At 62.2% G+C, this 56,587-nt stretch carries 51 protein-coding genes and 1 pseudogene (2 of these 52 running past the window's edge); 23 read left to right on the top strand and 29 right to left on the bottom strand.

From position 1 onward, the window contains the following. From AC3WOY_RS25180 to AC3WOY_RS25170, 3 genes are all read left to right on the top strand, one after another. A protein-coding gene (locus AC3WOY_RS25180) for a hemerythrin domain-containing protein (RefSeq protein WP_492428832.1) crosses the window boundary here: on the top strand, window positions 1–166 show its 3' portion. The gene continues 446 nt to the left of window position 1, outside the view; only the last 166 of its 612 coding nucleotides appear in the window; the start codon falls outside the window, past its left edge; the stop codon is at window positions 164–166. A 64-nt stretch (window positions 167–230) separates the two neighbouring features. Beyond that, a complete protein-coding gene (locus AC3WOY_RS25175) occupies window positions 231–1,049 on the top strand; it encodes a YihY/virulence factor BrkB family protein (RefSeq protein WP_492428830.1) in 819 nt (272 codons plus the stop codon). Between the two features lie 86 nt (window positions 1,050–1,135). Next, entirely contained in the window at window positions 1,136–2,194 is a 1,059-nt protein-coding gene (locus AC3WOY_RS25170) for an acyltransferase family protein (RefSeq protein WP_492428828.1), read from the top strand. A gap of 26 nt (window positions 2,195–2,220) precedes the next feature. On the opposite strand, the gene AC3WOY_RS25165 is transcribed toward AC3WOY_RS25170, so the two are convergent. The 5 genes from AC3WOY_RS25165 to AC3WOY_RS25145 form a co-directional block, all read right to left on the bottom strand. Beyond that, on the bottom strand, window positions 2,221–2,625 hold the full coding sequence (locus tag AC3WOY_RS25165; protein WP_492428826.1) for a bacteriohemerythrin: 405 nt from the start codon (window positions 2,623–2,625) through the stop codon (window positions 2,221–2,223). Between the two features lie 379 nt (window positions 2,626–3,004). Beyond that, on the bottom strand, window positions 3,005–3,256 hold the full coding sequence (locus AC3WOY_RS25160; RefSeq protein ID WP_492428824.1) for a hypothetical protein: 252 nt from the start codon (window positions 3,254–3,256) through the stop codon (window positions 3,005–3,007). Window position 3,257: 1 nt separating this feature from the next. Continuing rightward, window positions 3,258–5,231: an acetoacetate--CoA ligase gene (locus AC3WOY_RS25155; protein WP_492428822.1), complete on the bottom strand. Its 1,974-nt coding sequence runs from the start codon at window positions 5,229–5,231 to the stop codon at window positions 3,258–3,260. A 22-nt stretch (window positions 5,232–5,253) separates the two neighbouring features. Then, a complete protein-coding gene (locus tag AC3WOY_RS25150) occupies window positions 5,254–6,474 on the bottom strand; it encodes an MFS transporter (protein ID WP_492428820.1) in 1,221 nt (406 codons plus the stop codon). 55 nt (window positions 6,475–6,529) lie between these two features. After that, window positions 6,530–7,780, bottom strand: coding sequence for an acyl-CoA dehydrogenase family protein (locus tag AC3WOY_RS25145; RefSeq protein WP_492428818.1), 1,251 nt, complete (start codon window positions 7,778–7,780; stop codon window positions 6,530–6,532). 287 nt (window positions 7,781–8,067) lie between these two features. Here AC3WOY_RS25145 and AC3WOY_RS25140 point away from each other — a divergent pair, with 287 nt between their 5' ends. Next, window positions 8,068–8,766, top strand: coding sequence for a YitT family protein (locus tag AC3WOY_RS25140; protein WP_492428816.1), 699 nt, complete (start codon window positions 8,068–8,070; stop codon window positions 8,764–8,766). Window positions 8,767–8,871: 105 nt separating this feature from the next. Then, the gene (locus tag AC3WOY_RS25135) at window positions 8,872–9,639 is read left to right on the top strand and encodes a 4'-phosphopantetheinyl transferase family protein (RefSeq protein ID WP_492428814.1); all 768 of its coding nucleotides are present in this window, start codon (window positions 8,872–8,874) and stop codon (window positions 9,637–9,639) included. 157 nt (window positions 9,640–9,796) lie between these two features. Here the strand turns inward: AC3WOY_RS25135 and AC3WOY_RS25130 are convergent, their stop codons facing one another. Beyond that, window positions 9,797–11,311, bottom strand: a complete 1,515-nt coding sequence (locus AC3WOY_RS25130) for an AMP nucleosidase (RefSeq protein WP_492428812.1) — start codon at window positions 11,309–11,311, stop codon at window positions 9,797–9,799. 240 nt (window positions 11,312–11,551) lie between these two features. Here AC3WOY_RS25130 and pflA point away from each other — a divergent pair, with 240 nt between their 5' ends. Next, window positions 11,552–12,334 (top strand): pyruvate formate-lyase-activating protein, encoded by a 783-nt coding sequence (pflA, locus tag AC3WOY_RS25125; RefSeq protein WP_492428810.1) that lies wholly within the window; start codon window positions 11,552–11,554, stop codon window positions 12,332–12,334. A 76-nt stretch (window positions 12,335–12,410) separates the two neighbouring features. Next, a pseudogene (locus AC3WOY_RS25120) lies at window positions 12,411–12,506 on the top strand (glutathione S-transferase); the annotation flags it as partial. Between the two features lie 22 nt (window positions 12,507–12,528). Here the strand turns inward: AC3WOY_RS25120 and AC3WOY_RS25115 are convergent. The 5 genes from AC3WOY_RS25115 to AC3WOY_RS25095 all read right to left on the bottom strand — a co-directional run bounded on the left by AC3WOY_RS25115 (window position 12,529) and on the right by AC3WOY_RS25095 (window position 17,104). After that, window positions 12,529–13,797 (bottom strand): branched-chain amino acid ABC transporter substrate-binding protein, encoded by a 1,269-nt coding sequence (locus tag AC3WOY_RS25115; protein ID WP_492428808.1) that lies wholly within the window; start codon window positions 13,795–13,797, stop codon window positions 12,529–12,531. Window positions 13,798–13,948: 151 nt separating this feature from the next. After that, window positions 13,949–14,596: a GTP cyclohydrolase II gene (gene ribA / locus AC3WOY_RS25110; protein WP_492428806.1), complete on the bottom strand. Its 648-nt coding sequence runs from the start codon at window positions 14,594–14,596 to the stop codon at window positions 13,949–13,951. 34 nt (window positions 14,597–14,630) lie between these two features. Then, a complete protein-coding gene (locus tag AC3WOY_RS25105; protein ID WP_492428804.1) occupies window positions 14,631–15,521 on the bottom strand; it encodes a pirin family protein in 891 nt (296 codons plus the stop codon). Between the two features lie 39 nt (window positions 15,522–15,560). Beyond that, window positions 15,561–16,445 carry a pirin family protein gene (locus AC3WOY_RS25100; RefSeq protein ID WP_492428802.1) on the bottom strand — a complete coding sequence of 295 codons (885 nt, stop codon included), beginning with the start codon at window positions 16,443–16,445 and terminating at the stop codon, window positions 15,561–15,563. A 38-nt stretch (window positions 16,446–16,483) separates the two neighbouring features. After that, a complete protein-coding gene (locus AC3WOY_RS25095; protein ID WP_492428800.1) occupies window positions 16,484–17,104 on the bottom strand; it encodes an FMN-dependent NADH-azoreductase in 621 nt (206 codons plus the stop codon). Between the two features lie 99 nt (window positions 17,105–17,203). Between AC3WOY_RS25095 and AC3WOY_RS25090 the strand changes: the two genes are divergently transcribed. Then, window positions 17,204–18,121, top strand: coding sequence for a LysR family transcriptional regulator (locus AC3WOY_RS25090; protein WP_492428798.1), 918 nt, complete (start codon window positions 17,204–17,206; stop codon window positions 18,119–18,121). Between the two features lie 3 nt (window positions 18,122–18,124). On the opposite strand, the gene AC3WOY_RS25085 is transcribed toward AC3WOY_RS25090, so the two are convergent. Beyond that, window positions 18,125–19,291, bottom strand: coding sequence for a mandelate racemase/muconate lactonizing enzyme family protein (locus AC3WOY_RS25085; protein ID WP_492428796.1), 1,167 nt, complete (start codon window positions 19,289–19,291; stop codon window positions 18,125–18,127). Between the two features lie 113 nt (window positions 19,292–19,404). Here AC3WOY_RS25085 and AC3WOY_RS25080 point away from each other — a divergent pair, with 113 nt between their 5' ends. Beyond that, window positions 19,405–20,331 carry a LysR family transcriptional regulator gene (locus AC3WOY_RS25080; protein WP_492428794.1) on the top strand — a complete coding sequence of 309 codons (927 nt, stop codon included), beginning with the start codon at window positions 19,405–19,407 and terminating at the stop codon, window positions 20,329–20,331. Between the two features lie 90 nt (window positions 20,332–20,421). On the opposite strand, the gene AC3WOY_RS25075 is transcribed toward AC3WOY_RS25080, so the two are convergent. Next, the gene (locus AC3WOY_RS25075) at window positions 20,422–20,793 is read right to left on the bottom strand and encodes a response regulator (RefSeq protein WP_492428792.1); all 372 of its coding nucleotides are present in this window, start codon (window positions 20,791–20,793) and stop codon (window positions 20,422–20,424) included. Window positions 20,794–21,015: 222 nt separating this feature from the next. Between AC3WOY_RS25075 and AC3WOY_RS25070 the strand changes: the two genes are divergently transcribed. From AC3WOY_RS25070 to AC3WOY_RS25055, 4 genes are all read left to right on the top strand, one after another. Beyond that, window positions 21,016–21,165: a hypothetical protein gene (locus tag AC3WOY_RS25070; RefSeq protein ID WP_492428790.1), complete on the top strand. Its 150-nt coding sequence runs from the start codon at window positions 21,016–21,018 to the stop codon at window positions 21,163–21,165. A 19-nt stretch (window positions 21,166–21,184) separates the two neighbouring features. Next, complete coding sequence (locus AC3WOY_RS25065; protein ID WP_492428788.1) at window positions 21,185–22,315, top strand: NAD(P)/FAD-dependent oxidoreductase; 1,131 nt, start codon at window positions 21,185–21,187, stop codon at window positions 22,313–22,315. A gap of 289 nt (window positions 22,316–22,604) precedes the next feature. After that, window positions 22,605–24,449: a putative bifunctional diguanylate cyclase/phosphodiesterase gene (locus tag AC3WOY_RS25060; RefSeq protein ID WP_492428786.1), complete on the top strand. Its 1,845-nt coding sequence runs from the start codon at window positions 22,605–22,607 to the stop codon at window positions 24,447–24,449. 49 nt (window positions 24,450–24,498) lie between these two features. Next, window positions 24,499–30,759, top strand: coding sequence for a HAMP domain-containing protein (locus AC3WOY_RS25055; protein ID WP_492428784.1), 6,261 nt, complete (start codon window positions 24,499–24,501; stop codon window positions 30,757–30,759). A gap of 47 nt (window positions 30,760–30,806) precedes the next feature. On the opposite strand, the gene xdp1 is transcribed toward AC3WOY_RS25055, so the two are convergent. Both xdp1 and AC3WOY_RS25045 read right to left on the bottom strand, forming a co-directional pair. Then, window positions 30,807–31,703, bottom strand: coding sequence for an exosortase-dependent surface protein XDP1 (gene xdp1 / locus AC3WOY_RS25050; RefSeq protein WP_492428782.1), 897 nt, complete (start codon window positions 31,701–31,703; stop codon window positions 30,807–30,809). Then, the gene (locus AC3WOY_RS25045) at window positions 31,696–31,971 is read right to left on the bottom strand and encodes a hypothetical protein (RefSeq protein WP_492428780.1); all 276 of its coding nucleotides are present in this window, start codon (window positions 31,969–31,971) and stop codon (window positions 31,696–31,698) included. Before AC3WOY_RS25045 ends, xdp1 begins: the two co-directional genes overlap by 8 nt. Before the next feature lie 239 nt (window positions 31,972–32,210). Here AC3WOY_RS25045 and AC3WOY_RS25040 point away from each other — a divergent pair, with 239 nt between their 5' ends. Further along, complete coding sequence (locus AC3WOY_RS25040; RefSeq protein WP_492428778.1) at window positions 32,211–32,999, top strand: dioxygenase family protein; 789 nt, start codon at window positions 32,211–32,213, stop codon at window positions 32,997–32,999. A gap of 19 nt (window positions 33,000–33,018) precedes the next feature. Here AC3WOY_RS25040 and AC3WOY_RS25035 read toward each other — a convergent pair whose 3' ends face one another. Beyond that, window positions 33,019–34,593, bottom strand: coding sequence for an FAD-dependent oxidoreductase (locus AC3WOY_RS25035; RefSeq protein WP_492428776.1), 1,575 nt, complete (start codon window positions 34,591–34,593; stop codon window positions 33,019–33,021). Between the two features lie 223 nt (window positions 34,594–34,816). On the opposite strand from AC3WOY_RS25035, the gene AC3WOY_RS25030 reads away from it, so the two are divergent. Continuing rightward, window positions 34,817–35,617: an alpha/beta fold hydrolase gene (locus tag AC3WOY_RS25030; protein ID WP_492428774.1), complete on the top strand. Its 801-nt coding sequence runs from the start codon at window positions 34,817–34,819 to the stop codon at window positions 35,615–35,617. On the opposite strand, the gene AC3WOY_RS25025 is transcribed toward AC3WOY_RS25030, so the two are convergent. The 7 genes from AC3WOY_RS25025 to fabI all read right to left on the bottom strand — a co-directional run bounded on the left by AC3WOY_RS25025 (window position 35,586) and on the right by fabI (window position 42,948). Next, a complete protein-coding gene (locus AC3WOY_RS25025; protein ID WP_492428772.1) occupies window positions 35,586–37,265 on the bottom strand; it encodes a methyl-accepting chemotaxis protein in 1,680 nt (559 codons plus the stop codon). The genes AC3WOY_RS25030 and AC3WOY_RS25025 overlap by 32 nt on opposite strands. A gap of 445 nt (window positions 37,266–37,710) precedes the next feature. Next, complete coding sequence (locus tag AC3WOY_RS25020) at window positions 37,711–38,241, bottom strand: hypothetical protein (RefSeq protein WP_492428770.1); 531 nt, start codon at window positions 38,239–38,241, stop codon at window positions 37,711–37,713. A gap of 26 nt (window positions 38,242–38,267) precedes the next feature. Beyond that, window positions 38,268–38,723, bottom strand: a complete 456-nt coding sequence (locus tag AC3WOY_RS25015) for a bacteriohemerythrin (RefSeq protein WP_492428768.1) — start codon at window positions 38,721–38,723, stop codon at window positions 38,268–38,270. A gap of 19 nt (window positions 38,724–38,742) precedes the next feature. Further along, complete coding sequence (locus tag AC3WOY_RS25010) at window positions 38,743–39,180, bottom strand: universal stress protein (protein ID WP_492428766.1); 438 nt, start codon at window positions 39,178–39,180, stop codon at window positions 38,743–38,745. Between the two features lie 150 nt (window positions 39,181–39,330). Further along, window positions 39,331–40,869 carry a bifunctional aminoglycoside phosphotransferase/ATP-binding protein gene (locus AC3WOY_RS25005; protein WP_492428764.1) on the bottom strand — a complete coding sequence of 513 codons (1,539 nt, stop codon included), beginning with the start codon at window positions 40,867–40,869 and terminating at the stop codon, window positions 39,331–39,333. Window positions 40,870–40,890: 21 nt separating this feature from the next. Beyond that, a complete protein-coding gene (locus tag AC3WOY_RS25000) occupies window positions 40,891–42,093 on the bottom strand; it encodes a serine hydrolase domain-containing protein (RefSeq protein ID WP_492428762.1) in 1,203 nt (400 codons plus the stop codon). A 93-nt stretch (window positions 42,094–42,186) separates the two neighbouring features. Continuing rightward, window positions 42,187–42,948 (bottom strand): enoyl-ACP reductase FabI, encoded by a 762-nt coding sequence (fabI, locus tag AC3WOY_RS24995; RefSeq protein WP_492428760.1) that lies wholly within the window; start codon window positions 42,946–42,948, stop codon window positions 42,187–42,189. A 315-nt stretch (window positions 42,949–43,263) separates the two neighbouring features. Between fabI and AC3WOY_RS24990 the strand changes: the two genes are divergently transcribed. The 4 genes from AC3WOY_RS24990 to AC3WOY_RS24975 all read left to right on the top strand — a co-directional run bounded on the left by AC3WOY_RS24990 (window position 43,264) and on the right by AC3WOY_RS24975 (window position 48,847). Continuing rightward, on the top strand, window positions 43,264–43,986 hold the full coding sequence (locus tag AC3WOY_RS24990) for an ABC transporter ATP-binding protein (RefSeq protein ID WP_492428758.1): 723 nt from the start codon (window positions 43,264–43,266) through the stop codon (window positions 43,984–43,986). Beyond that, on the top strand, window positions 43,980–46,355 hold the full coding sequence (locus AC3WOY_RS24985) for an ABC transporter permease (RefSeq protein WP_492428756.1): 2,376 nt from the start codon (window positions 43,980–43,982) through the stop codon (window positions 46,353–46,355). The genes AC3WOY_RS24990 and AC3WOY_RS24985 overlap by 7 nt, the downstream gene beginning before the upstream one ends. After that, window positions 46,352–47,581 (top strand): efflux RND transporter periplasmic adaptor subunit, encoded by a 1,230-nt coding sequence (locus tag AC3WOY_RS24980; protein ID WP_492428754.1) that lies wholly within the window; start codon window positions 46,352–46,354, stop codon window positions 47,579–47,581. The genes AC3WOY_RS24985 and AC3WOY_RS24980 overlap by 4 nt, the downstream gene beginning before the upstream one ends. Window positions 47,582–47,737: 156 nt before the next feature. Beyond that, the gene (locus AC3WOY_RS24975; protein WP_492428752.1) at window positions 47,738–48,847 is read left to right on the top strand and encodes a GNAT family N-acetyltransferase; all 1,110 of its coding nucleotides are present in this window, start codon (window positions 47,738–47,740) and stop codon (window positions 48,845–48,847) included. Between the two features lie 85 nt (window positions 48,848–48,932). On the opposite strand, the gene AC3WOY_RS24970 is transcribed toward AC3WOY_RS24975, so the two are convergent. Further along, window positions 48,933–49,853, bottom strand: a complete 921-nt coding sequence (locus AC3WOY_RS24970) for a serine hydrolase (protein WP_492428750.1) — start codon at window positions 49,851–49,853, stop codon at window positions 48,933–48,935. A gap of 212 nt (window positions 49,854–50,065) precedes the next feature. Between AC3WOY_RS24970 and AC3WOY_RS24965 the strand changes: the two genes are divergently transcribed. From AC3WOY_RS24965 to AC3WOY_RS24955, 3 genes are all read left to right on the top strand, one after another. After that, window positions 50,066–51,013: a ketopantoate reductase family protein gene (locus AC3WOY_RS24965; protein ID WP_492428748.1), complete on the top strand. Its 948-nt coding sequence runs from the start codon at window positions 50,066–50,068 to the stop codon at window positions 51,011–51,013. Window positions 51,014–51,083: 70 nt separating this feature from the next. Next, a complete protein-coding gene (locus tag AC3WOY_RS24960; RefSeq protein WP_492428746.1) occupies window positions 51,084–51,473 on the top strand; it encodes a hypothetical protein in 390 nt (129 codons plus the stop codon). Window positions 51,474–51,877: 404 nt separating this feature from the next. Beyond that, the gene (locus AC3WOY_RS24955) at window positions 51,878–52,249 is read left to right on the top strand and encodes a DUF5710 domain-containing protein (protein ID WP_492428744.1); all 372 of its coding nucleotides are present in this window, start codon (window positions 51,878–51,880) and stop codon (window positions 52,247–52,249) included. Between the two features lie 7 nt (window positions 52,250–52,256). Here AC3WOY_RS24955 and AC3WOY_RS24950 read toward each other — a convergent pair whose 3' ends face one another. Then, entirely contained in the window at window positions 52,257–52,451 is a 195-nt protein-coding gene (locus AC3WOY_RS24950; RefSeq protein ID WP_492428742.1) for a hypothetical protein, read from the bottom strand. Between the two features lie 246 nt (window positions 52,452–52,697). On the opposite strand from AC3WOY_RS24950, the gene AC3WOY_RS24945 reads away from it, so the two are divergent. Then, window positions 52,698–53,006: a hypothetical protein gene (locus tag AC3WOY_RS24945; protein WP_492428740.1), complete on the top strand. Its 309-nt coding sequence runs from the start codon at window positions 52,698–52,700 to the stop codon at window positions 53,004–53,006. Between the two features lie 3 nt (window positions 53,007–53,009). Here AC3WOY_RS24945 and AC3WOY_RS24940 read toward each other — a convergent pair whose 3' ends face one another. The 4 genes in view from AC3WOY_RS24940 to AC3WOY_RS24925 are tightly spaced (at most 21 nt apart) and all read right to left on the bottom strand, a layout consistent with a single transcriptional unit that may run on beyond the window. Continuing rightward, window positions 53,010–54,065: a VWA domain-containing protein gene (locus AC3WOY_RS24940; protein ID WP_492428738.1), complete on the bottom strand. Its 1,056-nt coding sequence runs from the start codon at window positions 54,063–54,065 to the stop codon at window positions 53,010–53,012. Next, window positions 54,065–54,991 carry a DUF58 domain-containing protein gene (locus AC3WOY_RS24935; RefSeq protein WP_492428736.1) on the bottom strand — a complete coding sequence of 309 codons (927 nt, stop codon included), beginning with the start codon at window positions 54,989–54,991 and terminating at the stop codon, window positions 54,065–54,067. The genes AC3WOY_RS24940 and AC3WOY_RS24935 overlap by 1 nt, the downstream gene beginning before the upstream one ends. Continuing rightward, window positions 54,966–55,982: an AAA family ATPase gene (locus tag AC3WOY_RS24930; RefSeq protein ID WP_492428734.1), complete on the bottom strand. Its 1,017-nt coding sequence runs from the start codon at window positions 55,980–55,982 to the stop codon at window positions 54,966–54,968. Before AC3WOY_RS24930 ends, AC3WOY_RS24935 begins: the two co-directional genes overlap by 26 nt. 21 nt (window positions 55,983–56,003) lie before the next feature. Beyond that, a protein-coding gene (locus AC3WOY_RS24925) for a S1C family serine protease (RefSeq protein ID WP_492428732.1) crosses the window boundary here: on the bottom strand, window positions 56,004–56,587 show its 3' portion. 349 nt of this gene lie beyond the right edge of the window; 584 of the gene's 933 nt are visible here — the last part of the coding sequence; the start codon falls outside the window, past its right edge — the gene reads right to left on this strand; it ends in the stop codon at window positions 56,004–56,006.

Here is a 56,587-nt window from a genome sequence, read left to right as displayed (position 1 = left end):
GAAGCGCCGGCTCCAGCTCACCGCGCCGCGCGCCGGCGAACTGGCATCCAATACCATGCGCAGCTTCCCGGCCAGTTCCATGCTGGTTGCGGCCGGCGCGGTACTTGCCGGCACGTATCTCGCCAAGCGGGCGTTTGAAGGCCAGGGATACTCCCGCGGCCACTGAAGCCTTCCGGGGAAACCAGAGGGGGAGAGGCCGCATGGGAATACCGGAAATGCGCGGAGTGAGCGTGACGAAACTGGTTAGGAAGGCGTTCAACGACTTTCTTGACGATGACATGAGCACCTATGCTTCGGCACTCGCTTACCAGGTATTTTTTTCACTTTTTCCCTTCATTATTTTCCTGATCGCCCTCCTGGGCTTCCTTCGGCTCGAGGATTTTTTCGACTGGTTGCGGCAGCATTCGCAAATGATGCTGCCGCCGGAAGCCTCCGGGCAGGTCAACAAGGTCATCGCCGACTTGCAAAAGGAACAAGGCGGACTGCTTTCCCTTGGCGTCATTGTTGCGCTATGGTCGGCCTCGGCGGCGGTCAGGGCCACCATGAATGCACTCAATGTCGCCTACGACGTCCGGGAAAGCCGCCCGGCATGGAAGCTGTATCCCTTGTCGCTGTTCTACACGATCGGACTGGCCGCCATGATGATCGCCGCCGCCGCCCTCCTCACGATCGGTCCCCAGGCCGTCCAGTGGGTAGCGCAGCGGATCGGGCTGGAACAGATTTTCGTGACGCTCTGGGCGTGGCTGCGCTGGCCGGTCGCCCTGTTCATCCTCACGCTGGCCGTCGCGATCATCTATTACGTTGCGCCGGACGTGAGACAGAAGTTCCGCTTCATCTCCCCCGGCGCACTGCTCGCCGTGGCAGTCTGGGTGGCGGCCTCGCTCGGGTTCAAGCTCTATGTGACCAATTTTGCCGACTACAACGCGACATACGGCAGCATTGGCGCCATCATCGTGCTGCTGCTGTATTTCTTTATCTCTTCGGCCGTGCTGCTGTTCGGTGCGGAAATCAACGCGGCCATCGAAAAACAAGCGCCGGCAAGCGCCTGACAATGATTGCCGCAGCGATATGCGGGCAAGGCATGCGAAAATAGCCGGTTTAACGCCCCCTATCCCTGTCGCATATGCATTTCCGTGTGTTCGACCTGCTCAAGGCGATTGCCTGCAATCTGATCGTCCTGCACCATCTTGCCTTTTACGGCCCGATGGCGGACATCGCGCGGCCGGTGATGCCGGAAGTCTTCGAATGGCTGGAATCGCAGGCGCGCATCGCCGTGCATGCATTCCTGGCAATGGGCGGATTCCTTGCCGCGCGGTCGCTGTCAGCGAAGAACACGGCAGTGCTTGCCCCGGTTGATGCCATCGTGCGGCGTTTCATCAAGCTTGCGCCCCCATTCATGGCGGCGATGCTGCTCGCGGTGGCAGCATCGGCGCTTGCTGCCCAGTGGATGACGCATGACTCCATCTCGGCAATGCCGAGCCTCGGCCAGCTCCTGGCGCATGCATTCCTGCTGCATGGTGTGCTGGGAGTCGAGTCGATTTCCGCCGGCGCGTGGTACGTCGCCATCGATTTCCAGCTGTTCGTGATGATGACGCTTGTCCTGCATGTCTCGGCGCATCCCCGGATATCCGCCTGGATTGCGCCTGCCCTGGTGGCTGCCTGCACCGCCGCATCGCTGCTGTATTTCAACCTTGATTCGTCCTGGGACGCATGGGCACCCTACTTTTTCGGCAGCTATGGGCTCGGAGCCCTTGCCTGGTGGGCATCCGAACGTGTCCACACCCCCTTCCGGGTGCTGCTCCTGTCCGGACTGATCCTGCTGCTGGGCGGTCTCGCCCTCGACCTTGAGTTCCGCAGCCGCATCGCGGTTGCGCTTGGCACAGCCCTGCTGCTCGTGCCTGCCTGCCGGGGAATCGTTCGCCTTCCATTACAGGACGCGCGACCGGTTGCGTACCTCGGACGCATCTCCTATGCGGTATTCCTTGTGCACTTCCCGGTATGCCTCGTCGTGAACGCCGCCTTTACACGTTTTGCGCCGGCCGTGCCCGAACTGCAGGCTGCCGGCGTCGTCATTGCGTGGCTGGCAAGCATCGCGGCTGGCGCTGCGTTCCATCGATGGGTCGAACAGCCGCTGGCTGCGTTGACCGAACCCTCCCGCCGGGCCGCGAGCGCCAACACTGCGTCATCCAACTGAAACCGGCCTGGGCGGCCGGTCTTTTCTCAATGCGCCGTATCGTGTGTCGCGAGCGCCAGTTCTTTGTCCGATTTGCCGATGTGGTTGATCAGCCAGTCGCGCAGGAAGTGCAGTACCTGGATTGACAGGGTTGCCGCGCCGCTTTCGAATTTCGCCTGGAGTTCGAGGACCTGCGCGAGCAGCTTTTCATGCTCGGCCTTGTGATCGGCCAGTCCCGGGAAGCGGATCTTGCGCATCAACTCTTCCTCGCGGCGGAAATGCTCTTGCGTATAGGTGATCAGGTTATGCAATACCTTGCCGAGCACATCCTTGCCCTTCCCCTCCGCCATCAGGGCGTGAAGACGGTTGACCATGTCGATCAGCTTCTGATGATCGCCGTCGATAAAGCTGTTGCCCACGGCGAGGTCGCCGGACCATGTCAGGTATGTCATTTTTTTATGCTCCCAGTGTGATTGTCGAGGTGGCGCGCGGTGATGCCGGACGGTGCTCCGGCAGAACTGCCGACGACATCGCCTTGCACCTTCGCGGCGGTGTCGTCTCTCGGCGGGGCTGGGGCCGTGAACGTCGATCCAGGGATACGATTTTTATCCTGGATCAAGACGAGAATCCATCATATGCAATCTATGTGCCACGCAGAAACGCAACCACAAACTTATCCTGGATCAATTTCAGGACAAATTCCGCCCGTCCATTCCTGTAAATAAGACGCTGCAATTCCTGCAATTCAGAAAATGCAACATGATGGGACAGACCAGGTCAGAATCATTGGCAGGGCTGCCTGGGCTGGAAACGATCTGAAATTGCGGAGCGCTACTGAAACATCGCGTCGACCATCGAGTAGCCGCGCATGAAACCGGCCTCGACCGCCGCCTCTTCCGAAGGAAAATCGTTATCGTCGCCGGATTCGGCGGCGAGTTCGCCTTCGGACGAGGAATCGTCCCCGGGTTGCGTGACGCGCACCGTGTAGTCCCAGGCCTTGCCTCGTCCGTCCTTCGGAAGCGCGGTCACATGCACCTCCATGCCCTTGTACGCTTCGGTGTGCCAGTCCTGGTCCTGTTGCATGTCACGCCTCCCGGTGCCGTGCGAACTCCACGAAAAATCCAAGGCTGCCCGGGTTGCTCATCGCATCCGGGTTCGCTACTTCATCGACCTTCATGCCGAGCAAAAGTTTCTTGACCGGCAGTTCCATCTTCTTTCCCGTCAATGTGCGCGGAATCTCCATCACCGCGAACACGTCGTTCGGCACATGTCTCGCGGAGAGCGCCGTCCGGATGCCATCGGCGATCCGTGCCTTCAGCGTCTCGTCGAGCGTTACGCCCGGGCGCAGCACGACGAACAGCGGCATGTAGGACTCCCTTCCGAGGTATTCCAGATCGACCACCAGGCTGTCGAGGATTTCCGGCATGGCCTCTACGACACGGTAGATTTCGCTCGTGCCCATGCGGATGCCGTGGCGGTTGATGGTGGTATCCGAGCGCCCATAGATGATGGCCCCGCCGCGCGGCGTGATGCGCAGCCAGTCGCCATGACGCCACCAGCCCGGATACATGTCGAAATAGCTGTCGCGGTAGCGCAGGCCCTGCGCATCGTTCCAGAAATACAGCGGCATGGAAGGCATGGGCTTGGTCACGACCAGTTCGCCGACCTCGTCGGCCACCGGCCGCCCCGCCTCGTCCATCGCGTACACCGCGATGCCCAGGCAGCGGCACTGCATTTCTCCCGCATAAAGCGGCAGGATCGGGCAAGCGCCGACGAAGGCGGCGGCGATATCGGTCCCGCCGCTGATGGAGGCGAGCAGGATATCCGGACCGAGCTGGTCGTAGATCCAGGTGAACGCCTCCGCAGACAGCGGCGAGCCGGTCGAGCCGACCGTGTGCAGGCGGTCAAGCTTCGCCAGCTTGCGCGGTTCGATCCCGGCCTTCATGCAGTTGGCGAAATATGCCGCCCCGGCGCCGAACACGGTCAGGTCAGCCTCCTCCGCGAACTTCCAGAGGGTGCAGAGATCCGGATATCCGGGATTGCCGTCGTAGATCGCGATCGTGGCGCCAAGCAGGAGACCGGTCACCTGCGAATTCCACATGATCCAGCCGGTCGTCGAGAACCACATGAACCTGTCCTGCTCGCCGAGGCCGCTATGCAGCCCATGTCCTTTCAGGCTCTCGATCAGCACACCGCCCTGCCCGTGCACGATCGGTTTCGGCATGCCGGTGGTGCCGGATGAATAGACCACCCACAAGGGATGGTCGAACGGCAGCGGCTCGAAGCGCATCCCGGTGTCATGCTGCAGCAGTTCCTGCCAGGAATGCGCGCCATCGAGCCGCGCCTCCTTGTCAAGGTAAGGCAACAGCACCACATGCTCCAGGCTGGGCAAGGCCTTCACCAGTCCCTTCACCACCTCCAGCCGGTCGAAATCCTTGCCGCCGTAGCGATAGCCGTCGACCGCCAGCAAGACCTTCGGCGCAATCTGCCCGAAGCGGTCGAGCACGCTCGGCGTTCCCATGTCGGGCGAGCAGCTCGACCAGATGGCGCCGATGCTGGCGCAGGCATAGAACGCCACCACGGTTTCGGGAATGTTCGGCAGATAGGAAACGACGCGGTCGCCTGGCTGGACGCCCATGCCGCGCAGTGCATTCGCAACGGAAGCGATCTGGCGGCGGAGCGCATTCCACGACAGTTCGACCGTTGGCCGGAGCTCGGACTTGCCGATGACTGCGGGCCGTTCGCCATCCTCTCCCTGGCAATGGAAACGAAAGACTTGCTCGGTGATGTTGAGGCGGCTGCCTTCGAACCATCTGGCGCCGGGCATCTTCATCGCATCCAGAACGCGTTCGTATGGCGCGCTGCTCCTGATGTCGAAGTATTGCCAGATGGATTCCCAGAATGCAGGGAGTTCATCCACCGACCATTGCCACAGGGCCTCATAGCTGTCGACATTGACCTTCTTCTCGCGTGCGAGCCAACGCATGTAGTCGTTCATGCGGCTCGCTTCGATACGGGCAGGACCGGGCGTCCACAGCGGACGTGGATTGTCATTCATGCGTATGTCTCCTTGAATCTTGTTATTGACGCGCAGGACGCGTCTTCAACTTCAAACTGAAACGAACTGCAACGGCGAGCACACCGACTGCGCCAACCAGCATCACATTCGAGGTCCCGAGGCGCCCGACGAGCATGCCGGCAATGCCCACACCAACAGACTGTCCCAGGAAGAAACACGACGCGAACGCGGACACCGCCGCACCGCGCCGCTCCGGCGCCATCTGCGTGGCATTGATCTGCAGCGTGTTGTGCAACATGTAGAACCCGAGACCGGCGCCGAAGCATCCGCCGATCGCCCACCACCATACAGGCGCAAGTCCCGTGGCAAGCAGCGCGAGCGCAACGAACACGCCACCCCACAGGGACAAGCCGACTTCACCCAGCTTTCGCACCAGCGTCGCCGATGCCACCGCAAACACGAATCCGCCCAATCCGAACAGCATGACCAGCGCGCCCGACAAGGTCAGCGACATGCCGTAGGTGTGGTGCATGTGCGAGGCGATGAAGGCGAAGGCGCCGTACAGGAACGCTCCTTCGAGGAAGACCGTGAGCAGCACCTTGCGCGCCCACGGCAGTCCGAGTATGTGCCTGAACTCGCCGGCCATGCGCGCCACCACGGCGCCTTCCGTACGGCGCACAATGCGCGCCCCGGCCGGAAGGCGGCGGTTCAGGGCGAACAGGGCGAGGCTGACGAGCAGGAAGACGCCGGCCACGAAAAAGAACGGCAGGCGCCAGTTCCCCGCATCCGCTGCAAGTCCGCCGATCAGCACGCCTGTTGCCAGCCCGAGGATCTGACCGATGAGAAAACGTGCGAGCACCGGCTGCCGCTGGTGGTAGGGAATGACGTCCCCGATCCATGCCATGGACAGCGGGATGATGGCTGCCGCAGTCGCACCGGCTGTCAGCCGCGCAGCGATCAGTGGAACGAAGCCGGGTGCCAGCGCGCAGAACAGCGAAGTCAGCGCGCATGCGAGCGTAGCGAAGGCCACGACAAGGTACTTGCCATACCGGTCGCCGACGGGTCCGAAGAACAGCTGCGACAGGCCGTAGGCGATCGAGAACACCGTGATGACATTGGAGGCATCGCCCAGCGAAACGGAAAACTCCTGCGCCAGCTGCGGCAGCATCGGATCGGTGACGCGCAGGGAGATGCCGCTGCCGAAGGCGGCAAGCGACAACAGGGGGACGGAGAGCGCGGGGATGCCGGTGACGCCGGACTGTTCTGGACTGGAAAGGGTCATGACACCGAATGGGGCAATGCTGGGCCTTGTGCAAGCAATGCCAATCATTCTAGTGTCAAACGGAATCCGGCGTATTCATGTAGGGCAAAGTGGCGCCGCGCCTTTCCGCCGCCGCGTCCATCTCCTGCCGCGCCACGGTGCGCAGATGCACCTCGTCGGGACCGTCCGCGATGCGCAGCACCCTTCCCCACGTCCACAACTCCGCCAGCGGCGTATCGGGGCTGAGTCCCATCGCGCCGAACACCTGCATCGCGCGGTCGCAGATTGTCGTGTGCAGCTTCGGCACGATCGCCTTGATCATCGCGATCTCGCGCGCCGCGCCCCTGGAACCATACTGGTCGATCATCCACGCGGTCTTGAGCACCAGCAGGCGTGCCTGCTCGATCTCCATGCGGGACAGCGCGATCCATTCGGCGACGTTCGCGTGCTGGTGCAGGTAGCGGCCGAATGTCCTGCGATCGGCTGCGCGCTCGCACATGAGTTCGAGCGCGAGTTCAGCCTGTCCGATCGAGCGCATGCAGTGGTGGATGCGTCCGGGACCGAGACGCGCCTGCGCAATCGCAAAGCCGGCGCCTTCCTCGTGGATGAGATTGCCGCGAGGGACGCGTACGTCGCGGAAAACCATTTCGCAATGCCCGCCGGGGAAGCTGTGGTTCATCACCGGAATATTGCGCACCACCTTGAGGCCCGGGGTGTCGAAGGACACGATCACCATGCTCTGGCGGCGATGCACTTCCGCATCCGGGTCGGTCACGCCCATCACGATCGCGAAACGGCACAACGGATGGGCCGCCCCCGAGATGAACCACTTGCGGCCGTTGATCACGTATTCATCACCTTCGCGCCGGATCGACAGCTGGATATTCGTCGCATCGGAAGATGCGACATCGGGCTCGCTCATTGCAAAGCAGGAACGGATGCGGCCGTCGAGCAACGGCTTGAGCCAGCGTTCGCGCTGCGCTTCGCTGCCGAACATGTGCAGCAGTTCCATGTTGCCCGCATCCGGCGCGCTGCAGTTGAATGCTTCGGACGCCCAGTGCACGCGGCCCATGATTTCCGCCAGCGGCGCGTACTCGAGGTTGGAGAGTCCTTGCCCGCCATGCTCCTTTTCGAGCGCAGGAAGGAACAGGTTCCACAAGCCCTCCGATTTCGCGATCTCCTTCAGGTCCTCCATGCATTGCGGATGCTGCAGGCCGTCACCGATTTCCTCGCGCCACAGCGGCAGGTTCGGCACCACGTAGTTGTCCATGAAATCCTGCAGCTGCCGCTTGAGCTGCAGGACACGCGGTGAAAACTCGAAATCCATGGGGTACTTTCTGAAAAATGATGAAATCGACGGATCGTTGGAATGCGTTCTTGCACGCCGATCAATCTGCGGAAAATGGTAATTGGCCCCGAACAATCATTCAAATGAATGCTTCTCATCCGAAGTTATAAATTCGCTGCATGCGCTCTCCGCCGCACATGGTTTGAAATTCTTGATCGAGGTCAATAAAATTCGCGGCGCGAGTGGATTAAGCTTGCGCGCACATTAACCTTTGTGGTCGATCCGATATCCATAAGATGTCGCGATCCCATACCGATTCCATGACCATGCACAATCGACAAGCTGCGGCCGCCCTGCCAGGTGCCGTACCCGCCCAAACCCTGCCCGCGATGATCGACCAGCACGACCGCGAGTCCGGTCAGACAACGCGACTGCAGCAGCACACCCTGTTCGACGACATGCAGGCACTGCTGACCGGCACCCTGCTTGTATCGCTCGGCGTGGCCATGCTGGGCAAGGCGCACCTCATCACCGGCGGCACCGTCGGCATCGCCTTCCTGCTCCACTATTTCACCGGCATGAGCTTCGGCAAGCTCTTCTTCGCCATCAACGTGCCCTTCTACTTCCTCGCAGTGAAAAAGATGGGCTGGAAATTCACGCTGAAGACCTTTGCCGCGGTGGGACTGCTGTCCGCCTTCTCTGAACTGCTGCCGCTCGTGTTCTCGATGGAGACGCTCAATCCGCTGTACGGCGCCATCATGGGCGGCCTGCTGTGCGGTGTCGGCCTGCTGGTGCTGTTCCGCCATCGTGCAAGCCTCGGCGGCATCAATGTGCTCGTCCTTTACCTGCAGGAGCGTTACGGCTTGCGCGCCGGCCTCGTGCAGCTCGGACTCGATGCAACCATTCTCATGCTTTCGATTCCGATGATTTCAATGACGTCGGTGGCCATTTCGCTCCTTGGGGCAGCGATGCTGAACCTGACGCTGGCCGTGAACCACAAGCCGGGCCGCTATATGGCGATCTGATTGTGGGAAATGCGGCGGCGCACCACAGATGTCGCCGCAACGCGATGCGCGGCGCGTGCGAATCTGCCGTATTATTGCCGTGTGACAATGCGCTCCGAAAAAACGATGCCTGCAGCCTCACCGCTCATAAGCGCTCCGATTGATCTGAAGGTCGACGCCAACTCCCCGCTCGATCTCGACTATCCTGCGCTGACCGAAGGCAGTGCCATCTGCATCGGTCTTTCTTTCGACTGGCGCCACCAGACGGCGCTGCATTCCTTCGCTCTGAAAAATACCCTGCAGGACGAGCATGCCCGCGCCGCCCGCTTCCCGCGCCAGGAAGACAGTATTCGCAACCTGCTTGGGCGAACGATGCTGCGCCGGGTCGCCGTGCATTACGGCGGCATGGATCCGGCACAGGTCATCCGCAGCAATACCTGGGGAAAGCCCGAACTGCCGGGATGCACGGTCGGCTGCAATGTCAGCCATGCCGGCAGCCAGGTATGGGTCGCCGTGTCGCGATTCCCCCGTGTGGGTATCGACGTCGAACTGACGAACGCGACGCAGGAATACCATGATCTCGCCGCCGGACTTCATCCCGACGAGATCGCCGCGCTGCGGCGTATGCCCGACGGCAAAGTGGCCACGGTACGCTGCTGGAGCCGCAAGGAATCCATCTCGAAAGCGACCGGCATGGGCGTCGCCCTGCCGCTGCGCGCGTATGCCGTGGAATGCGACAGGCGCCCCTCGGGCTGGCTGCGCCTGCCTCCGCCACGGACCGCAGCCGAGGACTGGACAACGGTAGACCTGCCCGTCGGCAAGGATTACGTCGGCGCCCTTGCCATCGAAGGGCGCTGCGACAGGATCACGGTCCTCCGTCTGAAGGTTAGCTAGTGTCCTGAGTCAGAAGTTCGTTGAGAAAGAAAAGTGATGCAATGGGCGTCAGGTGCCGCCGCAAACCGCAGCGATAGCGGGGCCTATCGCGAGGATTTGCGACGGTGCATGGCGTCCATTTCATCGCTTTTCTTCAACGAATTTCTGACTCAGGACACTAGAGGAACGCCACCTCGGCAAAGCTGCGCAGCTTCCGGCTGTGCAGCTTGTCCACCCCCTTGCGACGCAGCAGCTCCACCGCGCGGATGCCGATGCGCAGATGCTGGTCCACGCGCTCCCGATAGAACTGGTTGGCCATGCCGGGCAGCTTGATCTCCCCGTGCAGCGGCTTGTCGCTCACGCACAGCAGGGTCCCGTACGGAACACGGAAGCGGAAGCCGTTGGCGGCGATCGTTGCACTTTCCATGTCCAGGGCAATCGCGCGGCTCTGGCTGAAGCGGCGCTCCGGCGTGCGCTGCGGCAGCAGTTCCCAGTTGCGGTTGTCGGTGCTGGCCACCGTGCCGGTGCGCATCACGCGCTTGAGGTCGTAGCCCTTCAGCTGCGTCACTTCCGCCACCGCCGATTCGAGCGCAACCTGTATCTCCGCCAGCGGCGGGATCGGCACCCACAGCGGCAGGTCTTCATCCAGCACATGGTCCTCGCGTACGTAGCCGTGCGCCAGCACATAGTCGCCGAGCTGCTGCGTGTTGCGCAGTCCCGCGCAGTGACCGAGCATCATCCATGCATGCGGGCGCAGCACGGCAATGTGGTCGGTGATGGTCTTCGCATTTGCCGGCCCGACGCCGATGTTGACCATGGTGATGCCGCTGCCGTCGGCACGGATCAGGTGGTAGCCCGGCATCTGCGGCAATCGCGGCGGAGCCTTGCCCAGGTCGTCGCCCGCCTGCACTGCTTCGCCGACGCGGCGCGTGATCACGTTGCCCGGCTCCACGAAGGCAATGTAGTGATCCTCGTCGGCCGGCGCATCCGGATCGGGAACACGGTTCATGATCTCGTGCCCGAGACGGACGAACTCGTCGATGTAGAACTGGTAGTTGGTGAACAGCACGTAGTTCTGGAAATGCTCCGGCGCCGTTCCCGTGTAATGGCGCAGGCGGTGCAGCGAGTAGTCCACGCGCGGCGCCGTGAACAGCGACAGCGGCTGCGCTTCGCCGGGCGGCGGCTCGTGCGTGCCGTTGGCGATGCCATCGTCCATCGCGCCAAGGTCAGGCAGGTCGAACAGGTCGCGCAGCGCGAGACGGCGTTCGGCGGTCATACTGCCCTCGATATGGTCGTCCTGCGCGAATGAAAAGTGGACAGGGATCGGTTGCGCGCTCACGCCGACTTCAATCTGCACCTCCTGGTTCTGGCTGTGGTTCTTCAGCAGGAGCCGCAGTTGCTCGGTGTAGTAGTTTTCGAACAGGTCCGGCCGCGTGACCGTGGTCTCGAAGGTGCCCGGCCCCGCAACGAAGCCATACGACAGACGGGAATCGGCGCGCGCCACGGTCTCGGTCTGGATACGCACATAGGGATAGCAGGCCCGCACCCGTGACGGCAGGTGCTCGCCGTTGACGAATCGCTGCAAATGGGTCCGCAGGTGCGTGATGCTGGAATCGTAAATCTCGCGAATGCGCCGCAGCGCGTCGACGGCATCGTCAAAGCGTTCGGCCGTAATGTGATTGGGGCTAAGCAACTTGCTACTCCTCGTGAGTGAAAGCGGCCGGAATGCGCACGGCCCATTGCGACTATTGTAACGGCATGCGCTGCCCGGCGATGCATTCCCGCTGGAACTCGCTCCCGCACGCCGTGTCGAATCGGCGCATTCAGGAGATTCGATCATGAACACGGTTGTTGAAGCTGCAGTAGTCGAAAAGGCAGCACGAATTGAAAAGGCGGCGCTGGGCCGCACCTTCCACGAACGGGCCTGACATCAATGGGCGACTCGCCGCTCCACAGCATTCTGTTCCGTCCCGAGCACTGTGCCGGGGCGGGCGGCTTCGTCCATGCGGTCGAGACCTTCGGTGCAGCCGACGGTCCCGGCCTGCGTTACGTGCTCTTTACCGCCGGATGCAGGATGCACTGCCTGTACTGCCACAATCCCGACAGCTGGACGATGCGCGACGGCCAGCGGGAGACGGCAGAGGAAGTCGTCGAGGACGTCGGCCGCCATGCCGCCATCTACCGCCGCACCGGCGGCCTGACCATCAGCGGCGGTGAGCCGTTGCTGCAACCGGACTTCACCGGAGAGGTCTTCAGGCAGGTCAAGCGACGCTTCGGCCTGCACACGGCGCTCGACACCAACGGCGCCCTTGCCGGCCGCATTCCCGATGCGTGGTTCGACCCGGTGGACCTCGTGCTGCTGGACATCAAGCACATGGATCCGGTCAAGCACCGCGCGTTGACGGGCATCGATCTCCAGCCCACGCTCGACTTCGCCCGCCGTCTCGATCGCATGGGCAAGCCGGTCTGGATACGCCATGTGCTGGTGCCCGGCCACACCGACGACCTGCTCGACGTCGAGGCGCTCGCCGACTTTGTCGCAACCTTGAAAAATGTCCAGCGCGTCGAAATCCAGCCATTCCACAAGATGGGTGAAAACAAGTGGAAGGAACTGGACCGCAAGTACCAGCTTGCCGACACACCTGTTCCGACCGAGGCCCTGATCGACAGGGTCAGGAAGCAGTTCGAATGCCGCGGTCTTCCTGTCGTGGCCTGACCATTTGCCAGGCATCCTGCAGGGAAATCGCGAAGGTTTATATTGATCGGCTTTGGCGATACTTCACAGAGCCTGCATGACCGGACTTTCCGGATTCCCCGTCACGAAGAAATGGCCTGCGCGCCATCCGGACCGCCTCCAGCTCCTCTCGCTCAACCCGAACAACAAGATCCCGCACGAGCGAACTGAACTGCTCACTCGACGCGCTTCATCCTGCAGCTGGTCGGCAAGGTCGTGTCGGCCAGTGAGAGATAGCGTTCGGTCCTGAAGCCGTACCCGCTGCCTTCATTGTCGAAGCGTACCGAACCGTCGGCCACCTTGCGCATCACCGAGACGTAGAGGGGCTGCAGCAACTGGTGATCGTCCGCGCGCATCACCGCTTCGTGGAAGGCGTTCTTGTAGCGCGCGCCTTCCAGTGCCTTCGCGACGGCGGCGGCCTCGGTGGACTTCGCTTTCTCGATGGCGGCAACCAGCATGTCGATCATGAGATGCATGCGCAGGTGCACGTAATCGTCTTCCGGCGCCGGATAGCGCTTGCGGAAGTCCTTGTAGAAGTCATCGCTGGCGGAACTCTTGATGCCCTGTCCGGTATTCGGATGCCATTCCGCCACCGCACGCACGCGCCCGACGCCGGCTTCGCCGATGGCTGCGGGTGCGCCCAGCCCGTTTCCATAGAAGGTATAGAACTTTGCGTTCAGCCCGCCTTCTTTCGCCGCCTTCACCAGCAGCGTCAGGTCGTTGCCCCAATTGCCCGTGATGACGGTATCCGCGCCGCTGGCCTTGATCTTCACGATGTAAGGCGTGAAGTCCTTGATCTTGCCGATCGGGTGCAGTTCGTCGCCGGCGATGGCGATGTCCGGGCGCTTCCTTGCCAGTTGCGCACGCGCCGAACGCGCCAGTTGCTGGCCGAAACTGTAGTCCTGGCCGATCAGGTAGACGCGCCTTGCGCTGGTGTCGCCCTTGATCACTTCGGTCAGTGCGTGCATGCGCATATCGGCATTGGCGTCGAAGCGGAAGTGCCAGAAGCTGCACTTTTCGTTGGTCAGCGCGGGATCGACGGCGGAATAGTTCAGGAACAGCATGCGCTGGTCCGGCGTGCGCTGGTTGTGCTTTTCGATGCCGTCGATGAGCGCCGCCGCTACCGCGGAACTGTTGCCCTGCAGGATGAAGCCGACGCGCTGGTCGGCCATCTGGCGCAGGCCGATCAAGGCTTCTTCGACGCCCTGCTTGCTGTCGTAAGTGGCGAGTGCCAGAGGATGCGCGCCGTCCGGCAAACGGACGCCGCCGCGTGCGTTGACGTTCTCGATTGCGAGCTGGATGTTACGGACTACTGCGTTGCCGGCGTTCGCGAAGGAGCCGGATACGCCTTCGATCATGCCGAGTTTGATGGGGTCGGCGGCGTGAGTGGTCGCAGCGAATGAGGCTGCAACGATGGCCAGAACGATACGCTTAAGTGGTGACATGACATGCGAGACGGTGGATCGGAATTGCGCTCCCTTCTCCCGCAGGCGGGAGAAGGGTTGGGGATGAGGGGTGTTGCCAAGACCGGAGGAGGTTGCGCAACCACCCTCACCCCTAGCCCCTCTCCCGCCTGCGGGAGAGGGGAATGGAGAATCACTCCTGCTCGAAATCGAGCATATGTCCCAGCTTCTGCTGCTTGGTGCGCAAATAGCCGATGTTGTGCGGCGTATGCGCAGTAAGGACCGGCACACGCTCGTCGACCTTGATGCCATGGTCCGCGAGCTTCTTCATCTTCTTCGGATTGTTGGTCATCAGGCGAACGGAACGGACGCCGAGGTCATCCAGGATCTGCGCCGCGACCTGGTAATCACGGGTATCGACCGGCAGGCCGAGCGCGAGGTTCGCCTCGACCGTATCCTGTCCCTGGTCCTGCAACTGGTAGGCGCGGATCTTGTTCGCCAGGCCGATGCCCCGGCCCTCATGGCCGCGCAGATAAACGACGACGCCCAATCCTTCGTTCGCAATCTTCGCCAGTGCCGCGTCGAGCTGCTCGCCGCAATCGCAGCGCAGCGAACCGAGCACATCCCCGGTCAGGCATTCTGAATGCACGCGCACCAATACCTTTTCCTGCCCCTTGAGCTCTCCCTTGACGATGGCCACGTGCTCGACCGATTCGCCGAGCGGCTTGTAGACATGGATGCGGAACTCGCCGTGCTTCGTCGGCAGAAGCGACGTGGCGACGTGATCGAAAATCTTGTCGGAGCCGGCTGCAGCCGTGTTGTGGTCTCCGGTGTTGTTCATTATGAATCGTCCCAGTTGAAGCAAGGCATGGATTTTAGCTGAAAGACTCTGCCGGCTTCGGTTCGTCCGGCAAGGGAATCCATTCGGTCTCATCCGGCACCTTGCCGAATCCTTGCGCGCGCCAGCGTTCCTTCGCTTCCTGGATCGCCTCCTTGCTGCTCGCAACGAAATTCCACCAGATATAGCGGTCGCCGTCGATCGGTTCACCGCCGAGCAGCATGACGCGCGCCCGTGTTTTTGCCTCTATTGTAAGGGTTTGGGCGCTGCTCGGCACGGCCATGTGCCTTTCCGCGAGCGGGGCGCCGTCGATCTCGATCGATCCTTGCGCAAGGTAGAGCGCGCGCTGCGCATACTCGGAAGGGAATTCGAACCGGACGCCCTGCTCCATCTCGAGCGCCGCGTAGAACATGGGGGAAAAGGTCGTGACCGGCGAGGTCATGCCGAACGCGCTGCCCGCGATCAGGCGCAGGTTCAGACCGTCCGCGGCAATCATCGGCAGCGTGGCGGCAGGATGATGTTCGAAGGAAGGCTCTACTTTTTCATGCTCTTTAGGCAACGCAATCCAGATCTGGATGCCTTCCAGCCCGCCGCCGGACCGGCGCACCGCATCGGGCGAACGCTCGGAATGCGCGATGCCGTCGCCGGCCGTCATCCAGTTCACGTCGCCGGGATGGATTTCCTGCACGGTACCAAGCGAGTCGCGGTGCATGATCGCGCCCTCGAACAGGTAGGTGACCGTCGCCAGTCCGATGTGGGGATGCGGGCGCACGTCGAGTCCGTCGCCGGGCGCGAAATCGGCGCGTCCCATGTGATCGAAGAAAATGAACGGGCCGACCATCTTGTGCGGATGGCTCGGCAGCAGCCGGCGAACCATGAAACCGCCGCCGAGGTCCTTGGTGTGCGGCTTGATGAGTGCGAAGGTCATGGGCAGTCTCCTTGTTGTCAGTTCCTGCCCATTATCCGCTCAAGCCGCCGCTTGCGTGAATTTGCCGCTCTGGAAGTCCGTGATCGCCTGTTCGATTTCCTCGACGGTATTCATCACGAAGGGGCCGTACTGCACGACCGGTTCCTTCAGCGGACGTCCCGCAAGCAACAGGAAGCGCGCGCCGCCTGCATCCGCACGAACTTCCACCTGGTCTCCAGGCGACAGGAATCCTGCGCTTTGCGACTTCAGCGGACGAGGCGCCTCGGCATCCCCGATCTTCACACTGCCTTCGTAGACATAGAGGAAGGCATTCAGGTGCTTGCCCAGCGGATGCGAAAACACTGCGCCCGCCGGCAAGACCACGTCCACATAGAGCGGCTCCGTGCTCAGTCCCTGGATCGGGCCGGCCACGTCCTTGCCATCGATGCGCAGGGTGCCGGCAATGACCTTCGCCGTGCCGCCATCCACCAGCGCCGCCACTGGAATTTCCGCAGGCGGAATATCACGATAACCAGCCGGCTTCATCTTTTCCTTCGCCGGCAGGTTGATCCACAACTGGAAACCGCGCATGCGCCCTTCTTCCTGCTGCGGCATCTCCGAGTGCACGATGCCGCGGCCGGCCGTCATCCACTGCACGCCGCCGTTCTTCAGCTCGCCGACGTTGCCGAGATGATCCTCATGCCGCATATGGCCGTCGAGCATGTAGGTGACGGTCTCGAAGCCGCGGTGCGGGTGCGGCGGGAAACCGGCGATGTAGTCGCCCGGATTGTCCGAGGAAAACTCGTCCAGCATCAGGAACGGGTCAAGACGGCTGCCCTGCCCCTGCCCGAGGCTGCGGCGCAGCTTGACGCCGGCGCCGTCGGAGGTGGCGAGGCCTTCGATCACGCGTTGCAGCGTGCGGGTGGTGACGGTCGTTGTGGTCATGGCAGTTTCTTCCGGTTAGTGCTTGGATGTTAGACGATTCAGGCCGCTTCGCGCAGCGGGGCGGAGAGTTGGCGGATGACGTCTTCCGCCTTGGCCAGGCCTGCCTGCTTGCTCTCTTCGCCCATCGCCAGGCCTTCCGCATAAACGAATTCGACATCCGACAGGCCGATGAAGCGCAGGAAATCGCGCACATAGCCGGTTTGCGTGTCCGACGGCGTGCCTTGGTACATGCCGCCGCGGGCAGCGAAGACATAAACCTTTTTCCCTGTCAGCAAACCGACCGGACCGGTCTCGGTGTAGCGGAAGGTCACGCCGGCACGGGCGATGTGATCGAAATACGCCTTGAGCGTCGACGGCACGCCGAAGTTGTACATCGGCAGGCCGAGGGCGATGACGTCGGCATTGCGCAGCTCATCGATCAGCGCATCGGAAAAATCGACGACAGCCTGCTGCTGAGCGGTCCGGTCTTCCGGTTTGGCCAGGAAAGCGCCGAAACGTTGTCCGTCGAGATGCGGCACAGGATCGGCGGCGAGGTCGCGGGTGATGACCTTGCCTTCCGGATTGGCTTCGCGCCAGGCGGCAACGAATTCATTGGACAGGCGGCTGGATTGGCCGTTACCGGAAAACAGGCTGGAATTCAGTTGGAGCAGGGTTTTCATCGATTTCTCCTTGTGTGAAGTTGGTATGCGTATTTAACTATTGAATGAACCGATAAAAAAGTAGAATAATTAGCGTCAAACTATCTATTGAACTGATAAATGGAAAACCAGTACATCACTCTGGAGCAATGGCGCACGCTGATTGCTGTCGTCGATACAGGCGGCTACGCGCAGGCGGCGGAGGTTTTGCACAAGAGCCAGTCGTCGGTGACCTATGCAGTGCAGAAAATCGAGTCCTTGCTTGGTGTGAAGGCTTTCGAGATCCAAGGGCGCAAGGCGATCCTGACGCCGACCGGGCAGTTCCTGTACCGGCGTGCGCGCGCCCTGCTGGACGAGTCAAGTGCACTGGAACGCGCGGCGCGCCGCCTGTCGGCAGGTTGGGAGGCGGAAATACGGATTGCGGCCGAGATCATCTTCCCGACCTGGCTGCTGCTGGACTGCCTCGACAAGCTGGGGAAGGAAAGCCCGCACACGCGTATCGAACTGATCGAGTCAGTCCTGGCGGGGACCTCGGAGGCGCTGCTGACCGGTGCGGCGGACCTTGTCATTTCGAATATGGTGCCGCCGGGATTCCTCGGCATCCCGCTGATGCGGCCGCGATTCATCCCGGTTGCGAGCCCCTCGCATCCGTTGCACCACCTGGGGCGCAATGTCACGATGGAGGATTTGCGCCATCACCGCCATCTCGTGATCCGCGAATCCGGCACGCGCCGGGATACCAAGGCCGCCCTGGACGTTACACAACGGTGGACGGTCAGCCATGCCGCCACCTCGATCGAGGCGGCACGGCGCGGCTTTGGGTTTGCCTGGTATCCGGAAGAGAAGATCCTCAAGGAATTGCGGGAGGGATCGCTCAAACCGCTCCCCATGGGTGAAGGCGGGGAAAGGTTTGCGCAGCTTTACCTCGTGCTCGCCGATCCCGACAGCGCGGGCCCCGGAACGCGGCGCCTGGCGGAAATCATCCGCGAGACCGTGAACACGGAGTGCATGCGCTACGAGCCGCAAGAAAAGGCGTAAAAATCAGGCTGACAGCTTCTGCATTTCAGCGAAGAGGTCGGCCTTCCCTTCAAAGCCGATGCCCGGCAGGTCAGGCATCGTGATATAGCCGTTGTCCACTTTCACGCCGTCCGGGAAACCGCCGTACGGCTGGAACAGGTCGGGATAGGATTCGTTCCCGCCCAGTCCGAGGCCGGCAGCGATATTGAGCGACATCTGGTGACCGCCGTGGGGAATGCAGCGACTCGGCGACCAGCCGTGCTGGTGCAGCATCTTCAGTGTGCGAAGATATTCGACCAGGCCGTAGCTCAACGCGCAGTCGAATTGCAGCCAGTCGCGGTCCGGACGCATGCCGCCGTAACGGATCAGGTTGCGCGCATCCTGCATCGAGAACAAATCCTCGCCGGTCGCCATCGGCTTGTCATAGTAGTTGCGCAGCGCCGCCTGCAGTTCGAAATCGAGTGGATCGCCCGGCTCTTCGTACCAGAACAGGTCGTACTGCGACAGCGCCTTCGCATATTTGATCGCCGTGTCCAGGTCGAAGCGCCCGTTGGCATCGACGGCGAGCTTCTGTCCATCCTGCAGAACGCTGAGGATGGCGTCGATACGGCGCAAATCCTCATCGAGCGAAGCGCCGCCGATCTTCTTCTTCACCACCGTATAGCCGCGGTCGATATAGCTGCGCATCTCGTCCTTCAGCTTTTCATGGTCCTGGCCCGGATAGTAGTACCCGCCCGCGGCATAGACGAAAATCTTGCGATTGGGCCGGCCATTCCCGTAGCGGTCGGCAAGAAACTGGAACAGCGGTTTTCCCTCGATCTTCGCCACCGCATCCCAGACTGCCATATCGATGGTGCCGATCGCCACCGACCGCTCGCCGTGGCCGCCCGGCTTTTCGTTGGTAAACATGGTGTTCCAGACCTTCTCCGGGTCGAGGTTCTTGCCGGTGTCATCGACGAGACTGTCGGGCTTCGCGTCAAGCAGGCGGGGAATGAATCGTTCGCGCATCAATGTGCCCTGCCCGTACCGTCCATTGGAATTGAACCCGTAGCCCACCACTGGCTTTCCGTCGCGGATGACGTCGGTCACGACCGCAACGAGACTCAGCGTCATCTTGCTGAAGTCGATGTAGGCGTTGCGGATGTTCGCGCTGATGGGGACGGTTTTTTCACGGATTTCGACGATTCTCATGCTTATCTCCTGAAGGGCATCGCGGTGCGTGGATGCAATGGCTGGGAGACGCTAGGTTAATCGTGAAAAAGACGGCTAGAATTAACTGAAACTCAATTGAATTATGAATTGAAGTGAAAACACATATCTCGGCTGACCTGGAGTTCTTTGTCCTGATTGCCCGGCACCGCAGCTTGTCCGCTGCAGCCCGAGCGCTCGACTTGACGCCTGCCGCAGCGACCAAGCGGCTTGCGCAGCTGGAAAGCAGGCTCGGCGTCCGGCTTGTCAACCGCACAACGCGCAGCCTCAGCCTGACGAGCGAAGGCGAAACATTTCTCGCCCACGCGACGCGCATTCTCGATGAGATAGGAGAGATGGAGGAGGCAGTCACGTCCGCACGTACGACGCCTCGCGGATTGGTGCGGGTCAACGCGACACTGGGTTTTGGCCGCACGACGATCGCACCGCTCGTTTCCGAATTTGCAAAGAAGTATCCGGAAGTCGAAGTGCAGGTTGAAGTGACGGACAGGCCGGTTGACCTTGTGGAGAGCGGTTTTGATCTTGCGATCCGCTTTGGCGCGCTGCCTGACAAACGACTGAATGCGCGGCGTTTAATGTCGAACCGGCGCTTCCTTTGCGCGTCACCCGCCTACCTCAAGCGGCACGGGATGCCGGCAAGCCTCGCCGATCTGGCCCATCATCGCTGCATCATCCACCGGCAAAACGACGATGCCCATGGGATCTGGCGCTTCATGCAGCGCGAACACAGCGAAGCCATCAAGGTGCATGGCGCGCTGTCGAGCAACGATGGCGACATCGTGCTCGGCTGGGCGCTGGACGGACACGGCATCCTGATTCGCTCCGAGTGGGACCTGGCGAAATACATAGAAAGCGGCAGGCTGAGGGTGGTGCTTCCGGAATTCACGCTACCGTCCGCGGACCTGTTTGTCTATTACCCCAGCCGGCGCAACCAATCCATCCGCACCCGCGCGTTTATCGACTTCCTCGTGAAGCATTTCCGCAAGCCGTTCAAACCCATCAACCCGACGGCCGAAGAGTAACCGGCGACTTGCTTAGCCGCCGATCTCCATAAGATTAAGCTGTGGATGAGTGCGGGACGGTTCGCCCGCCTCTGGGTAATGGAATGGCGCCTACCGGCCGGACGCTGCGAAACAGTCCGCGACCTCGGCGATGAGCTTTTTGTAGTCGATCGGTTTCTCGACATACCGGTCACACACTTCCAGCACGCGCTCCTTGTCACCCTTCATGGCCGAGGCTGTCACTGCAATGACGGGGATGTGCGCCGTTTCCGGAGCTGCCTTGAGGATGCGCGTCGCCTCGATGCCATCCATGTCGGGTAATTGCATATCCATCAGGATGATATCCGGCTTCTCCTTCATCGCGGACGCGATGCCCTCCTGCGCAGTGGTCGCCTGCAGTGCCCGGTGACCCGCGCTGGAAAGGACGAGCACAGCGAGTTTCATATTCGCAGGGTTGTCTTCGACGATCAGGATAAGTGCCATGTAATACGAGAAGCAATGTTGCGGAGGCGCGGTCTTTCTGCGCCGGATGCGGGAGAAAAGATGCTCGCCCAGGGAAGCGGCTTGTGTCAACTCTTCGATAGGCGACGTGTGCACGAAGGATACAACAGGCGTTATATTCCACAGTGGATTGCACGAAAACATTTTGGTGACATACCCGCAATGAGGCAAATTCCATCACGGAGCAACCAGGCAACCACCCGGATGAATTCGGTCCCCCAGCAGAATGCTGCCCTCGTGGAAGAAGCAGCAGCCGCAGCAGACGCGATGCAGAACCAGGCGGGCGAACTGTCCCGGGCAGTGAACGTCTTCAAGCTGGCCGGCGACCAGCGCTTCCTTGCAGCGGCATCCTGAACATTACGACAACACACTCATGACAGGAACATCCTCGGATTACCTCATCATCGGCGGCGGCATTGCCGGCGCAGCCATCGGCTACTGGCTCGCGCCGCACGCGCGCGTCATCCTGCTCGAACAGGAGAGCCAGCCCGGCTACCACAGCACCGGGCGGTCCGCCGCCCTCTTCTTTGAAAGTTACGGCCCGCCGCAAGTACGTGCGCTCACCTGCGCCAGCCGTGCATTCTTCGAGAATCCGCCTGCCGGGTTTACCGATCATCCCATCCTTACGCCGCGCGGCGCGCTGATGGTGGCTGCCGAAGGCCAGGAGGCACTGCTCGCCGAACACGACACCATCGTAAGATCGGTATCCAGTCACGCGCAACGGCTCGATGCCGCACAAGCTTGCGACCTGGTGCCCGCGCTGCGCCGGGAGTGCGTACTTGGCGCCGTGTATGAACCCGATGCTTCCGATATCGATGTCCACGCCTTGCATCAGGGCTATCTCCGCGGCCTGCGTGCGGCAGGTGGGCTGGTGCAGTGCAATGCGTCGGTGTCGGCCATCGCATACGCTGACGGCAAATGGCGCGTCGCTGCAGGCACAGAAGCCTACGAAGCACCGGTCGTGGTCAATGCCGCAGGCGCGTGGTGCGACGTGATCGGCGCCATGGCGGGTGCGGCTCCGATCGGCCTCGTGCCGAAGCGTCGTTCCGCATTTACATTTGCACCGCCGGAAGGGCTCGACACCACCCGCTGGCCGATGTTCATCGGCGTCGACGAAACTTATTACGTCAAACCGGATGCGGGTTTGCTTCTCGGATCGCCGGCCAATGCCGATCCGGTCGAGCCGCATGATGTGCAGGCGGAAGAACTCGACATCGCGCAGGCGATCGACCGTATCGAGACCATGACCACGCTCACCATCAGACGGCCGCGCCATGTCTGGGCCGGCCTGCGCTCCTTTGTCGCCGACGGAAGCCTGGTCGGAGGCTTCGACCGGAAACTGCCCGGATTTTTCTGGGCCGCCGGCCAGGGCGGATACGGGATACAATCTTCCGCCGCGGCGGGCGAACTGTACGCCGCCATGTTGCGCGGACTTCCCTTGCCATCCGGCATCGCTGCGTTTGGCGCTGATCCCGTGCAACTCAGTCCCGGCCGCATCCGCTGAACCGGCCAGAATTTCCCTTCTGCATCGTCATCGATCGATTTTGCTGCAGCAGGGAAATCTTTCCTCTTTTTCTCTCGTTTCAGGTCCGATATTTCCTGCTTCTGCAGGGAACATTGAGCATTTTCATCTTTCTAAGGGGACTTGGCGCAAGACGCCGGCAAAACTTTTTGCTGCGCAATTTTTCCTGACGGATACCAGCGCCTGGCATTCACAAGCAATGCCCCTACGCCATGCCCTCGCCTAATGCATCAGGACATGAATATATGACGCCCTCCCATGGGCTCGAGAGATGACCCAATTGCTTAGACCAAAAATCCTTCTCGTTAACGATCACCCGCCTAGTCTGCTCGCGCTCAAAACCTTGCTGGTCAATGCCCCGCAGGCCGATGAGTATGAGGTGATCACCGCGACCTCCGGTGCTGAAGCACTGCGCGCGGTCCTCGATCACAATTTCGCAGTCATTCTCCTCGACGTCAGCATGCCCGGCATGGACGGATTTGAAACCGCGCAAACCATACACTCGCATCCGCGCTCGGCATCGGTGCCGATCATTTTCATTACCGCCTACTACGCGGATGAAATGAATCGCCTGCGCGGATACCAGCATGGAGCGGCGGATTACCTGATCAGTCCGGTCATTCCGCAGATCCTGCACAGCAAGATCGCCGTGTTCATCGAACTGGCCAAGAAAAACCTCCAGCTTGAGTTCCAGAAGGAAGAGCTTGCGTTGATGAATCGCGACCTGCAGGTGCAGCAGATGCGCGACCTGAAACGCATCAATGCCGCGCTCGAAAGCGAGATCCTCGAACGCCGCCAGGCCGAGGCGCGTGCGCACGACCTGGCGACACGCGATCCCCTGACCGGATTGATGAACCGGCGCTCCCTGACCGAACGCCTTGAGCACGCGATCGCCATGGCCAATCGTTACGGCCAGCGGCTGGCGCTGCTCTTCCTTGACCTCGACCGGTTCAAGAGCATCAATGACAGCCTCGGCCACGATGCGGGTGACGATCTCCTGCTGCAGGTGGCCGACCGCATTTGCGGTTCTGTGCGCGAGTCGGATATCGTCGCCCGGCTGGGCGGCGACGAGTTCGTGGTACTGATGGAAGCCTTGCCCAATTACACGGCGGCCGCCGAAGTGGCGCGCAAGATCATTGCGACCGTCGACCAGCCGTTCCTGCTGGGCTCGCAATCCATCAAGACCTCGGCCAGCGTGGGCATCAGCCTGTTTCCACAGGACGGCTCGACCATGCAGACCCTGATGCGCAGCGCAGACCTTGCGATGTATCACGCCAAGCAGGAACAGCGCGGCACCGTCCAGTTCTTCCACGAGGACCTGAATGCGCGCATGCTCGAACGATGCCGGCTGGAACAGGAACTCCAGCACGCCCTCGAAAACGAAGAGTTCGAGCTGTACTACCAGCCGAAGATCGAAGCGCGCACCGGGCGCGTCGCCGGCGTCGAAGCCTTGCTGCGCTGGCACCATCCGCGGCTTGGACTGTTGAGCGGCGGGCAATTCATCCCGGCCGCATCCGAAACCGGCATGCTGGTTTCGATCGGTGAATGGGTAATCGCGGCCGCCTGTGCGCAAGCCAGGCGCTGGCGCGACGAAGGCATGCCGATGCCGACGTTACCGATTGCGGTCAATGTCGCCATCCCGCAGATTTATGCCGACCTGCCGGACATCATCGAGCGCGAGCTGCGCAGGCAGCAAGTCCCGCCGTCCAGCATCCAGCTCGAAATTACCGAGTCGCTGGTCATTACCGATACCGAAAAGGCAACATCGGTCCTGCGCGAAATCAGCGAGAGCGGCATCACGATTGCCATCGATGATTTTGGCACCGGCTATTCCTCGCTATCCATCCTCAAGACCCTCCCGATCGACATCCTGAAGATCGACCAATCTTTCGTACGTGACCTCGGCAAGAATGCCAGCGATACCGCCATCGTCGCAGCCATCGTCAACATGGCGCGTGCCCTTGCGTTGCGCGTCGTGGCCGAAGGTGTCGAGACAAAGGAGCAGCTCGCGGTCCTGCACGACCTCGGTTGCGACGAACACCAGGGCTATTTCTACAGCAGACCTCTTCCGGCCGGCGACCTCGTGCAGACGCTGAGGCAGCGCAGCCTCGCCTGACCGCGCCCGGACATACCGGGCTTCATCATTATCAAAGAAGGTATATTCCATGGACACGAGCGCCACATCTGTCGATGAGCTGGACATCAAGGTCCTGCTTTCCACCCTCAAGGCACTGAAGAAAGGGGATTTCAGCGCGCGCATGCCGAGCGACTGGACCGGCCTCGCCGGCAAGGTTGCCGACACGCTGAATGACATCATGGAGGCCAACGAGCAGATGGCTGAAAGCATCACCACTGTCAGCCGTGTGGTCGGGCGTGAAGGCCGCCTCAACCAGCGCGCCACCGTGCCAAGCGTTTCGGGCGGCTGGGATGTCATGGTGCGTTCCGTCAACACCCTGATCGACGACCTGGTGCGTCCGACGACGGAGATGGCGCGCGTGATTGGCGCGGTGGCCAAGGGCGACCTGTCGCAGACGATGGCGCTGGACGTGGACGGCCGGCCGTTGAAGGGCCAGTTCCTGCGCGCCGCATCGACCGCGAACACGATGGTCGACCAGCTGTCGTCGTTCGCCTCGGAAGTGACGCGCGTGGCGCGCGAAGTGGGTACCGAAGGCAAGCTCGGCGGCCAGGCCAACGTGCCCGGCGTGGCCGGCACCTGGAAGGACTTGACCGACAGCGTGAACTCGATGGCCGGCAACCTGACCTCGCAGGTGCGCAACATCGCCGACGTGACGACGGCGGTGGCCAACGGCGACTTGTCGAAAAAGATCACCGTGGACGTGCGCGGTGAAATCCTGCAATTGAAGGACACCATCAACACCATGGTGGACCAGCTGCGCTCGTTTGCATCGGAAGTGACCCGCGTGGCGCGCGAAGTGGGTACCGAGGGCAAGCTGGGCGGCCAGGCGTACGTGCCCGGCGTGGGCGGCACCTGGAAGGATTTGACCGACAACGTGAACTTCATGGCATCGAACCTCACCGGCCAGGTGCGCAACATCGCGGAAGTCACCACCGCGGTGGCCAACGGCGACCTGTCCAAGAAGATTACCGCCGACGCCAAGGGCGAAATTCTCCAGCTGAAAGACACCATCAACACCATGGTGGACCAACTCTCCTCGTTCGCGTCGGAAGTGACCCGCGTGGCGCGCGAAGTGGGTACCGAAGGCAAGCTCGGCGGCCAGGCGCAGGTCAAGGGCGTGGCCGGCACCTGGAAAGACTTGACCGACTCGGTGAACTCGATGGCGGGCAACCTGACCGGCCAGGTGCGCAACATCGCCGACGTGACGACGGCGGTGGCGAATGGCGACCTGTCGAAAAAGATCACCGTGGACGTCAAGGGCGAAATCCTGGAGCTGAAGAACACCATCAACACCATGGTGGACCAGCTCTCCTCGTTCGCCTCGGAAGTCACGCGGGTGGCGCGCGAAGTGGGTACCGAAGGCAAGCTCGGCGGCCAGGCGCAGGTAAAAGGCGTGGGCGGCACCTGGAAGGACCTGACCGACAACGTGAACTTCATGGCCTCGAACCTGACCGGCCAGGTGCGCAACATCGCCGAGGTGACGACGGCCGTGGCGCGCGGCGACCTGTCCAAGAAGATCACGGTGGACGTGAAGGGTGAAATCCTTGAACTGAAAGACACCATCAACGTGATGGTCGACCAGCTGTCGTCGTTCGCATCGGAAGTGACGCGCGTGGCGCGCGAAGTGGGTACCGAAGGCAAGCTCGGCGGCCAGGCGAACGTGCCGGGCGTGGCGGGAACGTGGAAGGATTTGACCGACAGCGTGAACTCGATGGCGGGCAACCTGACCGGCCAGGTGCGCAACATCGCCGACGTGACCACCGCCGTGGCCAACGGCGACTTGTCGAAAAAGATTACCGCCGATGCCAAGGGCGAAATCCTTGAACTGAAAAACACCATCAACGTGATGGTGGACCAGCTCAATGCCTTCGCCTCCGAGGTGACCCGCGTGGCGCGCGAAGTGGGTACCGAAGGCAAGCTCGGCGGCCAGGCCAACGTGCCGGGCGTCGCCGGTACCTGGAAGGATTTGACCGACAGCGTGAACTCGATGGCAGGCAACCTGACCGCGCAGGTGCGCAACATTGCCGACGTGACCACGGCGGTGGCCAACGGCGACTTGTCGAAAAAGATCACCGTGGACGTGCGCGGCGAAATCTTCGAACTGAAAAACACCATCAACGTGATGGTGGACCAGCTGAACTCGTTCGCGTCGGAAGTGACGCGCGTGGCGCGCGAGGTGGGTACCGAGGGCAAGCTGGGCGGCCAGGCGCAGGTGAAAGGCGTGGGCGGCACCTGGAAGGATTTGACCGACAACGTGAACTTCATGGCATCGAACCTGACCGGCCAGGTGCGCAACATCGCGGAAGTGACCACCGCCGTGGCGCGCGGCGACTTGTCGAAGAAGATTACCGCCGATGCCAAGGGGGAAATCCTGGAACTGAAAAACACCATCAACGTGATGGTGGACCAGCTGTCGTCGTTCGCATCGGAAGTGACCCGTGTGGCGCGCGAAGTGGGTACCGAAGGCAAACTGGGCGGCCAGGCCAACGTGCCGGGGGTCGCAGGGACGTGGAAGGACTTGACCGACAGCGTGAACTCGATGGCGGGCAACCTGACCTCGCAGGTGCGCAACATTGCCGACGTGACCACGGCGGTGGCCAACGGCGACTTGTCCAAGAAGATCACCGTGGACGTGCGCGGCGAGATCCTGCAATTGAAAGACACCATCAACACCATGGTGGACCAGTTGCGATCGTTCGCATCGGAAGTGACCCGGGTGGCGCGCGAAGTGGGTACCGAGGGCCGTCTTGGCGGCCAGGCGAATGTGCCGGGTGCTTCGGGCACCTGGAAGGATCTGACCGACAACGTGAACTTCATGGCATCGAACCTGACCGGCCAGGTGCGCAATATCGCCGAAGTGACCACGGCGGTGGCGCGCGGCGACCTGTCGAAAAAGATCACGGTGGACGTGAAGGGCGAGATTCTCGAACTGAAGAACACCATCAACGTGATGGTGGACCAGCTGTCGTCGTTCGCGTCGGAAGTGACGCGCGTGGCGCGCGAAGTGGGCACCGAAGGCAAGCTGGGCGGCCAGGCGCAGGTGGAAGGCGCGGCCGGTACCTGGAAGGATTTGACCGACAACGTGAACTTCATGGCGGCGAACCTGACCGCGCAGGTGCGGGGTATCGCCGGTGTGGTGACGGCAGTGGCGAATGGTGACCTGAAGAAGAAGCTGACGGTGGCCGCGCGCGGCGAGATCGCGGCGCTGGCCAACACCATCAACGAGATGACCGACACGCTGGCGGTGTTTGCCGACCAGGCGACCACGGTGGCGCGCGAGGTGGGCGTGGAAGGCAAGCTGGGTGGCCAGGCCTCGGTGCCGGGTGCGGCGGGGACGTGGAAGGACTTGACCGAGAACCTGAACCAGATGGCGGCGACCCTGACCACGCAGGTGCGCGCGATTGCGGAAGTGGCGACCGCGGTGACGCGCGGCGACCTGTCGCGTTCGATCCAGGTGGAAGCGCGCGGCGAAGTCTCGTACCTGAAGGACAACATCAACGAGATGATCCGCAACCTGAAGGAGACGACGCAGAAGAATGCGCAGCAGGACTGGCTCAAGACCAACCTGGCGCGCTTCACCCGACTGCTGCAGGGCCAGCGCGACCTGGAAGCGGTTTCCGCCCTGATCCTGTCCGAACTCGCTCCGCTGGTCTATGCGCACCACGGCGTTTTCTACCGGATGGAAGCCGGGCAGGACGATCCATGCCTGCGTGCCGTCTCCACCTATGGCTATCGTTCGGCCGAAGAACTGACTCGCACCTTCCGTCCCGGACAAGGACTGGTCGGCCAGTGTGCACTCGAGAAGCAGCGCGTGTGGCTGACCAACGTGCCGCGTGACTACATCCAGATCACTTCGGGCCTCGGTGCCGCGCCGCCGAGCAATATCGTGGTGCTGCCCATCCTGTTCGAACAGCAGGTCATGGCAGTCATCGAGATCGCTTCGCTGGAGCGCTTCACCGAAACCCATCTGTCCTTCCTCGACCAGCTGATGGAATCGATCGGCGTGGTGCTCAACACCATCGAGGCCAACAGCCGTACCGAATCGCTGCTGACGCAATCGCAGTCGCTGGCGCAGGAACTGCAGCAGACCAACCTCGAGCTGGCGGAAAAGGCACGCTTGCTGTCCGAGCAGAACATCGAGGTGGAACGCAAGAACCGCGAAGTAGAACAGGCGAAGTTCGCGCTCGAAGAAAAGGCAAGCCAGCTCGTTCTGTCCTCCAAGTACAAGTCCGAGTTCCTGGCGAACATGTCGCACGAACTGCGCACGCCGCTGAACAGCCTGCTGATCCTCGCGCAGCAACTGTCCGACAACCCGGAGGGCAACCTGACGACGTCGCAGGTGGAATTCGCGAAAACGATCTATGGCTCCGGCAGCGACCTGCTGACGCTGATCAACGACATTCTCGACCTGTCGAAGATCGAGTCGGGCACCGTCACGCTGGAGGTCAGCGAATACCGCTTCGACTCCTTGCGCGCCTACGTGGAACGCACCTTCCGTCACATGGCGGACGCCAAGAAGATCGATTTCACGATTGAACTCGGTCCCAACCTGCCGCCGTCCATGCGAACGGACACTACGCGCCTGCAGCAAATCCTGAAGAACCTGCTCTCCAACGCCTTCAAGTTCACGCCGCACGGCCAGGTCGCGCTGCGCATCGGCCGCGCGCACTCCGGCTGGTCAGGCGACCACCCTTCCCTTTCCGGCGCGGACGCCGTGCTGGCATTCTCCGTTACCGATACCGGTGTCGGCATCCCGGGGGACAAGCTGCAGCTGATCTTCGAGGCATTCCAGCAGGCCGACGGCAGTACCGCGCGCAAATACGGCGGCACCGGCCTCGGCCTGTCCATCAGCCGCGAACTGGCTCGCCTGCTGAACGGCGAGATCAAAGTGGAAAGCGAACTCGGCCTCGGCAGCACCTTCACGCTCTATCTTCCCTATCATCAGGAAGGGATCGTCGAGTACGACTATCCGCAGGAAGAAAATGCAAACGCCGTAGAAGCGCGCCTCGCGCTGCCCTACGACGCCGGGCAGCCCGGTCTGCAGCATGTCGCGATCGACCTTCCGGACGACGGCGAGGGAACGCCGACCGACGACCGGGCGACCGTCAGCCCCGGCGAGCCTGCCGTCCTGATCGTGGACGACGACGAAGGCGATGCCATGGCGCTGCTGGGACAGGCACGCGAGCGCAACTTCAAGGGTATTGTCGCGCTGCAGGCCGACTCCGCGCTGGCGCTGACGCGCGACTACCGGCCGGCTGCCATCCTGCTCGACATTGACCGCGACGATGCGGAAGGCTTCACCGTGCTCGACCGCCTCAAGCGCGATCCAGGCACGCGCCACATTCCCGTGCATGTGCTGTCCGAGACCGACGCGCGCGAACGGGCGTTGCGCCACGGTGCGATCTCCTACCTGCAAAAACCTGTCAGCGTGGCACGCATGCAGGAAGAACTGTCGCGCATCCAGCAATTCGTGACCAGCGAAAAGCGGCATCTGCTCGTCGTCGAGGACGACCCGGTCCAGCGCGATGCCATCGTCCGCCTGATCGGCGATGACAGCGTGCATATCGAAGCGGTCGAGAGCGGCGAAGAAGCGCTCCGCCAGCTCAGGCGCGCCCCCTTCGATTGCGTCGTGCTCGATCTCAGCCTGCCGGACATCGACGGCTTCAACCTGCTTGAACAGGTCGCCGCGGATTATTCGCTGCGCGATGTCCCCATCGTCGTCTACACAGCGGTCGAGCTGAAACCCGAGGAAACGGAAAAGCTGCAGCGCATCGCCAAGACAGTCATCCTGAAGGATGCACGCTCGCCGGAGCGCCTGGTGGCCGAAACCGCCCTCTTCCTGCATCGTGCGCTCGATAGCCTTCCCGAGACGCAACGCCGCATGCTGGACGATGTGCAGGCCGCGGATGTCAGCCTGGCCGGCCGCAAGGTCCTCATCGTCGACGACGACCTGCGCAACATCTTCGCGCTGAGTTCTGTGCTCGAACGCCAGCACATGAAGGTGCTGTACGCCGAGAACGGACGCGACGGCATCGAGGTCCTGCAATCGGACCCCGCCATCGAAATCGTCCTGATGGACATCATGATGCCTGGCATGGATGGCTACGACACGATGCGCGCGATCCGGAAGAATGCGAAGTTCAGGTCGCTGCCGATCATCACCCTGACGGCGAAGGCGATGAAGGGCGACCGCGACAAGTGCATCGCCGCCGGCGCCTCGGATTACATCACCAAGCCGGTGGACGCGGGACAGTTGCTGTCGCTGATGCGGGTGTGGATTCGCAGCTGAAGAGGCGTGATGGAGATGAACAGGGCGAGCGAGTCATGGCGACATGCTCAAGACGCATGTTGTGCGTTGCGCCTGCGCCGGGCGGCAAACAGGCCGGCCATGGCCGCAGCGAACAAGGCTGCAGAACCGGGCTCGGGAACATGCACAGAAGGGGGCGGCGGCTGAAACGTGCCGCCAACCGAGCGCAGTTTTACATAGTCATTGCCACTGTTCAGGCCGATACCGGATGCGCCATAGCCCAGACTGTAGGCGCTGATCAACCACCAGGTCGACTCGAGTCCGAGCGGATTGATGCTTTTCGGCGTGCTGCTGCCGACGTTCGCGTAACTGCCGACCAGTTCCCATCCGCTGGTGTAAAGCCTGGGAATGGACTTGCCGTTGATGACAGGGGTATCTGTACCGGTGTACCTGAGCACGCTGATATCCGAATCGGTGTATGTCCAGCCGAGTGAAACCTCGCTGAGCTTCACTTCATCGCTGAACGCCAGGGCAATCAGATCGAGGTTGCCGTTGCCATCCATGCCATGCTGTGGCGACGATGCGGAGAGGGTTTCGCTTCGGTTGCGGACGCCGAAGCCGGCACCGCCGAACTGCGCGATATTCGCAGTCTGAAACGTCGTCTTGTCATTCCCGGTTCTCGACCAGGCTGTCGCCGTCAATGCCGGATTCTCCGCTCCCGCCGAGCATCCGTAACTGTTCCCGAAGTCGTTTTTCTTGTAGGCATCCTGCGTGCAGCCCGAGCTGAAATCCCAAAGCACCAGCGCCGAAGCGGGAACGCTCAACACCCCGAAAACGCATGCGGCGAAGGCACGCGCTATATAAGTCGAAAGATTTTTCATTACCGAAAACCGTGTATTGTTTTGCAACATTGCTGTGCAGTCTATACACGTTTGTGGTAATGGCCTGTTGTTTTGAAATATTTTGAGACAAGCACCGCTAGTCATCACGGACCTGTCTCCCCGCCGCCCGCAAGGACAACTCGCGGACCTTGTTTTCCTGCCACCAGGCCAGGAATCGGTCGAACCGGCCGCCGAACTTGTGCTTCTTCAGATGTTCGTAGATCTCGCTGCATGCCGCGGCAGCATCGAGGCTGATCTGCCCCTTGGTTGCGGCGAACTCGCAGTCCCAATAGGATTTTTCCACCTCGGCACCGGGTGCGATTCCCACCGTGGTCGATGAAGCGACAATCAGTGCAGCGAGTGCGGATGCCATGGCAGCCTCCGGCAAGTAGCGATTTTTCAGTGTAGGAGTGCGGTCCGGGATGTCATTGACTGCATGCCAACGTGCACATGATGTGGATCAGATTACGCGCGGGATAGTCAACCAAACGGAAACAATGTATCAACGCCCAGCCGGTTTATCTGCACACGGCAAACGCATACAGTGTGGTGGACAAGGTCACATGCCTTGTCGCATAGCGCCTGCGTAACCATTGACCAAGGAGAAGCACCATGCCCCGCCTGCCCACGCTGTTCGTCTCTCACGGATCGCCGATGCTGGCCATCGAGGACAGCCCGGCGAGCCGCTTCCTGCAAGGCCTTGGCCGGACCCTGCCGGCGCCGCGCGCCATTCTTGTCGCATCCGCCCACTGGGAATCGATGGGCGGACCCGCGGTCAGCCTCGCCCCGCAGCCGGAAACCATCCACGACTTCGGCGGCTTTCCGCAGGCGCTGTACGACCTCGCCTATCCCGCGCCCGGCGCGCCGCAGCTTGCCGAAAAAGCGGCATTGACGCTGGAACAGGCCGGATATACCGTCGGACGAAGCCCGCATCGCGGCCTTGATCATGGCGCGTGGGTCCCGCTGAAGCTGATGTATCCGGACGCGGACATTCCCGTCACGCAGCTGTCGATCCTGCGCGGCGCGTCCCCTGCCAATCACGAGCACCTGGGCCAAGCCCTTGCCAGCCTGCGCGACGAAGGAGTGCTGGTGATCGGTTCCGGCTCCCTGACGCATAACCTGTATGAATTCCACGGTGGTCCCGTCGATGCCCCAGTGCCCGAATGGGTCAGCGAGTTCGGCACATGGATGGCGGAGAAGCTGCATGCCGGCGACCGCGCGGCATTGCGCGATTATCGTGCGCGCGCGCCGTCGGCGGCCCGCAACCATCCGACGGAAGAACACCTGCTGCCGCTATTCGTCGCAATGGGGGCGGCCGGAGAAGGGGCTGTTGCCAAGCGTCTGCACGCCAGCCATGAATACGGGGTGCTGGCGATGGACGTCTACGCCTTCGGGGAATAAGGCACCACGCCTAAGCCTGCTACGCCCGGGGCCCTGGCTGCGGTCGATGCGCATCGCCCGGTCCCGCCTGCTGCATGTCATCGGACTCGAGTGTCGCGGCCTCCAGTGCCGTGGCCGCCGGGCCGTGCAACACCTCGCCATCGACGGCGAAGCGGGAACCATGGCATGGGCAATCCCACGACCGCTCGGCCGAATTCCAGTGCACGACGCAGCCAAGGTGCGTGCACTTGGCCGACACCGCATGCAGCGCCCCCTGCTCGTCGCGGAAGACGGCCAGCTTGCGCGTGCCGTCGCGCACGATTGCGCCCTCGCCCGCGGCAATTTCCTGGGGCGAGTCGACCTCGCCGCCCGTCACCCATTCGCCGTATCTGGATAGCGTGTCCGCCTGCTCTGCGACGAAATCCGTCACGCCATGCCTGATCTTGCGCGCCGGGTCGTACACTGGTTGCCATGGATTTTCACGCCCCATGATGAGGTCGGTCACAAGCATGGCGCCGACAGTGCTGTGCGTCATCCCATTGCCTGAATCGCCGGTGATGACGTACACGTTGCGGTCGTCCATCGGATTGTGTCCCAAATAGGCCAGGCCGTCGGACGGTTCCATGATTTCGCCGGACCAGCGGTATTCCACCGTTTGCGCCATCGGGAAGCGTTCGCGGACCCAGCGTTCTATCTCGTCGTACCGATGCTCCGGATGCGTGTCCTGGCCAACCTTGTGGTCGGCGCCGCCTACAACCAGGATGTCCTCGCCCGCCGCCGGGCCTGCCGTCTCGAGACGGACATAGTAATAAGGATCCCCGGTATCCCACAGCAGGATGCGCGGCACCGATCCCCTCGGCACCCGCACGCCGATGACATAGGTGCGGTAGGCGGCCTGTTTCGTGTGCATCACCACGCGGTCGTTGAAGGGGGTATTGGTCGCGACGACCACTGCCTTCGCGCGCACCGTGCCGTTCGTCGTGGTGATCGCCTGCAGGCTGTCGTCGCCGGACACATCGAGCGCCCGCGTACCGCCATAGATCTTGCCGCCGCCGCGCACGATGGCTTGCGCCAGGCCGGACAGGTACTTCAACGGATGGAACTGCGCCTGGTTTCGGTAATGGACACACGGGCCGGTATCGAAACCCAGGCCAGGCACGCGGTCGAGCAGTTCGACATCGGCGCCCGCGCGCTGTGCCGCCTCGAACTCCTTGCGCAAGTCCTTGAATCCGTTGTCGGGAAGCGCATAAAGGTAGCCGCTCAGCCGTTCGAATTCGCAATCGATATTCTCAAGTGCAATGATGGATTCGACCTGGGTAATTGCCTGCGAAAAACTGTCGACAATCCGTTTCGCGATCTGCTCCCCGAAGCCGTCCTCGATGTCCACATACCACTCGTCAGGAGGAAAGAAATGTGCCGTCGTCCTTCCGGTCTCGCCTGCACCGATGCCGAATGCATCGACCACGACTACGCTGCGGCCTTGCCTTGTCAGGAGGTAGGCCGTGGTAAGGCCGGCAATACCTGCGCCGACCACGCACACATCCGTATCCACATCAGCCGCGAGTGCAGGAAAGTCAGGGACGGTGGTAGTTGCCATCCAAATCGAAGAAGACATTCCGTTCGTTGTGCCGATCATAATTCGCCCTTTCTGTCCGCGTTGCCCGGACTGCGCTTTCGCTCGGGACCGAGCGTTTGCTGGTAGACATGGCGGAGATGGATAGGTTTATCCGGTACTGCGGCGGTCATTGCGTGTCATCAAGGGCTCCCGCGTGAATCCCGCTCGCTGCTGCCAGGTTTGGTTATAGTGGCGCCCTAGAAACCAGCGAAAAGGAGTCTTCATGTTCAAGTTTCCCCCGGCGCGCAAGGTGCAATGCCTCGACGAGACGATCGAGTTCGTACTGGACGGAAACGGCCCTGCCGCCATTGTGCTGGTCAACGGTTCCGGCGGGCCGATCGAGGGATGGCACAAGGTGTTTGGGGAACTGGCCGGCGCTGCCCGCGTGTTTGCGTACAACCGTCCAGGCGTCGGTAAAAGCGCGAGGCCAGCGGCCCCGCAGACCGTGAAACACATGGCAGCCTCGCTGCATGCCACGCTGAAGGAAGCCGGCTGCAAGCCGCCCTACGTTCTGGTCGGCCATTCCTTCGGAGGATTGATCGTGAACTTGTTTGCGAGGCAGCATCCCGGCGACGTGACGGCGGTCGTGATGCTCGAAGCGAGCACCGTGGATGACATCGAAACGCTGGGCGTGTACGAAACCGCTTTCCAGCGCGCGCTTGGAAAGCTGCTGAAGCGCGTCTTTCCGCCCAATCCCTATGCGGAAACAGAACAGGCAAAGATATCCGCGCAAGAACTGAAGTCCGCTCCGCCCTTTCCCCCGATTCCCGTGTTCGTGGTCACCGGCGGCAAACCGGCCATGACCTGGGCAACCAGGCCCGAAGCCCTTGCGGCGCGTGCACGGCATCAGCGGCAGCTCTGTGCGCTCTCTCCCATGGCACGCGAGATCGTGGCGGCGGGGAGCGGGCATTTTCCCCAGTTCAGCGAACCTGAAGTGGTCATCGCGGCCGTGAAGGAGGCGCTGGCGCATGCGGCCAGCACCTCTTTGCTTGTCAGCCGCGCAGGCGCAGTGCAGCCTTCCTGACCTCCCCGATCGGCAGGACCTGGGCGCCACTCTCCTTCTCCCTGCGCGGTGCTTGCGGCTGTTCGATCCGCACAACCTCCGCCGGGCGAAGCACGCCTGCCGACGTGCTCAGGTCGAATGCCGCCACCGTCTGGCCCAATGCGGTCGCGCGGATTTCCATGGATGCCGCCGCGGCTGCGGCCTGCTCCACCAGCGCAGCATTCTGCTGCGTCATTTCATCCATGGTCGATATCGCGCGGTTGATTTCCTCGATGCCGCGGCTCTGTTCCTGGCTCGCTTCGGTGATCTCGTTCATGATGTCGGCGACATGCTTGACCGCCGCGACGATCTCGTCCATCTGCTTGCCGGCGTCGTCGACAAGCGCATTGCCGCTTTCGACCTTCTTCACCGAGTCGCTGATCAGGTCCTTGATTTCCTTTGCCGCCTGGGCGGAACGCTGGGCAAGCGTGCGCACCTCGGCAGCGACGACCGCAAAACCGCGTCCCTGCTCGCCCGCGCGCGCGGCTTCCACCGCGGCATTGAGCGCAAGGATATTGGTCTGGAAAGCGATGCCGTCGATCACACCGATGATATCCACGATCTTGCGCGAGCTATCCTTGATCGAACCCATGGTCTCGACCACCTGGCTCACCACTTCGCCGCCCTTCACTGCGGAGTCGGAGGCGGAACGCACGAGATGATTGGCCTGCTGCGCATTGTCGGCGTTGTGCTTGACGGTGGAGGTGAGCTGCTCCATCGAGGACGCGGTCTGCTGCAGTGCGCTGGCCTGGGATTCGGTGCGAGCGGACAGGTTGGAATTGCCGGTGGAGATTTCGTTGGAGGCGGTGCCGATTTCGTCCGTCCCCGCGCGCACCTGGCTGACGATCTTCGACAAGCTGTCGTCCATCTCCCTGAGCGCGCGCAGCAGCTCGCTGGTTTCATCCTTGCCGACGACCTTGATCTCCGCGCCCAGCTTGCCGGCGGCAACCCGTTTGGCAACACCGACGGCATCCTGCAGCGGCTGGGTGATGCTGCGCGTGGTGATGAATGACAGGACCCCGCCCGTGACGACGGTGATGAGGCCCATCATCAGCAGCAGGGTGGTCAGGCGCTGGCCGGCATCTTCCGAACCGGCGATCAGGCCGTCGACGGCCTTCTGCTGCATGTCGACCAGCTTGTCGATCTCGGCAATGGCCTGCTGGTTGAGCGGGTCGATGCGCGCCGAAATCACCTTGCCTGCCGACTCGTTGGCGTACTCCTTGACCTTCTCGATGGCTTCCTTGAAGGGCTCTTCCGTTTTCTTGTTGAGCGCGGCGATATTGGCGACGATGGCCTTCTCTTCGTCGGACAGGCCGAGCGCGAGCATCTTGTCCTGGGCTTCCTGGAAGCGCTTGCGCTGCACGAGCGCCTTGGCCTCTTCCTTCTGCATTTCCGGCGTGCTGTACTGCAGTCCGACGTTGCGCATGGCGATGCCGCCTTCGAGCACTGCACTGCGCATGGCGCTCGCGACCGCCACTTTCCCGGTCGCCACCTTCAACCCCTCGTTCTGGACGCGCCGGCTATTGGCGCTGATGACGATGTCTGCAAGCAGCACGCAGACCACCATGACAAGAATGATGCCGAAGCCGATACCCAGCCGCGTACCAATCCTCACCGTACGTAGATTCATAGCATTGTCTCCCCCGAACGAATTGTGCGGAGCAACGAGAGTCAGCCTGTCGGACTATGGATGGTATCCATGCCCGATCGAATGTTTGAGTGGACTGAGTTCCGCTGCGATACAACATCAAGCGTGCAGAAAGCACACCCCAGCAGGGACCAGTCTAAAGGAGTGAATGGTGATTTTCCACCTTGCAACTGTGTGGATATTTTCTCGCCAGCGATGATGTGTCTTTCTTTTGGACACATCCGGAAAAACGCGGAGAAATCGATGAAATGACAAGCATGCGCGCAGCTCGACGGGATTGTCCGAAAGCGTTGCAAAATCGAAGTTTCCGCAGGGAAAGCCCCGATCAGATGCGATGTATGAAAAACATACATTGCACTTGTGTCTGATCATCAGACACGAACAGGCCGTTGCGCTCGAGCAACAACCTGTGGTCAAAATTCCACGGTCAGCTGCCCTGCTTCGGGTCCCCGGTACAGGTTTTGAGGATGCGCTGGCTCTGCTTCATGTCCGCAGGAAGCGCAATGCCATCCTTTCGTGCGGGCAGCAGACCGGCCCAATCCTGCTGGCGGTAGCCGTACATGGAGACGACCCCATCCAGCAGGTCCTCTTCCTTGATGCCGGCGCGGACAAGTTCGGAGCGGCAGACATAGATTTCCGCGCCGCGCTCCTTCGCCGTCCGGACCATGTTCCGCATATCATGGTTCGACCGCGTTTTCGTGAGCAAGCCTGACTCGGTTCCCGATACGACAATCCAGAACGGCTGGTCCGACTTCTTCGGATTTTCCGCGAGCGCCTGGGCGAGTGCCTGGGTCAGCGAAACACCCTCACCCGCCACATAGACGCCGCCCGCAATCGCGACCGCAGGCGCGGCGATGGCGAGCCCGATCACGATCAGCAGCCGCAGCAGGGGATGGCGATGCAATGCAGGGCGACCCGGCCGCGTGTCATGGCGAAAAGCGTGGAACAACTGGGACATCGATACTCCATTCAATAAAAGACCGCCTAGGTCGAACGGTCCGATGCCTGGCGGATGCGTTCCGCAGCCAGGCGAATCGTGACCGGATTGATGTCTTCCCCATCGAGATCCAGCGCGAATGCAAGCGCCGTATCCATCGTCGACAGGTGAAACAGGAACCATTGCGGAAGGAGTTCCGCCGCCTCGCGGCCCAGGGCCACATCTCCATTCATGACATGGGGGGCGACATGGTGAAGCGCGCCGAGCACACGCGCATGCTGCTCGCGATGCCCTTGCAGGCCAGGATAATCGATCTCTTCCATGAGGGTTTCCTCTTCCTGGAAGTCCTTTTCCACCTTGCCGATCATCTGCATGAAGGCAGCCGCAAATCCGTCATCCGGCATTGTCAGCAGCGCGGTCAGATCCTCGAAGAATTCCTTGTGCGCCTCATCCATGTCCTTGACGCCAAGCGACATGTCCTGGGACCATTTGATCGATTGCATTACTGCCTCCTTGGATTGATCAGCGGAAGACCATCACGGGAATGGTCGTACTTGCCAGCACCTTCTGCGTCTCGCTGCCGACGAACAGGCGCTGCAGGCCCTTGCGCCCGTGCGATGCCATGAAGATGACGTCGCAGCCCAGCGTTTCGGCGGTCTTCACAATTTCCTCGCTCGGGCTGAAGGATTGCGACACCACGGCCTTGCATGGCACATCCACCACATGGGCCGCCGCTGCCAGCTTCCGTACATGCTCCTGCGCGATGTCCTGCGCCCTGTCTTCGTACAGGCGGCGCTCGTCCGAATAGGTACTGCCGGAGAGCGGGGTAAACGGATAGGGTTCCGCGACGGACAGGCCGACCAGACTCGCACCCGTCTCTTTCGCAAACTGGACCGCTGCGTTGATGGCACGCTCGGACAACGGCGAACCGTCGGTTGGCACGAGTATCGTCTTGAACATGATTGCTTCCTTTCGATATCTCCGCCAGCCTTCAAGACCTTGTTGTTCTTGAGGTCATTCTAGAAGAATTTCATCGGCCTTCAAGCCCGAAACCCGCCAGCGTCCTCCGATCCGGCGCGGCTCGATTGATCTGGATCAATGAATGCGGATTCAGGCCAGGAGAGCTCCCAGCCGCGCGCAAAGCTTGTCCGTGGACATCCCGATCGTGTCCACGGCGCACACCTGCGGCGCCTCATCGGCCGAGAACGGATCGTGGCAGGCCAGCTGCCGTTCGAGGATCGCCAGGCCGGCATCCGATGCGTCCGCCTGTTCTCTTTCTCGCAGCAAGATCCGTCGGCGCATCTCGTCTTCAACGGCAACAGCGGAGAGGATGACGAAGCGTACGCCCAGTTCTTGCGCCAGCCCGGCAAAAAGCGCTCGTTGTTCGCGCTTGAGGAAGGTCGCATCGACCACGGCAGTCCACCCTGTACGGATGACCAGCCGCGCAGTCTCGAGCAGGCTGAGGTAGACGGCGCGCGTCGCTTCCTCCGTATAGATTTCCGGACCTCCGCGCTGCAAGGCGGGGATGCCGGCCATGCGCTTGCGTTCGACGTCGGCCCGGATCTGGATGGCATCGAGGGCTTCCACGGCCGCACGGGCCAGCGTCGACTTTCCGCTTCCGGAAAAGCCGTGCATGATGACGAGCGCGGGCCGTGGCCGCTTTATCCGGCCGGCTGCGAAGGCGAGGTAATCCGACGCCTCGCGGCGAGCCCGCACGTCCCCCTGCGCGGCTGCAAGCAATGCGACCTTGCAGCGGATGAGCGCCCGATGAACTTCGTAATACGCGAACACCGGAAGTCCTGCGTAGTCCCCGGTATGCGTCAGGAAGGCATTCAACAAGCGCGACGCGAGGTCGCCGCATCCCCTGAATCGCAGGTCCATGCAAGTGAACGCGATATCGTTCATCACATCGATCCAACGCAGCCGCTCGCTGAACTCGATGCAGTCGAATGCTTCCACCTTGCCGTCCACTGTCAGGATATTCGCGCAATGGAGGTCGCCATGGCATTCCCGGATGAGGCCGCCGGCCTTGCGCGCCAGGAAGCGGTCATGCAGCACCTCCCGCTGCTGCGCTTCCCAGGCCCGCAGCATCAATGCGTCGTCCCGCTCGCCTGATTCCGCCAGGTGCGCAGCGAGCAGGTCGAGTGTTTCATCGGCGATTGCCTGCAAGGCCGAAGGCGTGCACCAGGGGCTGTCCGAGGGAGCGCGCGCTGCCGCTTCATGCAGGCGGGCAAGGCGGGTCGCCCACGCCTCGATGTCGGCAGCCGTCAACCGCCCCTCGGCAAGGCGTTCGCTCCAGAGCGAAGCCTGGTCGAATGCGCGCATCTTCACTGCATATTCCAGGTGCGGGCCATCGCCGCCGAGGACGGGATGATCGATGTCTCCCGCAACCGCAACGACGCCGAGATAGAGTTCCGGCGCATGACGCCGGTTCAGGCGCAGCTCTTCCTCGCAGTAGAAGCGCCGCTTGTCGAGCGTGGAAAAATCGAGGAAGTCGAAGCGCACCGCCTTCTTGAACTTCCATGCGAATCCGCCGGCGACCAGCACCACGGAGATATGCGTCTCGTGCCTGGCGCAGGACGGCCCCAGCGATCCGGCCACCCTGTCGATCAGCGCGCGCTGGCGGGACAGCGCATCCGGTTCGGCCATGCCTGCCTCCCTGTCGATTGATTATTCGCGCGCCGCGTACACAAGGTTGCGGAACAGCTGCCGGTAATGCGTGCGCTGCTCCGGCGCCTGCATCATGAAGATCGCAAGCATATCCTCTGCGGGATCAATCCAGAAGTAGGTTCCGGCAAGGCCGCTCCAGGTGAAATCGCCGATCGATCCCGGCATCAACGCGCCGCCTTCGTGCGTGCGTACCGAAAATCCGAGCCCGAAGCCATAGCCCGGTCCCGGCAGGTAACTGGGGCCGGAGCGCGCATGCGGCATGCCGACAAGATGGTCGCTGGTCATGTAGGCGAGCATCTTGCGCGACAGCAGCCGCACGCCGTCGAGTTCGCCGCCGTTGGCAAGCATCTGCGCGAAGCGGAAATAGTCATGCAGCGTCGACATCATGCCGCCTCCGCCGCTGAGGAAATTCGGTTTCCGGCGCGGCTGGTTCAGTTTTACCGCGGCCCCGGTCACCGGGTCCCTGGCAAAGGCTTCCGCAATCCGGTGATGTTTCCCCTCCTCGACCCAGAAACCGGAATCGTGCATGCCGAGCGGCTTCAGGATGCGTTCGGACAGCAGCGCATCGAGCGGCATGCCGGCGACACGTTCAAGCAGCACGCCGAGGACGTCGGTGGCGTGGCTGTACTCCCATACCGTCCCGGGCTGGACCATGAGCGGCAGCTGTCCCAGCAGGCGGATGAATTCATCGCTCGTCGCGCGCGGACTGCCGATGCCTGCCTTGCGGTATTCCTCCTTGACCAGCGAATCGCCGAAGATCCCGTAGGTGAACCCCGCGGTATGCCGGAGCAGGTCCTGCACGGTGATCGGTTGCAGGGCATCCTCCAGTTGCAGGATGCGCTTGCCCTTGGGATCGGCTTTTTCAACGCCGACCTTCAGCCCGCGCAGTTCGGGCAGGTAGTTTGCGATGGGATCGCTCAACAGCAACCTGCCCTGCTCGGCCAGCATCATGGTGGCGACGGACACGATCGGCTTGGTCATCGAATAGATGCGGAAGATCGTGTCCAGCGACATGGGCGTTCCGGTATCCGGGCCTTGCGTTCCCAGCGCCGCTTCGTATGCCACCCGGCCCTGGCGCGCAACCAGCATGGCTGCGCCGGGAATGAAGCGTCCGTCGATGTCTGTCTGGATACGCCTGGTCAACGCCTGCAGGCGCTGTTCCGAAAAACCGTCCGTACCGCTTGCGGCGAGGCCCTTGCCCATATGTCTCATCCTTGTTCATCCATACCGTCCGGAAGCGAACGGTCGTCTCGATTTTAAAGGATGATGCGCGAGGCCGCCTCGCGGCGATGGCCGTCAGGCCATGATGTGATAACCGGCGTCGATGTATTCCACATTGCCGGTCAACGAACGGGCGCCGTCGCTCGCCAGGAATGCGGCGACATTGCCGACATCCTCGATCGTGGCGAGCATGCGTTCGGGCGAGCGCGCCTTCGCACGCGCAAGCAGTGCGTCGAAGTGGCCAATGCCGGACGCTGCACGGGTCATCAGCGGACCGGGCGACAGCGCGTGCACGCGAATGCCCTTGGTGCCGAGTTCCGCCGCAAGGTAGCGAACCGAGCTTTCCAGCGCCGCCTTCACCGGCCCCATCATGTTGTAGTGCTCCACCACCCGTTCCGAGCCGAAGAACGTTACCGTCTGCAGGCACCCGCCGTCCTTCATCAGCGGTTCGGCCAGCCGCGCCATGCGGATGAAGGAGTGGCACGACACCTCCATCGCCATCCCGAAGCCTTCGCGAGAACAATCGACCAGGCGGCCCTGCAAGTCATCCTTCGCCGCGAAGGCGATGGAATGCAGCACGAAATCGAGCTTGCCCCACTCCTGGGTGATTCGCTCGAACACCGCTTCCACCTGGCCTTCCTCGCGGACATCGCAAGGCATCAGGATGGCGCTCCCGAGAGCCTCGGCAAGCGGCCGCACATGCGGCTCCGCCTTGGCGTTCAGGAAGGTGATGGCCAGTTCCGCCCCGGCGGCGCGGAACGCGCGGGCGCATCCGTACGCGATGCTGTTGTCGTTGGCGATGCCGACAACCAGTCCCTTTTTGTTGGCGAGTGTCATTCTCAAGTTGCTCCATGTGCAGCAGACGGCCGGAAAAACGGCGCCCGGACCAGGATCCCGTTTCCGTAGCAGCCCGCAGCCGGGACCCATCACCGCGCGGCCGTGAAGCTCTTTGGATAGCGGTCGGCCGATCTCAATCGCATCGAACCTTTGATCTGCGACAAATGAGACGGGGATTCTCGTGCACTGCAACAACCTTGAAACCCGCGAAAATACGCCATTCGGGCACGGTTGACATGGATCAACAAAATTTCGGGCCAATCGCTTTACGGTGTGCGCATCGCCCGTTGCAAAAACAGAATGATGTCCGCACCGATGCCTGCCCAAGCCGTGCGCCGCACCGTGTTCACCCTCCGCGATGTCGCCAAGACATACACGATGGGCGAAGTCCGCGTGTCCGCGCTGCGCGACGTCAACCTCGACCTGGTCGAAGGCGAATTCGTCGTCCTCCTCGGCGCATCCGGAAGCGGCAAGTCCACGCTGCTCAACATCCTCGGCGGACTCGACACGCCGACCACCGGCACGCTGCAGTACCTCGACCACGACCTGACGCATGCCAGCGACGCCATGCTGACCGAATTCCGGCGCGAGCACGTGGGCTTCGTCTTCCAGTTCTACAACCTGATTCCCAGCCTCACCGCCCTGGAAAACGTGCAGCTCGTCACCGAGATCAGTCCGCATCCGATGGATCCGGCGGAAGCACTGCGTCTCGTCGGACTGGAAGAGCGCATGCATCATTTCCCGGCACAACTGTCCGGCGGCGAACAGCAGCGCGTGGCGATCGCCCGTGCCATCGCCAAGCAGCCGGACATGCTCCTGTGCGACGAACCGACCGGCGCGCTCGACTTCCGCACCGGCAAGCTGGTCCTGGAGGTCCTCGACCGGATCAACCGCGAGCTGGGGACGACTATCGCCGTCATTACCCACAACGCGGCCATCGCCGGCATGGCGCACCGGGTGATCCATATCAGCAGCGGATGCATCACCCGTATCGAAACCAACACGCACCGTCTCTCGCCGGGTGACATCCAGTGGTAGCCCTGCGCCTCCGCCCCGCCGACATCAAGCTGTTGCGCGACCTGTGGCGCATGCGCGGCCAGGCGCTGGCGATCGCGATGGTGGCCATGTGCGGCATCGCGACACTGGTCACGATGCGCGGGGGATACGAGGCGCTGATCGATGCGCAGCACGCCTATTACGAACGCTACCGGTTCGCCGACGTCTTTGCCCATGTCAAGAACGCGCCGCTCACGCTGCTCGCACGCGTGCGCGAGATTCCCGGCATCAGCGACGCCGACGGGCGGGTGGTATTCGACGCCTCGCTCGACGTACCCGGCCTGGATGAGCCCGCGAGCGGCCGGCTGGTCTCGCTGCCCGAAACGCCGGGCACCGGCCTGAACCGCGTGCACCTGCGCAGCGGGCGCCTGCCGGAAGCGGGAAACCGCCTTGAAGTCCTGGTCAGCGAAGCCTTCTCTGCCGCTAATCGTTTGCATCCCGGCGACAGCCTGTCCGCCATCATCAACGGCCGCAAGGAAAGGCTGCACATCGTCGGCATCGGCATCTCGCCCGAGTACGTCAGCGAGATCAAGGGGAACAGTTTTCCCGACAACCGCCGCTTCGGCGTGCTGTGGATGGCGCGCGAGGCGCTGGCTGCCGCGTTGAACATGCGCGACAGCTTCAATGATGTCGCCGTCGTGCTCGCGCCGCATGCCAGCGAGCAGCGCGTCATCGAACAGCTCGACATCCTGCTCGCGCCATACGGCTCGCTCGGCGCCTATGGCCGCAAGGAGCAGGTTTCGCACAGCTTCATCAATAACGAACTCGCCTCCACCCGCGTCAGCGGCACGATCATCCCGGCCATCTTCCTCGGGGTGACGGCCTTCCTGATCCATAATGTGCTCTTGCGCATCATTACCTTGCAGCGGGCGCAGATCGCGCTGCTCAAGAGCTTCGGCTACAGCAGTTTTTCCGTTGCCGCGCATTACCTCAAGTTTGCGCTGCTGACCGTCATGATCGGCGGCATGTTGGGCGTGGCGCTGGGAACCTGGCTCGGGCAGGGGCTGGCGAAGCTGTACGCCGACTTCTACCATTTCCCGAGCATGGAATTCCGGCTCTCGGCTTTTGCCATCGCGCTTTCCCTGCTGGTCGCCGCATTCTCTGCGGTATTCGGCGCATGGCTTGCCGCCGCGCGCGTGCTGCGCCTCGCGCCGGCCGAGGCGATGCGGCCTGAAGCGCCCGCGCATTTCCGGCCCGGGCCGCTGGAGCGACTGGGCCTGCAACGCTACATGCCGCTTCCCGTCAGGATGGTGTTGCGCAACATGGAACGCAACGCAGCCAAGTCCCTGCTGTCCATCCTCGGACTGGCGCTGGCCGTGTCGCTCATGATCACCGGCCAGTACACCTTCGACGCGCTCAACGAAATCATCCGCCTGCAGTTCCGTACCGCGCAGCGCGACGACGTGACGCTGTCGTTCAACGAGGCGCGCGATCTTTCTGTCGTGCACAACCTCGCCGCCCTGCCCGGCGTGCTGCGCGTCGAACCCTTCCGCAGCCTGCCGGTCAAGATGCGCTTTCGCCACCGGACGAAGAAGACGGTCATCATGGGCATGGCGCCCGAGCGCGAACTGCGCATGATCCTCGACGACAGGGAGCGGCCGGTCGCGTTGCCGCAGGAAGGTATCGTGCTGACGAAGAAGCTGGCGGAGATCCTCTCCGTGTCGGCCGGCGACACGCTGACGGTCGAGACGCTGGAAGGAAAACGCAAGACCGCGACCATCCCGGTGACGGCCATCATCGACGAGCCGATCGGCACCTTCTCCTACATGTCCAACGCTGCCCTTGCACACGCCATTTCCGAACCGGAAACCGCATCGGGCGCCTTCCTCGCCGTCGATCCCGGGCAGCAGGCCGCGCTGTACCGCACCCTCAAATCGGTGCCCGCCGTCGGCAGCGTCAACCTGCGCGAAGCGACGCTGCAGAGCTTCCTGTCGACGGTGGCGGAGAACATGCGCATCAATACCATCGTGCTAGTCGCCTTTGCCTGCGTCATCGCGATCGGCGTGGTGTACAACTCGGCCCGCATCGCCCTGTCCGAGCATGCGGTCGAACTGGCCAGCCTGCTCATCCTGGGCTTCACCCGGGGCGAGGTGGGACGCATACTTCTCGGCGAACAGGGCCTGCTGACCCTCGCCGCGATCCCGCTCGGCTGCCTGCTCGGCTACGGGCTGTCGGCGCTGCTGTCCAATCTGTTGAGCCAGGAACTGTTCCGCATCCCGCTGGTGGTCAGCGGACGCACCTTCGCGCTGTCGATCGGGGTCGTGCTCCTGTCGGCCGCGGCCTCCGGCTATCTTGTCTGGCGCAAGGTGCAAAAACTCGACCTGATCGAAGTCCTCAAGACACGCGAATGATGAATACCCTGACAGACACCAAGCTCGCAAGCTCCGTCGACGCTGGTCGCAAGCGTCCGCGCCCGAAAACGCTGCTGATGGCAACACTCGCCGCCGCCGCTGCCGCCGGCCTGCTCTGGCTCCTCTTTTCCCCCGACCCGGTCAAGGTGGAACTGGCGCCGGTCGGCGAAGGCGCCATGCAGGTCACCGTGAACAACCAGGGACAGGTGCGCCTGCACGACAAGTATGTCGTCGCGGCGCCGGTTGCAGCCGAACTGCAGCGCATCGCGTGGCATGACGGCGACCAGGTCAAGCGCGGCGAAGTGGTTGCGACCTTGAGCCCGCTTCCTATGGATGCCCGCCAGAGGCAGGAGGCCATGGCCCGCCTAGACGCGGCGAAGGCGCTCGCGCGCGAGGCGGGACAACGCGCCGAACGTTCCCTGACGGACATGGAGCTGGCCGCCAGCGAGCGCAAGCGGATCGAGCGGCTGGTGAGCAACGAATACATGTCGCCGCAGGCAGCGGAGAAAGCCATGGCGGCCGAAAAGAACAGCCGCATGGAGTGGGATGCCGCCAAGTCGCGCCAACAGGCTGCGCAGGCCGACGTGCGTGCCGCGGAAGCCGCACTGCTGGCAAGCGACGGCACGGGCAAACGCCAGATTGTCCTGACCGCGCCCGCGGACGGGTTCATCCTGAAAGTCCACGAGCGCAGCGCACGCACGGTCGGCGCGGGCGCGCCCCTGGTCACGGTCGGCGACCGGACGCGCTCCGAGGTCGTGGTGGACGTGCTCTCCAGCGACGCAGTCAGGATCAGCCCGGGCAACCTCGTGCTGCTGGAAGGCTGGGGCGGCGGAAAAGTGCTGCGCGCGAAAGTGCGGATGGTCGAGCCGGTTGCCTTCACCAAGGTGTCCGCCCTCGGCGTGGAAGAGCAGCGTGTGAATGTCGTCGCCGACCCGGTCGATGAACTGGGTCCGCTGGGCGACGGTTACCGGATCGAAGCGCGGATCGTCATCTGGTCCGCGGAAAAGGCCACGAAAGTGGCCGGCAGCAGCCTGTTCCGCGTCGGTGATGCCTGGCATGTGTTCGTTGTGGAGAATGGCCGCGCGCGCGAGAAGAAGGTCAGTATCGGGCAGCGCAACCAGGACGAGGCGCAGGTGCTCTCGGGATTGGCCCCGGGCGCCACGGTCGTTCGCTTTCCGAGCAACGAGCTTGCGGATGGCACCAGGGTGATTACGCCTTCGCAATAGCCCTGTGCCCGCCTGCGAAATCCATGCCGCTGTTTGAGGTCACACAACAAACCGGCGCACATTCCCTGCGCGCGGCGAACTCCGGCGCCGGCGCCTCGGTCATCATTGGGCACAGGCAGTATTGCCGATACTGCATGACCCCAGACCCGAGGCAGCATGGAATCCGGACCGACCACAATTTCCCTCTACGAGAACACCGTTCCCTCGTTCGTCGAACCGCAACTGGACGCCTTGTACGGGCATGTCTTCTCGTCACTGGCGCAGTTTCGCGTCTATGACGGCATCGACGGCAATACCCACACCTACGTGGCGCAGACGGGCAGCGCAGCCTGCGCGATCCTCCTGTTCCGGATCGAGGGCCGCCGCGTCCAGGTCCTCAACGAACAGATCGCCATGGAACCCGGCGAAATCAACCGGTTCGCCCGTTACGTTTTCAACGCGTGGCCTGATGTGGACGTGATCCGCTTCCCGGCGATCCTTGCCGACGGCAGCGCCCTCGCATTTCCGCACCAGCAGTTCTACCGCACGGAAGACATCGTGCTGACACTACCGCCGACGCCGGAGGACTATCTCAATGCCCTCGGCAAGGCGACACGGAAAAACTTCAAGTACCACGGCAACCGGCTCAAGCGCAACTTCCCCGCCCTCAGCTTCGAAGTCTGGATCGACGGCCGGATTCCAGACTCGCATGTGCGCGACATCGTCGAGCTGAACCGTGCCCGCATGGCGACCAAGAACAAGGAATCGGAAATCGATGCCGAGGAGACGCGCCGCCTGACCCGGCTGGTGCAGCAGGGAGGACTGGTGAGCGCCATGATCCTCGACGGGCGCGTGGTGGCAGGCACGGTGTGCAGCCGCGTCGGCCGGAATTACTTCATGCACATCAACGCGCACGACCCGGTCTACGACGATGCGCGCATGGGCAAGTTGTGCTGCTACATGACGATCTGCGATTGCATTACGCGCGGCGGCAAGGAATTCCACTTCATGTGGGGGCGCTTCGAGTACAAATACCTGCTGCTGGGCGTGCAACGTGACTATGACGAACTGACGATCTACCGCTCCCACGGACGCATGCTGCTGCACGGCGCCTCGGCGTTCCGGATCGCGTACAGCGGGTATTCCCGGGAGTGGAAATTCCGGCTGCTGGACCTAGCGAACAAACCGGATGAAAGCAGCCTGTTCCTGCGGACTGCGGCACGGTCGCTGAACTTCGTGCGCAACCTGAAACAGTCCGGACTGCGAGGGACGGTCTTGCGGCATTGAAACCGGACGGGGCCGCCGCGACATTGCACAGGAAAATAAAAAAGGACCCAACGGATCCTTTTTTATCCTTCCTGAAGCTGCAGTCTCACATAGTCTTGCGCTTCTTCTTGCTCTTTTCGCTCTTGACCTTCGTCAGCATCAATCCGCCCCGGGAGGACTTTGCCTTGCGCGCAGCTATACGCATCGACGAGGACGTTGCAGCCTTGGCCATGATGAACGGCTCACCAGTCACTAGCCGCTGGACATTCTCGGCGTCCATCATGCGCGCCGCGCTCTCCTTGGCGTTCAGCAGCACCATGATCACGTTCTTGCCGGCTGCCTGGAAGCGCATCACCAGGCATTTGCCTGCTTCGCGCGTAAAGCCCGTCTTCGACAGCAGGATGTCCCAGCCTTCACGCCCAACCAGGCGGTTGGTGTTGCGATACTGAACCATGTGTCCGTTCATGTCGATCAGCTCCTCCGTGCCGGTCGACAGGCGGCTGATTTCCGGATACCGCGAAGCGGCGCTGACCATTTTGACAAGATCGGCCGCCGTCGAGCGGTTGTACGGCGACAGGCCGGTCGGTTCGCTGATGCTGCTATGGCGCATGTCCAGCGTCACGAGTTTTTCGCGCACGGCATGCGTGAACGCGTACATCCCGCCCGGGTAGGTACGCGCCAGCGCGTGGGCGGCACGGTTGTCCGAGGACATCAGCGCCAGCTCCAGCAAGGCGCCGCGGGAAAGCACGGCGCCGACAGGCACACGCGAGGAACTGAACTTCAGCGTATCGACATCGCTCTCATCGATGACGATCTGCTGGTTCATGTCGAGCTTCGCATCCAGCACCACCATGGCTGTCATCAGCTTGGTGAGCGACGCGATCGGCACGACCTCATACGCATTCTTTTCGAGCAGTACCGCGCCGCTCGCCTCGTCGATCACGACGGCGTGCTGCGAACTCAGCGGTACGGCAAACACGGACGCTGCTGCGCTCATCAGCAGCGCCAGTACGGTTTTCTTGAACATGGCCGGGTCAAAATCAAAGTTGCACTACGGCATTAATCATAGCGTGTTAATGCCGCGCAAGGTTTGCTTTCGCGCATTGATTTGAGAAAATTTTTTGGGGTGTTGCGCGCCAGTCCCGGTCACTCTTCGAATCCCCCCTTTCCCATCTCCCGGCACGCTTTTTCCGGTGCCGATACAATCAGCGATCTCCCCATCGCTGCCAGGAAGGAACCGTGTCCTCACCCTCGTCCCCCCGCATACTGATTATTGGCGCCGGAGCAATAGGCGCGTTCTATGGTGCCGCGCTCCAGGCGGCAGGCGCCGAGGTTTCCGTCGTCTGCCGGAGCGAATACGAGACAGTCAGGGAGCGCGGCTTTTCGATCGAAAGCCAGCGTCTGGGCAACCGGATGTTCATCCCCGCGCAAACCGTGCGAGCGTCCGGCGATTACCAGGACGGGCCGCCCGACTATGCGGTCGTCTGCGTCAAGGTGGTGGAAGGAACCGACCGTGCTGCACTGATCCGCGATGCCGTCGGGCCGGGAACTGTCATCGTCCTGATCGAAAACGGTGTGGAAATCGAAGGCGAGATCGCGGAGGCATTCCCGGATAACGAACTCATCAGTGCCCTCGCCTTCGTCCAGGTCAGCCGCATCGCCCCGGGCAAGGTGAAGCATTTCGCCTTCGGCGACCTCAGTTTCGGCAACTATCCGTCCGGGCTGAGCGATGACACGAGGCGCTTCGCCGCCTTGCTGGAAGCCGGCGGTATCAGGTGCAGCTTGACGGAGGACGTGGTGACGGCTCGCTGGCAGAAATGCCTCTGGAACGCCGTGTTCAATCCGGTCTCGGTCATGGGCGGCGTGCTGGATACCGGGCACATCCTAGGATCGCCGGAAGGCGAAGCCCTGGTCCGCCGCGCCATGAACGAAGTCTGCGCGGTCGCCGCCGCGACCGGCCACCCGCTGGACGCGGCGCTGGTCGGCCAGTTCATCGAAGGCACGCGCAAGGCGCCACCCTACAAGACCAGCATGGCGCTCGATTACGAGAACGGACGACAGATGGAGACCGAGGTCATCCTCGGCAATGCGGTACGCGCAGGCCGCCGCGAGAATGTTGCCATTCCATCACTGGAGGCACTGTATGCGCTGATGAAGATGGTGGAAAGAAAGACAGGCTTGATCTAGGTTAGTCTTTTTACCCGGGGGAAGACTATATACTGCCCCGGGTTACCTTCTCATCCATCCAGGAGCACTCATGAAATTCCATTCCTTCGCGATCGCCGCCGTTGTCGCCGTCATGGCTGTCGCATCCCCGGGCGAGTCTTTTGCGCAGGCCAAAGCGAAGATGTACAAGGTCGAAGAGCTGCACAAGAACCGTGAAGCGCTCGCCGGCAAGACCATCCAGGCGCAGGGCAAGGTCGTCAAGGCCAACAACGGCATCAAGGGTTACAACTTCGTTCACGTCCAGGATGGCTCGGGCAAGGCGGATGTCGGCAACCACAACCTGATCGTGCGCAGCAAGCAGACTGCAAATGTCGGCGACAGCGTTACCGTGTCGGGCACCGTCCTTGTGAACAAGGATATGGGCGCCGGATACTTCTATCCTCTGCTCATTGACGAAGGCACCGTCGCGCCGAAGAAGTAAGCGAATCCAATCGAGGGGCGCGCAAGCGCCCCTTTCCATTTCCTCACATCGTTTTCGGGCCATTTCACCGGATCATCCGCTTAAAAGCGCCCGACACCCAGCCCTGCAAAACAGTCCGTTCCGACCTCGCGCACTTCGACGCGAGAAGCGTGTTTGCTGCCGGATGACTTGTTGCGGCGGGCGGGTGAGGCAATGTATCGGGACAAGGAAATCAGGCGGGATATAGAAGATCTGATCGAGGCACTCCAATAACGCAATAGGCCAGGCGCTGATCGCATGTCGCATGAAGGACGGCAGAGTGAAAACTCAATATACTCAGCCTTCATACTTTTCTTCTAGTGGAGAAAAGAAGTTAAAAATGCTCCATGACCAATTTCATTTCAGATATTACTGCCGAAGCAGCCATGACTGACACCCCGCCATTTGACCCGCCTTATTTTTCCGTCGAGAAGACTGCGCAAGGTGTGCGTGTCATCGAAACCGGCATCGACGGCAGCCAGCAGGAGCGCATGGTGTCGTTTGGGGAAGCTGCCGGACTGCTGGTCGATACTTCAAGCGCTTCGTCCGTGCCCGCACGTGGCAACCCGAAAAAGAGCACCCGGCCGGCCTCTGGCATGCCGCCAGGTTCTACCCTCCTCGCCGTTCCGTTTGCCGAAAAGGATGCGGCCAAAAAGCTTGGCGCGCGCTGGAATGCCGATCGCCGGTCGTGGTATGTGCCGCCTGGTACCGATGCCTCCCTGTTCAGCCGCTGGCGTACCGACGAAGCCGATTCATGACTTGCGATCACGCATGGGAAAGCCCGCGGTGGTAGCGCAACAGGCGACGAACGATCGTTGCCTCCTGTACGCGCCGGGCGCGCGGCGACAGTTGCTTTCCCGTCTCCGGTCTGAAAACAGATTTCTCCGTCATTGAGAAATAGCAACGCAGGCCGATGCCGGCAATTGCGGCGCTGATAGACAATAATCCGAGATATTCCATGGTGTGCTCCAGATCAATGATGCTTTGGGGAGCAGCATACGGATCTCGGATTTGCCACGCCAATTCAAAGTCAGGATAACCGGCATTTCTTCATTGAATATCATTTGCCGGCTTCAGATTCCGCTTGCATATCGTCGCCATTTAGGCAACAATCAAATGCGAATGATTCTCATTTAAATAAAACCACGCCAGCCAACCGCAGTACTGCGGCAGCCAGCCCGGACATGCCCAAATGAAAGGAGCGCCATGCGCAGCGATGCAATGACTTCCCTCTTTGAAGAACCGGACACCGGCACCAAACCCGAATTGCTTGTGTCGGCGGTACTGCACCTGATGTCTCACTATGCGGCGAACACGCCCGAGTCGGGCCCATGCCTGAAACTCGGTTCGATCATCGAGCGGCATTTGCGCGCGCTTGCCGACTTTCCGGAATTGTCCCCGGTCCTTCGTGCCACCTGCCAGCAGTTGTCGGACCAGTGGGCCGCCGTCGTGGAACGCGCGCGGCCGGAACATCCGAAACGCGGGTTCCTGCACCGCTTCGTCCGGGCCGCATAGCGTTCAAAGTATCCGGTTGAACCACATCATCGATAGCGCGGCCGACAGTACCGCGAGCAATGCCGCGCCAGCAGCAAACAATGCCGACACTTCGCTCTCGCGCCGTTCCAGCGTCAGGCGCGAGCTGAGTGTCTTGTACACCTTGGCGAGGTCGGTGGCGGTGCCGGCGTAGAAGTATTGGGCCTTGGTCAATTCCGCGATTTCCTTGAGCGGTGCCTCGTCCAGCCGCACATGCATTGCCCAGCCGTCGCCGGTGAGGACATCACCCGCAGCGGTGCCGATGCCGATGGTGAACACGCGCACGCCGCGCTCGGCGGCCATTCGCGACGCCTCCACCGGATCCGGCCCGGTCGTCGTCTGGCCATCGGTCAGCAGGATGATCGCCGCTGAACCATAGGATCCAGGGGGAACCGGCAGGAAGTCTTCCGCAGGCTCCTTTGCGGCATCCGTGCCGAGCGTGCGGGCGGCGGCTCCATAGCGTGGTTCAACTTCGCGCGGATCGGAGCTGTTGAGATTGAAGCGGACGTCGGGGAAGATGGCTTTCAGCGACACCAGGATGCCGCTTCCGACGGCGGTGCCGCGCTGCAACTGCATGCGGCCAAGTGCCTCCAGCAAGTCTTCCCGGTTGGCGGTGGGCGGCTGGATGAGGCTAGCGGCGCCGGCGAAGGATACGATGCCCACGCGGGTGTTGCGCGGCTGCTGTTCCACGAAGGTCCGGACGGCGGTCAGCGCGGCGGCGAAACGGCTCGGCGCGACATCGGTCGCGCGCATGCTGCCGGATACGTCGACCGCAAGAATCATGGTCTTGTGTTCGGACGGCAGCGTCAGCACTGCGGCCGGCCGGGCGACCGCGACCAGCATCAGCGCAATCGCCAGCAGGAAGAGCAGCGGCGGGACATGGCGCCGGAACTGCGCACCGTGCATGGCCTCGCGCACGGTGGCAAGCCCCGCATACTGCACGGCGACCTTCTTGCGCCGGCGCAGCATGAGCCAGTACGCCAGCACCAGCGCCGGCAGGATCAGCAGCAGCCACAGCAATTCCGGCCAGATGAAAGTCATCACATCCCCCTGCCCGCCACGCCGCCTGCGCAGAGCCGGCCGCTGTTCCGGCGCAACTCGGAGAACCGGAACAGCGCATCCACGATATCGTCCTCGGTGGAAATTTCCAGCACATCCACGCCGGAATAGGCGAAGGCGTCATGCAGCTCGTCCTCGCGCTTCGTCACCGCTGCGGCAAAGCGGCTGCGGAATCCCTTGTCATGCGTATCGACCAGCAATTGCTCGGCGGTTTCCGCATCCTGGATGGTCAGCAGTCCGAGATCCGGCAGTTCCATTTCCAGCGGATCGTACAGCCGGATGGCAACCACGTCGTGACGCTGCGCCAGCATGGCGAGCGGCTTTTCCCAGCCGGGCGTGGTAATGAAATCCGACACGACAAATACCAGCGAGCGCCTGTGCATCACATGCGCGGCCGTTTGCAGCAGGTCGTACAGGCGGGTCGATGCCGAGGCTGCGGGCTGTGGACGATGCGCCATGCGATGGATGAGTTGCAGCACCTGCATCTTTCCCGTCCTGGCCGGAAGGACGGTATCGACACTGGTGCCATAGAACAAGGCGCCGAACCGGTTACCGTGGCGGTTCAGCATGCTTGCCAGGATCGTGGTCAGCTCCACCGCCTGCCGGCGCTTGCTCACCGTTTGCGAACCGAAATCTTCCGACGGACTGAGGTCGAGCAGGAACCAGGCGGTCAGCTCCCGTTCCTCGTAATACTCCTTCACGTAGGGCGTCTGCAGGCGCGCGGTGACGTTCCAGTCGATATGCCGCACGTCGTCGTGGTACTGGTATTCGCGCAGGTCGGCAAGGTCGACCCCGAGTCCGCGGAAGAGCGTCCGGTAATCGCCATGCAGCAATCCGTCGAGACGGCGCAGCACCGTCAGCTCGATACGGTTGAGGATGGCTTCAGGCGTTTGCGTCGACTTTGACATGGTTTTCCAGCACTCTTTCCGGGGGGGGGAGGTGTTTCAGGATGCGGTGGACGATCTGGTCCGGCGCCACGTTGTCGGCCAGGGCTTCGTAAGACAGCGACAGACGGTGCCGGAGCACGTCGGGCACGAGGTCGACGACATCCTCCGGGCGGACATGGTTGCGTCCCCGCAGCAGCGCCAGCGCCCTCGCCCCCTCGACCAAATGGATGGAGGCGCGCGGACTGGCGCCGCAGGAGATGTAGTGCTTCAGGTGCGGCACATTGCACCTGTCGGGATCGCGTGTGGCCGCTACCAGGTGCACCGCGTAGCGCACCAGCGAGGGGTCGATGTAGCAATCCCGGCATTGCCGCTGCAAGCGGGCAAGTTCCTCCGTCGTGGTCACCGAGGCCACCTCCTGGTCCTGGCTGGTGACGCGGTTGACGATGACGAATTCCTCCTCCTCGGTCGGATAGTCGACCAGTACCTTCATCATGAAGCGGTCGACCTGCGCTTCGGGCAAGGGATACGTGCCTTCCGTCTCGATCGGGTTCTGCGTCGCCATCACGAGGAAGGGTTCGGGAACGAGGTGCGTGGTGCCGGCAATGGTGACCTGGCGTTCCTGCATCACTTCCAGCAGCGCGCTCTGCACCTTGGCCGGCGCGCGGTTGATTTCATCCGCCAGCAGCAGGTTGGAAAAGACCGGCCCGAGCGAGGTACTGAATTCGCCGGTTTTCTGATTGTAGATGCGGGTGCCGACGAGGTCGGCCGGCACTAGGTCGGGCGTGAACTGGATGCGGTGGAAACTGCCCCGGATCGTCTTCGCCAGCGTCTTCACCGTCAGCGTCTTGGCCAGCCCCGGCACGCCCTCGACCAGCAGGTGTCCGCCCGCGAGGATGGCCACCAGCACACGCTCCAGGAAATGGTCCTGCCCGACCACAACCCGCTTCACTTCGTACAGGACGCGCTCCATCTGGAGCGAAACGTCGGGCCTGCTTTTTTCGATGGTATCCATGCGTGTCCGTGGTGAAGGGTGTCAGAAGGGGGAATCGCCCGCGGCCGCTGCCGCGATCTCGATCGGCACCGCAAAACCGATGCCGACAAAACTGCCCTGCTCGTGCGGGCTCAGGATGGCCGTGACGATGCCGACCACCTCCCCGCTCATGGTGATCAGCGGTCCGCCCGAATTGCCTGGGTTGGCGGCGGCGTCGAACTGAATCAGGTTGCGCAGCACTTCGTTGTCGCGCGGCGACATGTAAGTACGCTTGAGTCCAGACACGATCCCGGACGAAGCGGAGGGACCGATATTGAATGGAAAGCCCACGGCGACCACCTTGTCGCCCACCGCCAGACCCTGTGTCGAACGCAGCGTGGCAGGCACGAGATCGTCCGGGATGCTGAGCGCCTGGATGACGGCGAGGTCGTTCTCCGGCTGGCGCCGCAGCACGATCGCGTCCGCCACATGGCCATCGGCGAAATGGACCTTGATCCGCGTCTTGTCATCCAGTCCGACGACATGGAGGTTGGTCAGGATGACGCCCTTGTCGATGATCACCACACCCGTCCCCACGCCGCGCAGCCCTTTGTGCGCACCTTGCTCGCCCTCCTGCACCACGCGCA

The organism is Noviherbaspirillum sp. FW303-A3 (assembly GCF_058788695.1).
The sequence above is the reverse complement of the archived record's forward strand: the minus strand, read 5'-3'. Positions and strand labels throughout refer to the sequence as shown.

What these genes read in the sequence shown, in the direction of transcription:
- AC3WOY_RS24945 (WP_492428740.1), top strand. Translation starts at nt 52,698, where the DNA reads ATGCGCAGCGATGCAATGACTTCCCTCTTTGAAGAACCGGACACCGGC.
- AC3WOY_RS24930 (WP_492428734.1), bottom strand. Translation starts at nt 55,982, where the DNA reads ATGGATACCATCGAAAAAAGCAGGCCCGACGTTTCGCTCCAGATGGAG.
- AC3WOY_RS25075 (WP_492428792.1), bottom strand. Translation starts at nt 20,793, where the DNA reads ATGGCACTTATCCTGATCGTCGAAGACAACCCTGCGAATATGAAACTC.
- AC3WOY_RS25015 (WP_492428768.1), bottom strand. Translation starts at nt 38,723, where the DNA reads ATGCAATCGATCAAATGGTCCCAGGACATGTCGCTTGGCGTCAAGGAC.
- AC3WOY_RS25000 (WP_492428762.1), bottom strand. Translation starts at nt 42,093, where the DNA reads ATGGGCAAGGGCCTCGCCGCAAGCGGTACGGACGGTTTTTCGGAACAG.
- AC3WOY_RS25165 (WP_492428826.1), bottom strand. Translation starts at nt 2,625, where the DNA reads ATGACATACCTGACATGGTCCGGCGACCTCGCCGTGGGCAACAGCTTT.
- AC3WOY_RS25145 (WP_492428818.1), bottom strand. Translation starts at nt 7,780, where the DNA reads ATGGATTTCGAGTTTTCACCGCGTGTCCTGCAGCTCAAGCGGCAGCTG.
- AC3WOY_RS25030 (WP_492428774.1), top strand. Translation starts at nt 34,817, where the DNA reads ATGTTCAAGTTTCCCCCGGCGCGCAAGGTGCAATGCCTCGACGAGACG.
- AC3WOY_RS25055 (WP_492428784.1), top strand. Translation starts at nt 24,499, where the DNA reads ATGGACACGAGCGCCACATCTGTCGATGAGCTGGACATCAAGGTCCTG.
- pflA (WP_492428810.1), top strand. Translation starts at nt 11,552, where the DNA reads ATGGGCGACTCGCCGCTCCACAGCATTCTGTTCCGTCCCGAGCACTGT.
- AC3WOY_RS25090 (WP_492428798.1), top strand. Translation starts at nt 17,204, where the DNA reads ATGGAAAACCAGTACATCACTCTGGAGCAATGGCGCACGCTGATTGCT.
- AC3WOY_RS24960 (WP_492428746.1), top strand. Translation starts at nt 51,084, where the DNA reads ATGAAATTCCATTCCTTCGCGATCGCCGCCGTTGTCGCCGTCATGGCT.
- AC3WOY_RS25135 (WP_492428814.1), top strand. Translation starts at nt 8,872, where the DNA reads ATGCCTGCAGCCTCACCGCTCATAAGCGCTCCGATTGATCTGAAGGTC.
- AC3WOY_RS25105 (WP_492428804.1), bottom strand. Translation starts at nt 15,521, where the DNA reads ATGACCTTCGCACTCATCAAGCCGCACACCAAGGACCTCGGCGGCGGT.
- xdp1 (WP_492428782.1), bottom strand. Translation starts at nt 31,703, where the DNA reads ATGACTAGCGGTGCTTGTCTCAAAATATTTCAAAACAACAGGCCATTA.
- AC3WOY_RS24940 (WP_492428738.1), bottom strand. Translation starts at nt 54,065, where the DNA reads ATGACTTTCATCTGGCCGGAATTGCTGTGGCTGCTGCTGATCCTGCCG.
- AC3WOY_RS25095 (WP_492428800.1), bottom strand. Translation starts at nt 17,104, where the DNA reads ATGAAAACCCTGCTCCAACTGAATTCCAGCCTGTTTTCCGGTAACGGC.
- AC3WOY_RS25010 (WP_492428766.1), bottom strand. Translation starts at nt 39,180, where the DNA reads ATGTTCAAGACGATACTCGTGCCAACCGACGGTTCGCCGTTGTCCGAG.
- AC3WOY_RS24970 (WP_492428750.1), bottom strand. Translation starts at nt 49,853, where the DNA reads ATGTTCAAGAAAACCGTACTGGCGCTGCTGATGAGCGCAGCAGCGTCC.
- AC3WOY_RS25005 (WP_492428764.1), bottom strand. Translation starts at nt 40,869, where the DNA reads ATGGCCGAACCGGATGCGCTGTCCCGCCAGCGCGCGCTGATCGACAGG.
- AC3WOY_RS25045 (WP_492428780.1), bottom strand. Translation starts at nt 31,971, where the DNA reads ATGGCATCCGCACTCGCTGCACTGATTGTCGCTTCATCGACCACGGTG.
- AC3WOY_RS25070 (WP_492428790.1), top strand. Translation starts at nt 21,016, where the DNA reads ATGAATTCGGTCCCCCAGCAGAATGCTGCCCTCGTGGAAGAAGCAGCA.
- AC3WOY_RS25150 (WP_492428820.1), bottom strand. Translation starts at nt 6,474, where the DNA reads ATGACCCTTTCCAGTCCAGAACAGTCCGGCGTCACCGGCATCCCCGCG.
- AC3WOY_RS24975 (WP_492428752.1), top strand. Translation starts at nt 47,738, where the DNA reads ATGGAATCCGGACCGACCACAATTTCCCTCTACGAGAACACCGTTCCC.
- AC3WOY_RS25040 (WP_492428778.1), top strand. Translation starts at nt 32,211, where the DNA reads ATGCCCCGCCTGCCCACGCTGTTCGTCTCTCACGGATCGCCGATGCTG.
- AC3WOY_RS24955 (WP_492428744.1), top strand. Translation starts at nt 51,878, where the DNA reads ATGACTGACACCCCGCCATTTGACCCGCCTTATTTTTCCGTCGAGAAG.
- AC3WOY_RS25160 (WP_492428824.1), bottom strand. Translation starts at nt 3,256, where the DNA reads ATGCAACAGGACCAGGACTGGCACACCGAAGCGTACAAGGGCATGGAG.
- AC3WOY_RS25140 (WP_492428816.1), top strand. Translation starts at nt 8,068, where the DNA reads ATGCACAATCGACAAGCTGCGGCCGCCCTGCCAGGTGCCGTACCCGCC.
- AC3WOY_RS24950 (WP_492428742.1), bottom strand. Translation starts at nt 52,451, where the DNA reads ATGGAATATCTCGGATTATTGTCTATCAGCGCCGCAATTGCCGGCATC.
- AC3WOY_RS25065 (WP_492428788.1), top strand. Translation starts at nt 21,185, where the DNA reads ATGACAGGAACATCCTCGGATTACCTCATCATCGGCGGCGGCATTGCC.
- AC3WOY_RS25025 (WP_492428772.1), bottom strand. Translation starts at nt 37,265, where the DNA reads ATGAATCTACGTACGGTGAGGATTGGTACGCGGCTGGGTATCGGCTTC.
- AC3WOY_RS24990 (WP_492428758.1), top strand. Translation starts at nt 43,264, where the DNA reads ATGCCTGCCCAAGCCGTGCGCCGCACCGTGTTCACCCTCCGCGATGTC.
- AC3WOY_RS25155 (WP_492428822.1), bottom strand. Translation starts at nt 5,231, where the DNA reads ATGAATGACAATCCACGTCCGCTGTGGACGCCCGGTCCTGCCCGTATC.
- AC3WOY_RS24980 (WP_492428754.1), top strand. Translation starts at nt 46,352, where the DNA reads ATGATGAATACCCTGACAGACACCAAGCTCGCAAGCTCCGTCGACGCT.
- AC3WOY_RS25115 (WP_492428808.1), bottom strand. Translation starts at nt 13,797, where the DNA reads ATGTCACCACTTAAGCGTATCGTTCTGGCCATCGTTGCAGCCTCATTC.
- AC3WOY_RS25085 (WP_492428796.1), bottom strand. Translation starts at nt 19,291, where the DNA reads ATGAGAATCGTCGAAATCCGTGAAAAAACCGTCCCCATCAGCGCGAAC.
- AC3WOY_RS25020 (WP_492428770.1), bottom strand. Translation starts at nt 38,241, where the DNA reads ATGTCCCAGTTGTTCCACGCTTTTCGCCATGACACGCGGCCGGGTCGC.
- AC3WOY_RS25060 (WP_492428786.1), top strand. Translation starts at nt 22,605, where the DNA reads ATGACCCAATTGCTTAGACCAAAAATCCTTCTCGTTAACGATCACCCG.
- fabI (WP_492428760.1), bottom strand. Translation starts at nt 42,948, where the DNA reads ATGACACTCGCCAACAAAAAGGGACTGGTTGTCGGCATCGCCAACGAC.
- AC3WOY_RS24935 (WP_492428736.1), bottom strand. Translation starts at nt 54,991, where the DNA reads ATGTCAAAGTCGACGCAAACGCCTGAAGCCATCCTCAACCGTATCGAG.
- AC3WOY_RS25100 (WP_492428802.1), bottom strand. Translation starts at nt 16,445, where the DNA reads ATGACCACAACGACCGTCACCACCCGCACGCTGCAACGCGTGATCGAA.
- AC3WOY_RS25035 (WP_492428776.1), bottom strand. Translation starts at nt 34,593, where the DNA reads ATGTCTTCTTCGATTTGGATGGCAACTACCACCGTCCCTGACTTTCCT.
- ribA (WP_492428806.1), bottom strand. Translation starts at nt 14,596, where the DNA reads ATGAACAACACCGGAGACCACAACACGGCTGCAGCCGGCTCCGACAAG.